Source organism: Halapricum desulfuricans, from assembly GCF_017094465.1.
In the GTDB taxonomy this organism is placed as follows: Archaea; Halobacteriota; Halobacteria; order Halobacteriales; family Haloarculaceae; genus Halapricum.
Genome location: NZ_CP064792.1, coordinates 115344 through 173014, shown reverse-complemented (window position 1 = coordinate 173014; position 57671 = coordinate 115344). Strand labels below are relative to the sequence as shown.

The window sequence follows — 57671 nt, the reverse complement described above, 5'->3', positions numbered from 1 at the left end:
CGCGATCCAGGATGCAAGCGTCTCCGGTGAGTTTGCCGAGGAATTCGCATACCACGCCCCCTGTCACTCCCGTAATCAGGGCCTGGACCGGCAGGCGATTGAGCTGTTCCGAGATCTCGACGGCGTACAAATAGAGGACGTCGGCGACTCTTGCTCTGGCATTTCCGGCACCTACGGCTGGAAGGAAGAGAAGTATGAGAAGTCAATGAAGATCGGCGCGGAGATGTTCGAGCACATGGAAGCCGCTGAGGGAACCACAGGAATGACCGAATGTCCCACCTGCGGGATGCAAATGGAACATGGTACCGGCTACGACGTCCATCACCCGCTGGAAGTGCTCGAGGCCGCGTTCGTGGACTAATGCTTTCCGGCTCGCCGCCCGTTGTGCTTACTCAAGTGTCTCTCGGGCCACGGCGAGGGCCTCCTCGTGGAGGCGACCGTTCGACGCGACGAATCCCGAACTGTCCCGATTCCACCGCTCTCCGCGGCGGTCAGTCACTGTTCCGCCGGCCTGACGGACCTGAAAGACTCCCGCCACAGTATCCCACGGGTCCGGGTCGGGATTGAACCCAATCGCGGCGTCGAACGCACCGCCCGCGACCAGTGAGAGCGTCAACTGGGCGGATCCGATCCGTCGGAATTCCCCGAGGTGTTCGATCGTCGCATCTGCAATCCGGCCGAACGTCCGGTGGTCCTCGGTGTCGAGTCGCAGTGTCGAGGCGACCAGCGCCCCGGCCGAGTCGTCAGTCTCGCTGACGGACAGCAGTGTTGCGTCCCGTTCCACGCTGTCTCCGGTGGCGACGTACCGCTCGTCGAGTGCCGGAGCCACGTTGATACCTGCCACAGGACTGCCATCTTCCACGACGGCGACGCTTGTGACCCACTCGCTCATTCCGCGCGAGTAGTTGAGCGTCCCGTCAATCGGGTCGACAATCCAGGCGGTACCGCGCTCGGGCAACGTCTTGCGGGCGTCGGCCTCTTCGGCCACAATCGCATCGTCCGGAAACGCTGACTCGATCATCGAGACGATCCGCCGTTGGGTCCGCCGGTCTGCTTCAGTTACCGGATCTACCTGGCTCGATTTCGACGCCACGTCAAGGTCGGTTCGGAAATGCTCCGCGGCCACTGCCGCCCCTGTGCTAGCGACAGTGACCGCTGCTAGCTCACGAGTATCCATAACGTCCCGTCGCTCTCGACGGACAAATAACGAGGGGTGGTCAACGAAATCTGCAGCCAAACACAGTACTTGAGTATCATATCGATCTTTGGTTCGAGGTGCCGTGGACCTCAAACCCCGTCGAACAGCTGATAGATGAGGTCAGCAAGCGATACAACAGCCAGTGGATGCGCTAGACAAAGGAAGAGTAAACAGCCACGGGGCACCGGGCCAGAGGCCTTTGTTGTTCCCTCAGCCGTGCGCTAGCACTCCCTACTCGGCGAGCAAGCGGGATGAGGTCGGACGGCTTACGCGCCCCGACCCGGACAAATACACCAACCGAACTTGAGGTTGGGTTTTGCGAGTCAGGTAATCAGAGGCAAACTATAGATCCCTTTGCGACACGCCCCATACATTTATGGGACCGCCAGGGGAACTCAAATATGGCTATTTGCCATGACATACATCGGATCGGTCGATCAGGGAACAGCCGCAACGAAGTTCCACGTCTTCGACGAAACCGGGGCGTTGATGGCCGACGCCGCCCAAGATCACGAGCAGATCTATCCCGAACCGGGCTGGGTCGAACACGATCCCATCGAGATTTGGGAGAACACCAAAGCCGTCATCACGGAGGTACTCGACGCGGAAGGGATCGATGCCGCGGAACTCGCAGCTATCGGCATCACCAACCAGCGCGAGACGACCATCGTCTGGGATCGCGAGACGGGCAAGCCGGTGTACAACGCGATTGTCTGGCAGGACAAGCGTCCGACCGATCGCATTGACGAACTCGTCGAAGCCGGATGGGAGGAGAAGATTAGGGAGACGACTGGATTGGAGCCGGATCCATTCTTTTCGGCCGGAGAAATCGAGTGGATCCTCAAGAACGTCGACGGCGTCCAGGAGCGCGCCGAGGCGGGCGAACTCCTCTTTGGCAACATCGACACCTGGCTCGCCTGGAATCTCACCGGCGAGCATGTCACGGACGTATCGAACGCATCCCGGACGATGTTGTTCGACATCCACGACCTCGAGTGGGACGACGACCTCCTTGCGGAATTCGGCGTCCCCGAGGTGATGCTCCCCGACGTTCGACCGTCGATCGACGAGGAGTACCACGGCGTCACCGACCCTGAAGGGTTCCTCGGTGTGGAAGTTCCTGTGGCCGGCATGATGGGCGACCAGCAGGCGGCGCTGTTCGGCCAGGCGCGCTTCGAGCCGGGCCAGATCAAACACACCATCGGTACGTCGTGCGTGATGCAGATGAACATCGGAACCGACGCGACGATCAGCGAACACGGGTTGAACACGACGCTGGCCTACCAGCAGACAGGCGAGCAACCGCGGTACGCCCTCGAAGGCGAGATTTTCACAGGCGGACAGGTGATCGAATGGCTCGTCGAACTCGGCGTCCTCGAAGACGTAGCCCAATCGGACGAGCTGGCCAGATCGGTCGAGTCGACAGGTGACGTCTACGTCGTGCCGACATTCCAAGGGATCGCGACGCCGTACTGGGACCCCAAGGCGCGCGGCGCGATACTGGGGCTCGAGCGAGGGACCAGTCCCGAGATCCTGGTCCGTGCAGCCTTCGACAGTATCGCCTATCGCGCCCGGGACGCTGTCGACGCGATGAAAGCCGACAGCGGACTCGATATTGATCGCATCCGGATCGACGGCGGCATGTCGATCAACAACTTCCTCTGTGAGCGCATTGCGGACGTGACTCGAACGAGCGTCGATCGACCGGTCGTCCGCGAGACAACGGCGCTGGGAGCCGCATACGCGGCTGGGCTGGCCGTCGGCGTCTGGCCCGACACGGACGCAATTCGCGACCAGTGGAAACTCGAGCGGAGCTTCGATCCCGTGTCCGACGCCGAGACGATCGACACCGAGTACGAACAGTGGCAGAAGGCCATCGAACTCACGCGGGAGTGGCCATGACGTTCGCGGCCGCTCGATCAAACACCTCACGGTAACAACGAACGGAGATCCCATCTATGACAATCGAAACCGAAACCGGAGTCATCGTCGCGCTCGATCACGGCCTCCACTGGGGAACGTTTGCCGGGTTCGAGGACTATCGCGGAACGCTCGAGACGGTTCTGGACGGAGAACCGGACGGCATCCTCGGAAGCGTTCCGTTTCTGAATCGCTTCCAAAACGTCCTCGATGCGTCCCCTACGACGACGCGCGTCGGAACGCTTGACGTCATTCACGATTCGACGATCCCAGGAGATGCCGACCGGGCCGAAATCCACCGACAGGCGTTCAGCCTCGAGGAAGCCGCCCGCGTCGGCGCAGATGCGGTCAAAGTCTGTGTCGTCTACGGTCGGGAGGATCCGGACGTTCTGGGCGACAACGTCGAGTTCGCCGCCCGGATCGCCGAAAACGGTCGCAAGCACGGACTCGATGTCGTTCTCGAGCAGGTCCTGTGGGGCAACCGCATCGAGGACGAGCAGGATCCCAACCTGATCGAACACGCCGCCAGGCTCGGCGTCGAACTCGGGGCCGATGCCCTGAAACTCTACTACCCGGGCAAGGAGAAACTTGATGCAATAACAGCTACCACGCCGTGCCCCGTTTTCGTCGCCGGCGGCGTACAGACGGACGACCTGCGCGAGTTCCTCGAGATGACCCGCGACGCGATTGACGCCGGCGCCAGCGGCGTCACCTACGGGCGAAACGTCTGGCAACACGACGATCCGGCGGCTATGGTCCGGGCACTCAAAGCGATCGTCAACGACGACGCGTCGCCAGATGCGGCACTGACACACCTAGGTTGAACGACGCGATCGTGATTCGCGGGCCAAACACTTATCACAATTTGTCATGAAGTTTTTTCGTGGTGACATCACAATGAAGAAGCTCATCAACGATCCAGAAGACGTCGTCGACGAAACACTCGACGGCGTCGTAGCAGCTCATGGAGACGTGGTTCGGCGACTCCCAGACACGAATGTCATCGTCCGAAAAGACGCGCCCGTCCAGGGTAAAGTCGGCGTCGTCAGCGGCGGCGGCAGCGGTCACGAACCGGGTGGCGCGACGGGATACGTCGGGGAAGGCATGCTCGATGCGGCCGTCGCCGGCGAAATATTCACGTCCCCGCCGGCGGACGAGATGAGCGAAGCCATCCAGGAAGTCGATGCCGGGGAGGGCGTCCTCGTCATCACCACGAACTACGAGGGTGACATCATGAACTTCGAGACCGGGATGGAGATGGCGGAAATGGAAGCCGACGTCGAGACCACGGAAGTCGTGACGAACGACGACGTCGCCGTCGAGGATTCGACATACACGTCGGGCCGGCGCGGTGTCTGCGGAACCATCTTCGTGCACAAGGTCGCCGGTGCGGCCGCAGACCGAGGCTACTACCTGGAGGAGGGGCGTCGCGTCGCGCAGAAAGCAAACGACAACACAGGTACGATGGGAATGGCGCTGACCTCGTGTGTCACACCCGAGAAGGGCGAACCCACATTCGACATTGGCAAGGACGAGATCGAGATCGGCATCGGCGTTCACGGCGAACCCGGCGTGGAGCGCACGGAGCAGAAGTCCGCCGACGAAATCGCCGACCGGCTGACGGGCGAGGTGCTCGAGGACTTAGACCTCGATCCGGGGGCAGAGGTCGCGACCATCGTCAACGGGATGGGCGGGACGCCCCTCTCGGAGCTGTTCATCCTCGACCGGCGCGTCAGTCAAATTCTCGACGAACACGATCTCGAACGGTACGATGCGTGGGTCGGTGATTACTTCACATCGCTGGATATGAAGGGCGCATCGATCACCGTAATGGAGCTTGACGACGAACTGATTGAGTTGCTCGATCACGCGGCAGCGACGCCGGCGCTGACCCGGTAGGTGACAATCGCTCCCCTACAGCACTATTCGGCACAGAAACACTTCTTTATCAGTATCTGGTGTGACGCACGTAAACTAAATTGAGATGGTCCCACAAAAATGGTTGTAAGTGGTGTCAAATCTTTTTATATTCGGTAAACGAACCCACAGTTATGAACCCTAGTAAGGGCTTTGTCCTCGTCCTCGTCGCCACTCTCCTCGTGCTATCAGCCATGCTGATCCAGCCGTTTCTCCAGTACGTCCTCGGTGCTATCCTCCTCGCTTACGTGCTCTATCCACTGCAGAATCGTCTCGAAGCGCACGTATCACCAATGGTCGCCGCACTCTCGCTCGTGATTCTAGCAGTTGCGGGATTCGTCGCCCCGTTCGTGATAATCCTCGCGAAAGCCGTGTCGAGTGCCAGGAATATTATGAAAGACTTCGACACTGATTCGGTGCAAATCAAGGTGGTCGAATCTTGGATCGAGGAACTTACCGGACAGGAGATCGATATCGCCAGAGAATTCGTCAACTCAGGGCAGGAAATCGGGACGATCGTATTCGAACGATCGATCCAAGCGTTCGGTACGATCACCTTCCACCTCATCGGGATCGCGTTAGCACTCTTTCTGGTCTACTACCTTCTCAAAGACGGTGACGATCTGCTCAACTGGCTCCACCGAACGGTCCCCCTCCCGACAGACATCCAGCACGACCTCTACGATGAGATCAATAACGTGATGTGGGGGGTACTCTTCGGGCATGTCTTCGTCGCGATCATCCAAGGAGCCGTCGCCGGGGTGGGACTCGTCGCTACTGGCGTTCCCAATGCAGTGTTTTGGACGGCCATCATGATGGTTCTCGCAATGGTTCCACTCGTCGGTGCGATCCCTGTCTGGGGTGGGGCCGTGGTCTACTTGTATATCACAGGCGAGCCACTACTCGCCGTTGGATTATTTGTCTACAGCGTTATCGTAGTTGGACTTACCGACGACTATCTTCGCCCATTTGCCGTCGATAGGTACGCTAAGCTCAATCCTGCAGTTATCCTCCTCGGTATCCTTGGAGGGGCGTACGCATTCGGGATTATGGGGCTGTTCTTTGGTCCCGTTGTCCTCGGTGCACTCAAAGCCACTCTCCGCGTGGGCTTGGATAACTGGTCCCAGATCGGCGAAAGTGATGTCAGCTTATAGGTATTGAAATGCTCAAGAAACGTTCTGAAGCAGTTCCTTGTCACATATCTGTCCGGAATCATACATTACAGCCTCGCTTGATCCACTATGGTCTCAACTTCCAGTGAACAAGATTCTATATAGCTATATACGATTTATAACCCGGATATCAAAGGTCTGAGGGCCTATTCCTGGGATATTCGGCATAAATGAGGGAATGAAAAGTGCTTATGATTACTCCAATAATCACGACCACTTTGAAGTACCCCGCCGCCGTCGGTGAAGCACGAATGCTGCAATCGGCTCAGAACGGCGCTCCCCCAGGGTAGAGCCGCCGAAACCGGGATCGCAGAAAGAGGGGGCAGTCGATGCCTAACCGAGCGCTCCCTACGTCGCTCGACGAGACGTTCGAGCGTTACTTCCAAGACAAGGGGAAAGGTCGCGGCAGCGATGGCGGGAACTACCGACGGAACACAGCACGGGAACTCGACCGATTTGCTGAATGGGCTGCCGGCGACCGCGGTCGAGACGACTGGAACGGGGGTCGTCTCCGACGTCGTCGGCATCATTCTCTATGGGAGTGTGGCTCGGGGCGAGGCTGATCGGCGGAGCGATATCGATCTCTGGATACTAGCCCGGCCTGAGCGGGCCGAAAGCCAACGAGAAGCGAACGCCATTGCCCGTGACCTGAAGACACGGAGTTCGATGGTGACCGATACGCCTACGATATCGATGTCGAGACCGTCCAGGCTATCCCGGCATACACCGAAGAGATACGAGAGATCGTCGTTTCAGGGATTCTGGTCTACAAGACACACGATGCCTTCGAGATGGCTAGATACTATCGGACAGGCGTGAAATTGTACCCATGTGTTCACACATAGGGGAACAACTTATTACGCCGGCCATTGTATCCTCTCTTATGAGTCAGGAATCGCTCGACGACACGATTAAATTCCGCGCGGGGCCGCTCAAGGAGGCGGCAACTGAACTCGACTCTGTCCATCTGGGCGGTATCAATATTAGCGAGCTCGGACGAGAAGGACTTACCCAGATGCTTCGACGAGCGATGACGGATGAGGACAAAATCGCGATTTACGAACGCTATTCGGCAGGTGACCTCTCAGAAGACGCTGCTCGAATACTCCTTGGTGATGAGTTCGATCTGCTTCAGGAAGACATTGACGCCTTCCGCGAGGCTACCAACGACAATACTAGCGACTATCTCGTCTAAATGGCCCGCGAGGACACACGGTATCCAATCTTAGTCGATACTGATGCGCTGATCGCTGTCGCGAACAGTTCCTTGTGGGACCGGCTAACTGAACACGTTGGTCTAACGACGACAAACGTCTGCAAACAGGAACTCGAGCAGCACGTCGAGAACACGCGCGAGACTGCACCGGAAGGAAGCCGTCCGTACCGGCTTCATTATGGAAGTCGTACCGCGCTCGAAGCGCTTGAGGATGATGAGACATCACTCTCCTTGGTGACGAGCGTCCCCCGCCCTCACGGAGCGGATGCCGGCGAGGAATCACTCCGACAGGAAGTAAGACAAAACCCAGAGGTTGTCGACTATGTTATTCTGATGGACGCTGCAGGCCGACGCTCGATTCGTCGTGCTGTCGATGACCAAGATGAAGATATCCGTGCCGTAGCACCGCCATTTCTGTTCTATATTCTTTACGACAACGAGTTAATTTCGCGTCGTGAATTCTGTCAAGCGTGCGGCGAGATGTTGGAGCGTGAGGGCTGGACCGGATACAACGCAGTGAAGACTGCGTGGGAGGCGATCCCGATTGATTGCAGTGATATTCTGGATAATCACCTGCTCCCCTGACGAATCATGCACCAGAACACCTCATCGACACGGGATGGATCGACACCACTCGCGAGTTCCTTCGAGCGCTACCTCCAAGACAAGGGGAAAGGCCGCGGTGGCGACGGCGGGAACTACCGCCGGAACGCTGCACGCGAGCTCGAGCGGTTCGCCAAGTGGGCCGCCGGCGACCGCGGCGACGACGACTGGTCTGGGATTGTGCCTGATGGCATCGACCGTGAACCCACCTTCGCCGATCTCGACGAACGGGTGTTCCGAGAGTACGCCCGGCACCTCGCCGGTGATCGAGGGCTCAAGCAGAATACCGTCCAGACCTACTATCGGTATATTTCTGCATGGTGTGGCTGGTGTGTCAACGAGGGCTATCTCGAGGCGCATTACGCCCAGCGGGCGAGTGCGATGGCACCGCTTCCCGATGACGATGGCCGCCGGCCTGGCGATCAGCAGGCCTGGACATCCGAGCAGCGCCACGCACTCACCCGTCACGTCGATGAGCAGGCTCGTGAAGCCATCGAGACATACACTTCCCTCCCGGACGATGTTAACCAGCACGACAAGCAACGGGCCCGGTATGCAGCACTGAAGGCTACCCGTGACCGGGCGCTTGTGTTCACCCTCGCGTACACGGCTGTCCGTGTAGGCGAACTCCTTCGAGACCCGAACGACCCACGCCGTCGTGGCGTCCGGTGGGAAGAGATTTCGCTCGACGACGGAAGTATGGACGTCTATCGGAAGAAACAGCAATGGGACGCCGCGAGTCTCCCGGATCCAGTAATTGCTCCGCTACGGAGCTATCGAAAGCTGTTGAACCCACCAACAGATCGGTGGCCAGTGTTCCCGACATTCGACCAGCGAACGCTTTCGACGCTCGTGGAGGACGAGCTGGCTGACCGAGGAGAACGCCCAGATGCGATCGACAAACAACGCGACGAATACGCTCGTGACCTACTGCTGGCGCTTGACAAAGACATTCGACCACCCTCGATCACGACGGATGGTGCACGGTCGATTCTCAAACGACTCTCTGGGGCTGCGGAAATCGACATTGATCATCCGAAGCACGAGTATCTCGCACCTCACGGAGGTCGACGCGGGATGGGTGAGGTTCTCGTTCGGGCGTTCGGGTATACAGTCGCTGCTCGGTACTTGGACAACTCCGAGGAGATGGTCCGTGAGCGGTACTCTCACATTGAGGCCGGTGAACTCGGTGATGTGGCGACAGAGGCACTCAACGAAATTGACTCAACTCCGAGGAACGTCGATAAGCAAGGTTGACTTATTCAAAATCATACCGTGCTTAGTGAGACTTCAATAGCGAATCGATAGGTTCCTGTTCTAGGAAGGTTCTCGATCAGATGTATCAGTTCAGTACTGAAACGGTAGTAGCGCTACAATTCGAAACGCTAGAGATGGGACTGTGAAGTACCTCGGAGGCAAGCCCCGAGGCACTCGCCCTACCCCGCCTGTAGAAATTACTCAGATTCAATAAGCAATTTCTCACGTGCGGCGTGGATATTCGACCGAACTGCATCTTCGGTCACATCTCGAACATCGGCCCACTGGGCGACAGTATATCGTTCTGCTTCCTCAACGACGACCCAGTCAATAGCCTCATGAAGGGAGAGTTCGCCTGCAATGAGTTCTGTGACCCGTTCGAGGAAGTCCTGGTCGTCCCATGCGAGATCGACGTCTTCGAACTGGTGCTTCTCAGGGTCATACGAGGCGACCATCTGGATGGCGCCGTTCTGTTCGAGTTCTGCTCGGACGTGAGCAGGCAGAGAGTCTAGTGCAGTTTGCGGTAACGGGTAGGCAGGAACATCGTCACCTTCTCCGCGGTAAACGGCGGAGCTTGTCGGTGGACTCCCGTTCTGACCGCTAGACCGTGGTAGGCGTGAAGATGCCGTTCACGTTCAACGTCCCCGACTTCAGGGCAAGGTGACCGGTTGCCCCTCCAGAACCAGACTTGTGCCAGTTCTGGAGTAGTTTCCGGGCGATGTTCTTCGCAGCGTTGTAGTCGGCGTGGTATTCGTGCCCACATTTCAGACATTCGAACTCGTCTCCGTCTCTATTGTCTTCGTGGGTAAAGCTACAGTCAACGTGACTACACCGTTGACTGGTATACTGTGGCGCGATTTTCTCGACGGCAATCCCGTATTCGGAGGCTTTGTACTCGGTGTACTCTTGAATGCGACGGAACGCCCACTGCTGGAATTTACTCGCGTTCGAGATACGCTTGCGGATATGTTTCAGTTTCTCGAACGCAATGTGGGTACAGTCGTGAGCGAGAGCCTCCTGCACCAGTGCTTTCGAGACACGATGCAGGTAGTCCTCACTCCAGTTGGCGAATCTGCCACCAAGTGATTTCATCGTAAGGTGTGCCGACCGCGTTCCAGTCTGTTGCATCTGTCCACGCTGCTTCTCGTATTCACGCCGCTTGTGGTTGAGATAGTCGGCGTTGCCAATGAACGCACCACTCGAAGTGACCGCAAGGTGTCCATCCACGTTCAAGTCTACGCCGAGAACCGTTCCGTTCTCGGCATCTTCCGACTCTATGTTCGTCTCTTTCACAACAGCGATGTGGAGGTAGTAGTCGCCGTCACGGTGATGCAACGTCGCTTCGCGTTTCTCCCACTCGTCAGCAAAGTAGGTTGTCGGTGGCACGTCCTCGTCGGGCAGGACGTACTCGGCTTCGATACGTCCGTCCACAGTGGCAAGCGTGGCGTACTCGTCGTAGTAGGTAACCGCGTTGCGGTTGTAGACGACCGAATCCGACGTAAACTGTGGTTTCGAGGGATTCTCGCCGTCTTTGCGTTTTTCAGCACAGGAATCGAGTGCGTCGGCGGCCCGATTCCGCGCGGCACAGACGAGGTCAGCGTTGAGTTCGTCAGTGGCTTCGCGTACTTCGTCGTATGTCTTGTCGTGTAGATCAGTTTTCGACGTGACGATGTAGCCGTCTTCTGCGCCGTTCCAGCCGTCGTCTGCGACCATCTGAGCGGCCTGTTTGAAGCGGTCTATCGTCTCTTGGAGAAGGCGGTGAGCGTCGTCGTCTACGTCGAGTTTCACGACGGCAGTACGTCGAAGCTCCACAGTTACCATACGATTTTGAATAAGTATAAAAATTGTTCATATAGTAGTATAACATTGGAGAGTCAGTAGTCGTGTAGCTGGTGGATTGTCGTGTAGAGCTTACGCGATTCCCTCCCGCCCTGTTCGCTCCTCGGTTCTGACTGGTCGGAACACTCGTCACTCACGGGAAGGGCGGGATTCCCTCGCTGTATCAAGATGGATATTAGTCTACCCCAGCCTCACTCGCAAGTATCGAGACCTCTCTTTTGAGAAGAGTGAGTGTTTTTTACTCTAGTAGCGCGAGTCGCACAGCATCAGACATACCGGCGACGCGGGCGGCGTGTTCCCAGGATTCCTCGCGGATGCCATTGGTCACATAGGCGAATCCGACGTTCAGCTCTGGATCGCCCCATCCGAAAATGCTGCCGAGACCAGCGTGACCGAACATACGTTCGCGGCTGAGCGACCCAAACATATCGTTTGCCAGCCCTCCGGTCCAGAATCCGAGGCCGTAGCGTGCTGGCCGCGAGAGCGTGCCGTCCGAGTCAGTTTCGGCGTGCGTCCGCGTCGCCTCTGCAACAGTAGTCTCCTCCAAGAGGCGAGTCCCATCGAGTGCGCCACCGTTGGCCATAGATGCGTAGAATCGCGCCATATCGCGAGCGGTCCCAATTCCGGTCGCAGCCGGGACTACGGCGCGCCGTACTGCATCGTCGTTGAACGCGGCCGCTGATTCAGACGCCGGAATGCCAAGGCCTTCACCCGGATCACGACAGCGATCGAATACTTCGAAACCAGTGAGCGTAGCGACATCGTCGTCTTCGTTGGCCGCGAGCCCGATAGATGACTGCTCCATCCCCAACGGATCGAACACGTTCTCGGCGACGTATTCCTCGACAGGCTGTCCGCTAAGTCGATGGATGAGTTCGCCGACAAGCCAGCCATAGTTGAACGTGTGGTATGCTGGCTGTTCGCCCGGTTCAAACACTGGTTCGATATCTTCCATGGCCTGGACGACCGCGTCCCAGTCGCTCCATTTCTCGGCTTTGTCGTCAAATTCACCGTACGGGATGCCAGCCGTGTGGCTGAGGACATGCCGAATCGTGATGTCAGCTTTCTGCGTGCCGGGGTCAGCGAACTCGGGCCAGTACTCGACGACTGGGTCGTCGTAATCGGCCTCACCGTCCTCGATCAGTTGATGTAATCCAACGCCGGCGTACGGTTTCGTGCACGAAAAAATCAGATGGCGGGTCTCGGGAGTCGTCTCTTTACCATCGGGCCCTGTCATACCGCCCGCGAAATCGACGACCAGCTCGCCATTAACGTAGACCGCGAGTTGCGCGCCGTGGTGCAGGCCGACGTCAAGGTGACGGTCAAATTCCGCTCGTAGTTGCTCGTGATCGCTATCGGTAATGTGTGACATACACATTAAGGATTATAGTCCGTGTCAATTGATGTTTTGGGTCGTCATCAGACAATCTCGCTCAGCCGTGTACCGTTAACCAACAAATCTATGCCGTTTGCAGCTATGTTAGTTAACACGAGGCGACAGAGACACTTAACGAAATTGACTCAACTCCAAGGAACGCCGATAAGCAAGGTTGATTCATTCAACGCTCTTGGGAAGCAGGTTGTTGGTCAAGTAGAGCTGGCGCTATAGAAGCGTAGCGGGCAAGGGTGACGCGGCAGCGTCACCCGATATGTTCCCATTCGAAGTGCCGAACTCAGAGGCGAGCGCCGCGAATCTGCTCCGACAGGTTCGCTGGCGCGATGGCCTCTATTGCCCACGCTGCCGGGCCGAATCTGTGATTCGGTACGGCAGCTATCGAGTGTTTCAACGGTATCTCTGTAAGGATTGCGACCGCACATTCAACGATCAGATTAGCACCGTCTTTGAACACTCTGCGGTTGAGCTCAGAAAGTTGTTTCTCGCCGTCTACACCTACATCCGTTTCAACACGAGCCTCAGACAGTTAGACGTCGAAATCGATGTCTCCTACAAGACGGTCTACCGGCGCGTCTAGCGCTTTCTGCGAGCGCTGGACGCGCCTCGGCCACCAACAGCATTTTTAGCTAACTGAACGACTTTGCTTGTGAAGCGGGAAATTTTCGACATAGACCATCGCCGATTTCCCGCTTCATACTCCTCGTTCTAACGATCGAAACCGATGCAGTCCAGCGATTCACCAGAGCCCTCTCAAGAGTATTCTTTCAGATCCAAATCGGACTTGTAGAGCCCCAGCATCGCGAGATGGGCCGTCAGGACTTGCGCCACTTGTGGCTGCACTTTGTGCAGGTGGACAGTGTAAATTAATACACACTTATATATAATATCCTATAAGAGCGTATTATTAGTTACGCTTGAGCGTAACGAGTATTAATACTCGTAACTTGCAAACGTTACGCGCAAAATTACTATTCGTTACGTGCGAGGGTTTTCCGACAATCCTCTTACCTAGACCCCCCTCCGGACATACATGCAGAACCACTATCACCACGAACACCACTTCAACCACCACGCAAGATAGAGTCTGTAGGCAAGCTATCCCTATTAGGGACATGCCTTATACGAGAGTGTGCCAACACTATCTGAGTCTATCTAAGATAATATTCCAGTCAGCCTAAGCATCCAAATCCGTCAGGGCCCACTGAACACTCCAGAGACGCAAATATTCTCAGGAAGGGACTCCTGTAACTCGGCAAGACTTTGGTTAGACTGTTCTGAAAGCAGAACCGGGAGTGAGATTACTTGCGAACAGTTTGTGACGTCCCCAAGGTCAGTATCGTCTGCAGTCTCATCCGTACTGCGTCCCATAACGTCCTGGGCCTCAACACTGCTCCCTGAGCTGGATGCTGTCTTCACTGACTTGGTCACGTCCTCAGCTGGTGAATTATCAACATCTCCAGCTGGGCGCTCACTATCTCTAACCGACTCGTCACTGTCAGTCGGACTGCTCGCTGAGGGCCGACCACGACTGAACGCGTCCAGCGGGAAATCGAGAGCGCGAGCGCGTTTTTCTTTGGTAAAGGTGGTCCGGGACGTCGTACCCAGGACAGCGGCGACATCCTCGCGTGAACACCCTCGCTCGAGTGCCTGGCGCACTTGCTCGTCTTCTACTCGCTGGAGGAGAGTCTGCGTCTCATCTGGAATATGGCCGCGCGAGGAGTTCGCGATTTGTTCGGGCAACCCCCATTCGTTCGTCTCGACGTCCTTGTCGATGAGCTGTCGCCCGCGTGACTCGACGACGTTATCCAGCCCCATAAGCATCCAGAGACGCTCGCGTAGGGCAGTGACAGTCAGATCGACCGAGACTGCTTCAACGATATCACCCGTCCGTGCTGGGCCGTGTGCTTCGAGATATTCCAAGATCTCGATATCTTGCGGCAGAAGGTTGTTTCGATCGGCCGCCGATAACTCGACCGGCGACTCCGCGATTGTCGATCGGTTATGGACCCACGTATGACACGACCGACAAAACACAGTGAGATTCGCCGGGTCGTGTACGTCCATACCGTTTGGATCGCGGTCGATATGGTGCACCTGTAGCGTCGCTAGACCTCCGTGTTCAGGATCGCGACGCCCACAGATCTGGCAGCGGTGGCCATAGTCATTAAGCACCTCCCTGCGTGTCGCTGCATTGACTGAGTCAGTGTCGGTGGTCCTGTAGGTCGACGGCTGGTTCGTGCCGTCGCTGGCTGTCTGTGTCGCTGGCTCTCTATCTGTTGCTCGTCGCGTGTCGTCTACTGTGTGTTCTGGTGGTGACATTGTATTCGTATGTTTCGTGAGTTGCTGGCGATCGGGTTGCTGACCTACTGCTCGTCTTGCTGCTCAGTAGCGACAACACTCTCGCTGTGCGATCTAGTCGCATTCTACGCCGGTCTCGAGTGACGGAGCAGGCGCTCAGTCGTTGCTGTACAGACAGCTGTTTGCTCGCCGTCTGACTACTGGATACAGCTGGGAACACGAGCGTATGAGCCCTATGCATCGATCGTGGCCGTGAGCGACTTGAGGTCGAAGTCGGACTTGCTGCAGTACCGCTGGGTGAGGGAACTCAGCGCTTCCGTCCGTAGGATGTCCGCCACATTGTGCATAGCGACATCGGCATACTGCCCGGCCTCGAAAGCGGTCACCGCCTCACTGCTCTCGGCAAAGGGGTCATACGCGCCGGCGTCACCATCGCAGAGGACATCATAGGCGGTGACGAGATCAGCGCCTGTCTCGCCGTCAGCCGTCGTGTTGAACAGCGTCTTCACGAGGGGCAGCAGATCGGCATAGGGGACATCTACGAATGGCCAGGCGATATCGTAGGCAGCCAGGCGCGTCCGCAGGAAAGGCAAGTCGAACCCTCCCTGCCAAGTCTCACCATTGTATGCCACAAGCAGGACATCCGCCGGCGAAAGCTGCTCGGAGACGAATATGGCAACAGCTGTCAACAATTCGCCTTCCGTGCGGTGGGTGTCGACCTGGACATGTTCTTCAGTCCGCTGTTGAACGGCCGTCGCGACATCGCCTGGTGGGCGGTCGCCTGTCTGGACGAATACCTGATAGCCCAACTCACGCTCAAAGCCGACGACTGTCACCGCATCCATCGCGTTGAAGCCCGTCGTTTCGATATCAAATGCACGCTGAGTGAGCTGCGTCATCGCGGCTCACCATTCGTGTTTGTTGGCTCGGCCGGGTCGCACGCTGGACCTCGGACGGGTGGCTGTGAGAGTGTTGATCGTATAGCCACGTTTGACGTGTCGGTGGCTGCGCTCGACTGCCGGGGTAATGCCGTCTGGACTGCAGAGTCGGATAGCATCGGCCAGCTCGTCCGGCAGGCCTGGTCCAGGTACCAGTCGATGCGCATCGTGAGGGTTGCTTCTCTAGCGATGGGTTCTTGATTTGGGGAGTCTATCTTCCTCATGGGGTTCTAGCACCGTTTGTGGAAGCCCCAGCTCAGGTGTTCTGACCACCTGGGCGCTTCTACGCTGTGTCACGCTTCTTGGAGATGGGGTCCACAGATGACATTACTGTATACAGGCACTTAATAGTTACTGTAAGTAGTATTGTTACTCTATACAGTTTCTCCGCGTGCAGGTAGTAAGAGATACTATGTAGGACGCCACTTTACTCGCTTGCATGGCTGATGATCAGTACAGAGGTCTACTCACTGATCGAGAACGAGAGATATTGCAAGGGGACGCCGATGTCTCTGATAGTTACAGATATCGAGTGATTAGCCGTATTCGTACTAAAATTGAGAATATTGACAAGGACGTTGAAATTCTCTCAAACTATCGGGAAGACCTCCTTGAAGAGTTGCGAGAGGTCGTTTGTGAAGACTCTCCCCCTGAACCAGTTGATAGTTCAGAGAGTGATGATCGAAACGTGAAGAACTAACTATCTACTTGGCGACAGTGTGCGGATTAGCTGGTTATCTCAGTCTGGCAGTATGGCTATGATTGCTTATCGACACAGAAACCGGCTCGGAACTGGTTTTTGAACCCGTTGTCGAGACAGGGAAGCCGCTAGAATGCTTGCTATCACCAATCTCCGCTGTAAGAACGATAGAAATTTGGTGATTTGAGTCGCCATTGGGTGATCTCAATCAGCCGGTTTCTATTAACCAACAGATCTATGTTATTTGCGGCTGTGTTGGTTAACACGAGGCGACAGCCGATGTCTTACCAGCCATCGACATCACCAGCGAACCTTCCAACAAACATTGTCGATACGCTCAACGGATATAATCAGGAACAACGCCAGCACGTTGCTCGATATCCCGAGGAGTGAGCAGAGCACAAAGCCCGCGAGGAGCGCCTCGAAGAGATTCGGACGAAGATAAAATCGAAGAACGCCCCGATGATCTACCGGGCGACGTCCCGTCGAAGGCTATAATCACGATCAAGAAGACCAATAATAACCGCTACTACTGGCAATGGAGAAAAGTCAAGAAGATCAAGTCAAAGTATAGAGGGCCAGTCGATCCTGACGAGTGAGGAGACAATATCCTCGATTAGCGGGGCCATCACACCCCGTATGCGAGATGAAATGCGCGAAGTGAACACGCGAAAGGCTGGGAGTACTCTCCATCAAAGGATTTAAGTTATACTTCTAATTATAGTGAAAAAGTATAAGTGATGTTAGTATAATGTTGTAAATATGCAGCGAAAAATAAGAGGCGAAATAGACGAATTGTTCGTTGACCAAATCGGAGTTCGATATGATACTTCCTTATTCGTGCAAAATCATGGATTCCTAGATAACAAGCACGCCCAGGAGCGTGGACACATCAAAATTAGAACGGCAATTTGTTCGAATCTAACGCATCCAGAACCGGGGAAGCAGTACCATCCAAAAAATGGGGAGCTACTCGAAGCAGGAGAATACTATGTATTGAAAGAACGGAATCACTCACGCGAAGACGGCTCTGTAGTAGTAGCTATCCCGTCAGAGGTCGTATCTGACGCAGAGTATTACCCAGTACACCCTCGGGGGAGTCACGATGCAGCCATCCAAAATATCCGTGAAGCATATTATAAAATAGCCGATGCTGAGGCCAAATTAGTACGTAGTATGCCGGACCAGTTGATGGCACTTGCGACAGTTAAAGACGACTTATTAACGGTGAGACATAGTATTAATGCTCGAAAAGCATCTGGAGCTGCCGAAGCTCGCTGGCGAACAGGGCTAGAGGAAGAGTATCCAGCCGGGTTATTTCCCCGAATCCATGAGCTCATAGAGGCCGATAACTATTGGAGAAATCGGATAGAAACTAATGAGAAGGGAGATAGCACGGATTCGGAAAATAAGTCCACATCACCGAGCAGGACATAATCTGATCGCCCATCTGTAGAATCGAATATCCGATGTGGTTGGTCGATGATTTCGTGAGCGAGAAGTGCTTATCGTCACGAGCAGACCGGGTGTTGACACAGGAGCTGAGTTCTGCAGATGGGCGGCCGGACAATATGGGGCATCTTGAACAGCTACTGTCCCTGCTCGGTTACAGTATCAAGAACCGGGCGAACGGCAGTCACGGCGGGGTTCCCGCCCAGGGAGACGGACGAACCCGAGGCAGTCTCGACGCTCGCCGAGACACTGGGAATCGGCCGGCGCCTCGATCAGGAGTCGTTCTCTCCACGGGATGCCTACCACGCTATCAACCGTATCGGGGAGCTGCTCGAGAGCTCCGAAGACCCCGCCCAGTTCGCCAGCGCTGTCGAGCTGCTGTACACGCGCATCGCGGAACTGCTCCCCGGGCTTGAACAGGGTGAGCCGCTCCCGTCGGAGTGGCGCCCAGACGAAACCGGGCTTGGGGACGTTGACCTCCTCTGCCGGGTCGGCCAGGGGTACGAGCTCGTCCCCGCGAGCGAGGCGTACTACGTCCGGTCCCGAAGCAGCCGTGACCGGTACGCGAAACTCGGCGTCCCCATCTTGGCGCTGTTCAAGCCAGAGGCAGCGAGCTTCGGCAGCTACTGTGGGGCGAGAGACCTGCGAACGGCTGTCCGCAGGGAGCCGGCGTACGAGGACTGCCCGCCGCTCCCCCTCTCGATGGGTAACGCCGACGTCGATCAGGCGTGGCTCGAGACGTTGCTCGCTGCGCTTCTGCTCCGGCTCCGGACAAACCGGCAGTCGGCTTCCCTAGTCGACCAAGACCGCAGCGCCACCCGGACGTTCTACGAGCAGCTGACTTTCGTCGAGAACCTCGACCTTCGGATCTCGCTGGCCGACGGGAGCTGGGACGAGAACCGGCCGCCGGAGCCACAGGCGTACCACCTCGAGCGGGATGGAGACCGCATCGTCCGGGTACTGGTCGACCGGACGCTGGACCGCGGGGCGCTCGTCGACGCTCTGACCGGTGCATACACGGAACGGCTCGACATTCCCCAGTATTACGAGGCAGTGAACACGCTCGTCGACTACGCACTGGGTGAGCCAGAGCCCGGGACGACGCTCGAAAATCGCTTGCGGACCGTGGGGAGCGATGTCCCCTCCGGACAGGTCGAAGCGACCCGGAAAGAGCTGTTTGCCGAAGAACGGGACGAGCCAGATATGGAGGAGGAACCAGAGCCTGTCGCCCCCGAGCCGTACATGGCCGACGACTCCGAGGAGGACGACCGATCGGAACACGAACCAGCGGAGCGGACTGTGAGCACGGAGACCAGCGGCACCGCCCACTCCGCGCAGGTTCCGGCTATCGACTCGGTGACGAGCATCGGTGACCGACAGATAGCCCGGACGTCAACCCAAATCCAGAAACCTATATATACGAGTGGGTTTTAGGGTATACACAGTGATTTCAAAGGCCGGAATCGCCATGATTGACGCTCTGAGTACCGGCCGAGAAGCGACGCCAGTGGATCTCGCAACTGAAACCGGGTATTCACAGACACACATCTACGAGATGCTTGATGAGTTGCTGGACGTGGGGCTCTTAGTCGAACGCCGTGGGCCCAACAACCAGCGGAAAGTCCGTGTCGCGGACCACCCAGTCATTGAAGCATACCGGACGCTGCAGTCGGAGCTTAGTCACGTTGAATGGGCTGACCTCCTCTCGCCCGCCGCCCTCAAAGTGTGCTGGTTTCTCGACGAACCCCGTCGAGTATCCGAGATTGCAGAGCGACTCGGGATTACTCGACAAGGCGTTCACAAGGCGCTGTCGCCGCTCAAAAATCGGGCGATGCTGTCTCCGTCCGGCCCCGAGTACGCGGTAAGTGAGGACCTTGCACCGCTGCTGGCGTTCGCGCAGGCCGTCGTGACCCACGAGCACCGATCGCGAGCCCGGGAAATCGCGCCGAGTGCGACTATCGAGTGGTGCGACCCGAAACGAACACTCGTCCGCGTGCAGACCACTGAAGATACAGACGCGCTATTAGACGCACCAGATTGGCAGGTGACTGGGCTTGGTCGATTCGAGGAGTACGGGCTGCAATTCTTTCTTGCAGGTGAGCCCGCGTTCTGGTACGCGCCCGACGAGGAACTCACACCGGGCGAAGTGGTGTGTCACACGCTCGCCCTCGATAGCGGCTCCCGCCGGGTTAGCTATGCAATGTTGTTGATTGAGGCGTTGGACATCGACCAGGAGACGCTCACAGACACGGCAACGTGGTACGATCTGGAAACCACGGTCGCTGCGATGTACCAGGCACTGCAGGAAGGGGTCGAAGATTCGGACGAGATCCCTGTCGTCCTTCCAAGTGAATCAGAATTCATGGCGCTCAAAGAGCAGTACGGTGTAGTATGACGGTATTCAAAGGTGGCGAGGCAATCAAAGAGTTCCTCGAGGAGTTCGATAGCTGGCTGTCGGAGTCCGTGACAGTGTATCTCCTCGGTGATCTGCGATGACGGTCCGGGGATTGAAAGACCAAACCGAAGATATCGATCTTGCGGTGGGTGTTGTCTCTGAGTTCGAACACGTCTACCAGACGCTCACGTCACAGGGATTCACAGTTGTGGATGAACCAACGGAGTCGTTCGAGGGCGTCGGAAAAACCGTCGAACTGCATCACGACAAGCGCGGGTTTCGAATCGATATCTTCGAACAGCAAATCGTCGGGAAAGTCTGGATCACCGACCGGATGCGCGACCGGGCCGAAGAGTTCTGGACCGGGAGATTCTTGACTTCCTCCCCGCGCTGAAGCGCGAGGATTCCTCCGTGGGTAATCCAGTCAGACGATTACCCCGGCTGTGAACTTGCGGGTTCGCTGAGGCTGGGTTGGTCGAGCGACCACGACTGTTCCCCACAATCGGCGGGTGTCCAGTTGTGGTCATTCCACTGCCAGTACGCCCCATCCGTGGGTGCGTCCCTGCCGCGTTCAGCAGACAGGGCAGCAGGCCGAGCCATCGGCCCAACTTCAGACTGCAACATATTCCACGCCCCCGCCACGTCACTATGAGCATTCAACCCACAACCCTGACACTGGAACTCGTCGCCATCCCGAACGACGTCGTCGCTCCCACACTCGGGACACTCACTACTTGAATCGTATTCATCAGTCTCCATCACCGTGATACCGACAGCACCGAGTGTGAGTGTGATTCGGGCAACAAGTTGCCGATGTGACCAGAACGCGTGGGTCTTCTCGTTCACGGTAGCCGACCAGTGCGTCTCTAGTACGCCGGTCAAATCACCGACGTACACTGTGCCAACGTTCCGTTCAAGCAGCCACTCAGCGGCGTGTTTGACCGCGGCATCGCGGCTATGATCACGCTGTCGTGACCGCTCGTCGTACACGCGTTGAATCTGGTTGCTGGTGTACTGGTCGTCCGGGAGTTCCGATTGGAGTGTTGCGATTCGCTCGGACTGTTGCTGGAACCGGTCAAATTCCGGGCGAGCGTGGTAGACGGCGGTGTCGCCATCTTCAGTGACGACCGCCAGCGTGTTGTTTGCGCCGACGTCGATAGCTGCTGAGTGGGTCGTGTTCTCGGAATCGAGTGTATGAGTGAATGCAGCCTGCCGCTGTTCACGGAGATCGTCTGACTGAATGCGGACAGGGTGCTGGACACGAAGCCTCTCAGCGTGCTCATCGTAGATGAGTTCCAATCGACTGTCGTCGCCACGCCAGTGTGGATTACCACGCACTTCGAGCGTTACGCGCTCGTTGTGCTTGAAGTCGTACCGATCTTCGAGGACATCACCGACGCCGAATTCGAGTGTACTCGTTTTCTCATTCCAGTCGAACGTGTAGAGATCGTTCCGAACGAGGCCGTGCAAGTCGTAGCCCTCGTTACGATTGCCCCAATACCCGGGTGGTGACGGTTGCTCCGTCATAGCGTGATTCGATCCATCTCGATATTGAGAAAGTAACTCGAAGTGGCTGCGCCAGGCTTCGCTGTTTTTCCGGGCGATTTGCTGGCAGGTCGCTTTGCCAAGGATTGGGGCGTACTCTTCGTAGAGGTCGGTGTACTCGGCGTCCCACACGTCACTGTTTTCGTCGAAGTATTGTTGACGGCGACGGTAGGTGATTTGGTTCCAAAGTGGGGCGTGTGCGGCCAGCCAGTCGAACAGGCACTCCCGATACCGGTCACTGACCGGCTCGGCAGTGTACGTGTTCGTTCGTTGTGGCTGGTCGCTCACACGTCAAGATACAGTATATATTAATATAAACATATGGATTGCAAGGAGGCTCTGTCTGGTGGTTTATTGAATGTCGCGTCGGATTCATTCCCGCGCTGAAGCGCGAGGCTTTCTCCTCGATTATCCGTAAACTCACTGTCGGGGCTTCCAAACAGGTTCACCGCTCTCGCAGAGTTCGGGACGGAGTTCGAGGTCGAATATACTGTTCTGAGTGCTGCTGACGATGGGATCGACAACGTCGAAGTACTTCGAGATCGAGTCCTCGCGAATGTGCGAGCACTTTCGGACGATCAGGAAGACACCGTCGATGAAGCGATTGACCGACTGGTCGCAAAGCAGATTCTCGAGCGCGATGGAGATACAGTTCGACGCCGCTGAGTAGGTACATCTGTTGTAAGCTAACCCACGGCTAAAGCCGTGGGCTTTCAGCGTGGACTCCCGCTCTGGCCGACTCGTCGGCAGGAGGGTCATACTCTCCATTCGCGTTCAGCGTCCCGCTGTTCAAGCGCACGCCTACGGGTGCGCCTCCACCGGAGCCAGTTTGGTTCCGGCGGAGATACCGCAAACCGATATTCTTCGCCGCATTGTAATCAGCGTGGTTCTCGTAGCCGCATTTCAAGCACTCGAAGGCCTCACTATCGCGGTTATCCGGATGCGTGAACCCACAGTGTGAACACCGCCGCGACGTGTTCTCCGGGTCAACCTGTTCCACGTCGATACCGTACTCGGCGGCCTTGTACTCGACGTACTCGTAGAGGCGGTTAAACGCCCACTTGTGGCCCCACGATGCACCAGTGCGTTCCCGAATGTCGGTCAGGTCTTCAAACGCTATCACCGAACACTCGTTCTCGCGGGCTTCAGCCACCAACTCGTTCGAGATACGGTGGAGTGTCAGTTTGAACCGACCGTCTTCTTTGCGACCGACAGCCTGCATATTCTTGTGTGCCCACCGCGTGCCGTGTTCCTGCAAGTCACCACGCCGGTTCTCGTACTCACGTCGCCAGTGGTCAAATTCGTCACCAGTCCAGAACGTGCCCGTCGAGGTAACGGCCAGATTGTTCACGCCGAGGTCCACCCCGAGAACCGTTCCGTTCTCGGTGGCATCCTGTGCCGACGTGTCAGACTCCACTACCGTCTTTGTGTGGATGTGAAGCATCCAGTTGCCGTTGCTGTAGTGTAGTTCCGCCCCCGTGGTTTCGTATTCGTCCGAGAAAAGGTATTCCGCATGGGGCGTGTCTCGCTTTTCGTCAGGGAGCACGTAGTCGGCTTCGATGCGACCATCAACCGTTGCTAACGACACGTACTCGTCGTGGAAGGTGGCGGTGCGGTGGTCGTAGACGAGGTGGGGGCTGGTGAAGTGGGGCATCGACGCTTTCTTGCCCTGTTTCCACTTTTCCACCACGCTTTTGCAGGCGTCGGCGGCCTTGTTTCGGGCAGCTTGGACGTGGTTGCTGTGTAGACGAGTTTCCGCACGCACGTCGTCGTAGGTGTCGTCGTTGAGCGTGGTCTTGCTTGTGGTGACGTATTCGCCGTCGAACGCGTGGCGCGTTACGTAGTTAGCGGCCCACAAAAACTCGTCTATGGTCTCTTCGAGGAGTGCGGCGTCGTCACTATCCACGTCGAGTTTCACGGGGACAGTCCGCCGCTTCTCCATACATCATATGTGTGCTTGATGGTTCAAAAACATTAGGGAGTCGGCCCTGTCGTCATCGGTGGGTTGTCGCACAGACCGGACGCGCTTCCTCCCACCCGTGAACGGGTGGGTTTCCGCGCTGTATCCGCTATGAGTACGGAATATTCGCACCCTGTCACAGGACTGGCGGATCAGAGTACGGCCTCAGATAATTCCACTGACTACGACCAGGCCAATGAGAACCAGTAGGGTCACAACCACACTCCCGCCAGCCAGCAGTTTGTTCTCCATCGCCTTCTTGTGGAGAGGCATCTCGGCATACTCCTCTCGGAACGCCTCGAGGTTACCCTCGTCGTAGAAGTACTTCGTTTTTAGCGCGAACCGCTCGGTGGCTGCACAGCCTGTACAGACCGGCTCGTCTTCCAGCCGCTCCGTTTTGATGTGGCTGTCGCAGGCGATTGCCCCACAGTTCGGACAATAGGTGTAGGTCTCGCTGACGCCGCTTGTTTCGCAGTGGACGCACCGGTGGATCCCGTCCTCAAGCGTGACACGTGAGGGGCCAGCGGCATAGTACTCGTACGGATACGAATACTCCTGGATTTCCGTCGTCTGCTGAACCTCGGGCAGATACACCGGCTCAATCGATTGCACCGAAATATCCGAGAGATTCGGCTCACACGTTTTGTTGTAGGTGACGTTGTTGTCGCCGGTGTAGGTCACCGTCGTCGTGTGGTAGTCCTGTAATCGATCGACAGCCCACTCCTTGTACTCGGTCTGGGTCTGGCCGTACCGGCGCTCGTTGACCTTGTCGAACACCTCAGCGAACCGCTCGCTATCGAGGTCAACCGTTGCGTGCAAGTTCCCACTAACTAGCGTCGCGACATCGTCATCAGCTACCGTCGGATGGCCCCGTTCGGCGTGGGCAACGAACTGTGTCCGGTCATTGATGCGGTGGATGACGCCAACCGAGGTCTCGAAGACGGCATTAGTGTCAGCGGTGATTGCAACTACTGGGCGAAACGTCACCTGCGAGTGCGACGTTGGGAGGCTAGCAGCCTCGATATTCTCGATGTCGCGAAATGCCTCTAGGACGGGCGCTTCGACGTCCGCCGCTGGGTCGTACGGACGAAGCGTCTCGTCACAGAGGATTTCGATCCGTCCGTTATAGAGATCGAGACCGATCTCGTCGGCGATCTCACGGAGAGCATCACCGTCAAGCAACTCAATAGGATAGGGATCATCGTTCTGTTGGAGTCGTTCCGCGTACTCCTTGGCCGGGTTCGTAAATCGACCAGTGGTGGCGACCATTCCGCGCTTTGGGCCGTCAAAGTCGAATGTCGCGACTGCCGAGTGGAGCTTCTGGACCACAGGTCGCCCGACCGTCCCCGTGTGCTTGCATTCAACGATGACTGCTCGTCGCGTCCCGTCGACGACTTCCTCCATGATGACGTCTCGGCCTTCGTCGGCCGTTCGCTCGGCTTGACGAACGTTCTCGTACCCGAGATTTCGAAACACATCCTCCATCACGTCCTCAAACTCGAACCCCGAGAGATCGTCCAGTACAGTCATCCGAATATATCTGGAACGTATCTTGCTAGAACCAAATACATTGCCGACGAGCGGTATCGAAGTGCTAGCAGTAAGCGAGATAATAAGGATGAGAAGTAGCGGGTGGTTTAACCAACACTTGGAGGTTAGCACCACCCAACGTTGGTTAAGATGAGCAGAATCTGTTTTTCAGGCTCCTGAGTGGGTACGGGGCAGCCAGAGAGCCCCGCACAGAACCCATATACGGCTGAGAGGCTATGAATTGGTAATGGACGATTCGCCTACGGCACAGACGCACTCTCGCATCTACACGGCGCCGCGAACAGATGTCTCGCAGAACCAGGGCAAGTTCCGGATCCACTTCAACTTCCCCGGCCGAGCAGTCCCCAACCACGATGATCACGGCTACGGGCCACTCGCGACGGTCGTCGAGTCGTTCATGGATCCGGGAACGCTGATCCGGATGCACCAGCATCGCAACGAAGAGATCATTTCGTGGGTGCCCGACGGTGTGATGCGCCACGACGACCGACAGGGCAATGAACTCCTGACGGACGCCGAGAATCTGATGGTGATGAGCGCCGGCAGCGGCTTCTGGCACGCCGAAGAGACACTTGCGGACGACCCGCCGCTACGAATGCTCCAGATCTTCGTCCGCCCGCACAGCCTCGATCTCGAGCCGGGTATCCAGCACGAACCGATTCCCGATCCCGCTGTGAACGAGTGGCGACATCTGTTCGGGCCCGAAGGGACCGACGCCCCACTATCCGTCCGCAACGACGTCCATTTCTACGACTGCCACCTCAACGCTGGCGCCACGGTCACGCTTCCGTCCCGTTCGGGCTGGCACACTTATCTGTACGTCTTCGAAGGTGCCATCGAGGTCGGCGAGGAGCCGGTCGGATACACCGAGAGTGCACTCGTAACTGGCGACAGCGACGTAACCGTCGCCGCAGCCGAGGACTCGATCGTTGTCGCGTTTGCTATTAATCCCGACGCTCCGATCACGCGCCAGGGCACGATCGGTCGTTGAGACGCCAGCGAGCGTGACGTCGCCATCTATTTATATATCGTTGCACAAAATCAAATAGTGTCTGAAATGGCAAAACAGGATATAACGGTCTGCATCGATGCGTACCCCGACCCAGATACCGATGTCTTTCGTATCGGCGCCGCGGACGACATCCTCCGGTTGCTCGCCGACGCTCACGACACTGAGTTTACGATCCCCGAACTCGTCGACGCCACGGGTGTCACCCGCTCGACGGTCTGGCGGGCTGTCGACCTCCTCGATAGTATTGGTGCCATCCGAATTCGGGAGACACCACAACGAAACTATATCGCGATCAACCCAGAGCGACTCCAGAAGGACGATCCGATTCTCGCCATTCCGCAGTCGGAGTTCCACGCTCCGATTCGGGCATTCGTTGACCGCGTGCAAGCCACGATCACCGACACTGATGACGTCGACAGCTTACTCGGTATCGTAGTCTTTGGGAGCGTTGCTCGAGGCGAGGCTGACCGCCAGAGCGACATCGATTGTTTCGTCGTTGTCGATGGCAACCGGACGACAGCCCGTCGGCGAATTACCGACGTCGTTGCTGATCTCCAGTCCGACCGGTTCGGCGGTGACCGATTCGCGTTCGATCCGTATATTGAGTCTGCCGAGAGTGCCCGGAGAGCCGGGTCAAAGCTCCGCGAAATATTCGCCGAAGGCATTACGGTGTACGGCAGCGATCACCTCGACTCGCTCCGAAAGGAGGTGATCGCTGATGAGTAGTTCGCAAATCGAGCAGCTCATCGACAACGTGCAAGCCGCGTTCGATCGCCGCCCAACAGATATTGAAGCCGGGCTCGATGTGGAGGACGCAGCTCTCCTCCAGTTGCGAAAGCCTGTCGCTTGCTCGCCGGCGCAGAGGCACTCCAAAATGCCAATTACTACACGCTCGTGATCGAAGCGTCGTTCGTCGCCATCAAACGAACCGTGGAATTTCGGCTCCTCGAACGCGGCACGATGCAGCCGGACGATCTCCCCGGCACGCATCCTGGTGTTTACCGAGAGGCGGCGGCCGGTATTTTTGGAGAAGCGATGGCTGCAGACCTCGCTGATCTCTGGCGCGATCACCGAGCAAAGACGTACTATCAGGACGGACTCGCCTCAGCGGCACGTGCGGAAGCGATGTACGAACTCGCCACCGAGATCCATACATACGTCACTGGCCGGTCTCGACAGGGGCACGAGTGTATCTGCGGGGAGACACCATAGCGAATTCAACTCCGCTAGTCGAAGGAACTGATCAACTCGGATTGTTCAACGCACAAGCCAATAGTTTACTATTCGCACTCTTCAGCCCGTGACGAGTCGCTATCTAATTAACCAACAAATCTATACCAATACGCGCTTTGTTGGTTAATACGGGAGAGAGCACTGATGTCCTACGAGCCACCGATGCCGCCGGCGGAACTCCCAACAGATATCGTCAACACACTCAACGAGTACTCCCCAGATCGGCTCCAGCACATCGCACGCTATGCCGGGGAGCTAGCGGAACACAAAGCTCGCGAGGCACGACTTGAGGCGAAATCGGATGACGACGAAATTGACGAGCGGCCGGATGATCTTCCGGACGACGTCCCGTCGAAGGCAACAATCACGATCAAGGAGATCAACGATAACCGCTACTACTACTGGCAATGGAGGGAAGGCGAAACGGTGACATCTAAATATAAAGGTCCAGTCAATCCGGACGAATAACCCCGGACATTCATCAGTGATGACAGTCGCTAATGGTCGGCGAAAGGCCGAACCATGCCTGTCGAGGTCGAGTGCGATTTCTGTGGTGACACAGTTTCGAGACCGCCGTCAGTAGTAGAGCGCGCGGACCACCATTTCTGCGATAAATCGTGTTACGGAAAGTGGCAGTCTGAACAAAAGGACAGCAGAATCGTCCTCCAATGCGACTACTGTGGGACGAAGTTCAAACGATACGAGAGATCACTCAAGGACGATCAAACGAACCATTTCTGTAGCTACGAGTGCAAGGGAAAGTGGCACATCGACAACCGACCTGAGACAGAATGCACGTACTGTGGCGAGAAAATCACGCGAATTCAATCTGATATCGAATCATCTGAGCGCCACTTCTGTAGTCGAGAGTGCAAGTGGGACTGGCAGCAAGAGAAAGCTACCTACGACTGGAAATCGACGCCGAACTATGGACCGTTGTGGAAAGAGCGGCGTGAACAGGTCTTAGAACGAGATGATCGAACCTGCCAGGGGTGTGGCCGTAGCGAAGACGATCTCGGATATACGCCACGAGTGCATCATATTCGGCCATTCTCTGAGTTCGACGAGGATGAGGTCGAAACAGCTCACGACCCATCGAACCTTGTCTCGCTCTGTGAGCCTTGCCACACCCAGTGGGAGGGTATCCCGCTCCGTCCGAAGCTAATCTGATGGCCACCCCGTGTGCGAAATGACTCTGCTGGAGGTGTCAAGAACACACCCCGTGTGCAAAGTGAATTCGTCGACGATGTTGAGTCAGGACTCCCCGTGTGCGAGATGATTTCGTCCTTCTCCGAGGACCCCGTGTGAGAGATGAATTGATTGACGAGTCGAATGAGAGGACACCCCGTGTGCGAAATGATATCCTGCATACTGTTGTCAGACAAACCTAGTTATTCTAATAATATGCCACAGGAGGGGCAGCCACACCCCGTGTGCGAAATGAATTCGGTACCAGATCCAGTGCCTCCCTGCGTCAGTTTCCGTCGAAGAAATCGTCAATCTGTGCATTGACAACAGACTTGATAAGTTCTGCCTCCTGCTCGGCATCTTTAAGTCGGATATCAGTCTGGAGGGTTTCAGCTACCACTTCCGGATCGTCGATAAACGTGTACTCTTTATGGACGCCACTTCCGTAGCCCCTCCCGCGCTTCTCAGATGTCACGAAGTTGTAGGTCTCGGCCTCACTCATATACCGTAAGTAGGAATCACGCGACTTTTCATCAGCATCTAAGTGGTCAGTGAGGTACTGATACACTCGGTATGCGACAGTACTAGGAACGGCGTTCAAATTGCGCTGTGAATAAACAGGGACAACCGCGGTGGCATAGAGCGAGAGCTTCTTTTGTGTCGATAGGCCCTGCATCTGGGTCAGCGTCCGATCCCGTTCGGCTTCTTTCTGAGCGTCTCGAACGTGCGCTTCGCAAACTGTATCTTCACCCTCGCGATCTGCGATCTCGCCCGCCTTTCGGAACAAGTCGATTGCCTTGCGGGCGTCACCATGATCTTGCGCAGCAAACGCCGAACTGAGTGGAATGATGCCGTCCTCAAGGACGTCGTCTTGGTACGCGTCACGGCGCCGTTCGAGAATTGCCTGCAGCTGATTCGCATCGTAGTCAGGGAAGACGATGTCTTGAGGGTTAAAGGAACTCTCTGCCCGGCCGTCGAGATCCTCCATAAATCGAGGGTCGTTTGTGAGCGCAGCGACAGACACGTGACCCTCAATATGACCGAGCTGCGAGGCTCGCGATAGCTGGTAGAGAAGTTTCGAATACGCTGGCTCATCGTTCGGGTCCCGTTGTCGACCCACCAGAAGATCGATCTCATCCAAGATGATGATGACCGAGTCAAAGTTATTGCTCAAAATCTCGTAAAATCGAGTGAGTTTCTGGTCAGTCGAGATCCCGCTCGCAGGGATGCCGACATCGACATCGGCCTCGTCAGCTGCGTTTTTCGCGAGCCGATAGACAGCCCGGTCGTGGGATTTGATTGTTTGACAGTTGATTTTGATGACACCGAACTGATCTCCTTGCGAGTTCGCAAGTTCGAGAACCTGCTGGCAGACCGCATTGATGATAAGCGACTTTCCAGTCCCTGACGGACCGTACAGGAGCATATTAGGTGGGCGATTCCCCTGCAGTGCCGGCCGTAGGTAGGTGATGATGTCTTCCAGTTGTTCATCACGACCCACAATCCGGTCCTCGTCGATGACAGCATCTGGGTCAAGGAGACCCTTATCTCGAAACACGGAGTTCTGAACACCTTCTTGAAGACGGCCTTTGATGGATTGTGAAAGGGATCGTTGATCGTCGCCGTCGGCCATATCTACGCAGTTAGGTCGAAACCATAAATAAATATGGGGAACCGTGTACGAGGTTAAATTAGGCGAATTCTGTCGGTAGAAGGTGTTTAGAGAGGGGGGATCAGACGAAACCCGTAACCGTGGGCGAAATCAATTAGTCGTAATAGCCCCCCGTGTGCGATATGAATTCCGGAGAGCTCATTGAGCAGTCGCCGATGCCGAGACGCGTCAGAAGAACTCGGTGGAAGCACCCCCCGTGTGCAAGATGAAATATCAGATCTGGTCTCGATCCGGATAGCACCGGAATATCTCTCGGCGAGCCCCAGAAAGATAGGATCTTGTCGGTAAGTCACCCCCACACCCCGTGTGCGATATGAATTTGACGAGAGGGTAGGTAGGGACGAACCATTCAAGGAACTCGGGATTCAGCCAGAGAAACCATGAGAAGACGTAGAACCAACGATAACGTCTATCCCATAGGGGAGTAAAACCACGGATAAGTTTAGTCGTGTCACGAAACACACTGTTTCGTTTTGATAGACTCTAGTGCTAGTGCGGCTTTGGTTGACAGAGTGGCTATATAAAGGTTTCCCTGAAACATAGCTTATCCTGATATTGTTGTCTTTGAGTCTTCTCCTCCGTGAAATCATGGATAACTGGTGTCCTGTGGTCTCTTCTCCCGATCACCCCCTCCCGTCGTCTTCTTGATTTCATATCGCACACGGGGTGTGGGGGTTCGACCTCGTTTGCATCCTAGTTAACCAACAACCGCCCGTATTGACGCCGGCGTGTTGGTTAACCATCCTCCGTGTTCGCGAATGCCGTCAACTTCGGCACCTGCGTCTCCGCGAGTTCTCGACGGATTTTCGAGCGATCCCAGCCCAACGGCGACAGCACACTCTCGACAGCTCTGACGAGTTGTGTCTCGTAGTACGACGCATCGTACGACTCGATCTCTTCGTGAGCCAACGCAACTCGCTCTTGCGAGCTCTTCTCGTCGTCGACGACCACGTACTCGATGTCCTGTCCTGGGTGGACAGTAAGGTCTTGGTCCCGGGCCCGCTTCAGTGCCGCCACATTCTGGGTATTCTGTGAGTAGCCTTCCATCGGCTTGGAGACACGGTTCCGCTCGACAAGCCGCTCCACTGCTACGTTGCCCGTCTGCAGTTCGTCGATTGTTCGTTCGAGACGTCCGAGCACCGCGTCCGGTGACCGCGTGGCATCGAGCCGTTCGAGATAATCCCGCTGGACGTCCTCAATGAACGGTGGGGTTGAACGCTGTCGGGCTTCGATGCCCCTGATCTTGAAGTCGTCCTCGCCGGCGACCTTCCCGAAGTATTTCGTCAGCGCGCCGGCGTCGCTCTCGCGCTGTGGCACGAACGCCACCCAGTCGTAGTGGGCTTCGTGTTCGAGCCGAATCTCGACGCGGTCGGTTATCTCCGTCGCGAGCGTCTGGAGGTCCTCGCGGTCATCATCGTCGACCTCAGGGTCCGGGGTCACCCAGATAGAATCGACGATCCCGTGAACGACGCGCCAGCCGCCAGCTTCCAGCCGCTGTTTCGCCGTCAGCAGAATCTCGCGAGCGAATGCGTTGATTGCCTCGTGGCACTCGATGCGGCCAAACTTCGCGTTGCTGAATCCCTGATACCCGAAACTGGCGACGAGGATCCACTTCAGCGCTCCCGACCGTCCCTCGAGTTCCGCTAGTCGTTCCTCGTCAGGGTTGTCCCGCTGTTTCTCGCGACGGATGGCCGCCTTGATCTCGTCGCGAGCGTCGATGATCGGCTGCAGCACGTCGACAAGGTAGCCCCGGTCGTCGCAGATCGAGTATCCGAGGCCGGGGACGTCGTCGCGGTCGCTGTGACAGTCACACCGGATAACGTCCGGCGAGACGTTCCGGGTACAGATGATATTCGGGTACAACGAGGAGAAGTCGAGTTCGTGGACGTTCTCATGGAGGCCGACCTCGGGGGCAAAGATGAACCCGCCGCGGTCGGCGTCGTGGAGTGTTCCCATCGGCTTGTAGAACTCGTGGCGCCAGGAGTGCCACGGGACGAGGACGCCACGGTTGTGAGCCTCGCAGATCTGGATCGCCGTGAGCACGTTCCCGATCGACGCCCACGCGAGCTCCTGGACGGGCTTTTTCGAGCGCGACACGAGGTCGAGGACACCGTCGAGATTCGTCTCCCCGTAGAAGAACGTGTTCGACTCGTCGATGATTGCCCGCCCGGGGACGTTGTACCGCGCCGGTGAGTGACCGACGCGGCCGTAGCTCGAGTACGTCGACCGACTCGCGAGCTGCTGGTAGTCGACGTCCGGCCACCGACTCAGCGAGAAGTCGTCGACGCCGGCGTCCGTCGCCATCTCGTACAGGGTCGGGACGATCTCGCTCGTCGAGCAGACGAGGACGTCCGGATCGTGTGCGTCGAGCGCCCCCTGGACGGCGGTCAGGATATCCGTCGGCGAGCCGGTGACGGTGTCGCCGGCGACGGACAGCTCCCCATAGACGTCGTTGCTCGTTTCGGTCACCGGAACGCTGAGCCGGAGTATCGACAGTTCGATCGCCGGCGTCGGATCGGCGCCGGTCTCCAGACAGTACCGGAACTCTCGCGAGAAGTCGACGTTGAAACAGGCGAGATCCCCGACTGGATACTCCGACAGCTGGCGAGCTTGCCGGGCGAGTGGGGTGACGCGGTCGATGTGGGCGACGTCGACCGCGAGAACGGTCTCCTCGTCTCGTCGAAACCCGGGCCGTTGCGTAACCATCTCGGTCGCGACGATGTCCGGGTGCTGGTCGTACACTGACTGGAGTGTCGTGAGGTCGAGGTCGGTCTCTGGGTCGCGAGTGGCGACGTAGAAGCGTGGGGTGTAGTCATCGCGCTCGATCGCGACGGCCCCGTCGACGGTTGCTTCCCACTCTAGGACGCGGCCGTCTTTGAGGAAATCGATGGTGAACGGCATCTGTGAATTGTTGAGCCTCCTTCAAACTCAACGATCCAGTAGTGGATAGGTAGCGGCGTGTTGTTTCCGTAGTTCGGAGAACGACTTTGGTTGCACCGCTATCGGGATATATCTCCCCATACGTCTGTCTGAAACCATTTCCGGGATGACTTCCGGAATCTATCTTTAACCAACAGTTGTGGAGAGTCCAGCGAATTTGTTGGTTAAACATCGTGATGTTGGAAGACCCTCTCTACTAATATATTTATTGTCAATAATTGTGTGCAAGATAGAGAGCGCATATAATGCAAGCAGTTCGATATCACTCTCTCGGAGTCGCACCATCGGGTTTCGGTGGCATCACCCTGTTGTCCGGGAGGTGGACGTCTCTCCAGCAGTTTAAATTATAATTAAATTGAAAGTTTATCTATGCGTGTCTCTCCCTGGATGCAATCGACGTCGTCAACGACATCGATCTCGTGGGCGTCCGTCCGCGTGAATACGACGGCTGCAGTGTTCTCATCGACCTCGATTCGTCGTCGCTGTCCGGTTCCTCGTGGACTGGCACATGAAGTCATATTCGGACGGTCGGTACAAGCGCTATTAGGTGGACGGCGCGGGTGTCACAATGAATGGGAGATATCGATATCTTCGGGAGTTTAGACTCTATATGTTGGCGATAGGCCAATGTCCGAAAGCGTCCGCAGTGGTCGATTTTGATTTTGGGCTCGGTATATCTGCGTCGTAATGGTGTACAATTTTTATATCCCACACAACATCTTCTGTCTATGTCAGACGAACTTGGTCCCAAGTCAGTACTGCCAGATATGATTCACGAGACATTGAGTGAGGAATTTCCCGAACTGTTTGGATCAGATCCATATCGGTGTGCTATCTGTGGCGAATACATCCATTCAGAAGTAACCAATCCCGAAGACATTGATCTAGAAAATCCTGAAACGCTGGTCATGGCGGTAGAGCTACCGCCAGAGACGGTCGAATTGATGGAAAACTCCGGCGAAATAGACGTTGCAGAAGACACCGAGTCTATTCGCCTCCAGTTCTGCAAACACCACCTGACAGCGTTGGAAGATTGGTACGGTAAGCCCGGATCCGTTGTCTTCTCATCGTTCGACGCCCAGTATGTAGTTCAGAAATCATCAGATCGGCCCTCCAAACGGAACAAATGGGGACAGAATCGACTCAGAGTCGCGCGAGAGACTGTGCGAGGACGAGAACTCATGTCCCAAACTGAACTCCTCAAGGAGAAAGAGCTGCTACAGGCGACACTCCTCGTTGCTGCCGTTGATCAATATGGTTTTGACTACGGGCCTGTAGAAAGAGCGAAGAGTTCGTTGTTCAGCGAATTTCGCGATCGAGGTTTTCAGGTCTCCTCACCGGAGCACGGCTTTCTTGACGTCGAACTAAACCTCCCGGAATTGTCTCAGCGCGTTTTGGGTTCGGTATTTCTGCTTCCTTCAGACGACGATCGGTATGAAGACACCCCGCTATCAAAATACGAAGCTGGTCCTGAACGATCTGTCTCGAATACTCGATACTATTCGATCCATCGCGACAATTACTACGAATCGGCCTACAACGAGTTTGAGAATGTTATCTATGTCGGATTCTACAAACTCTCGGAGAGGAACTCTTGGATCTGGTATCCTTTCAAGGAGGATTATTCCGACGAATTCGGATCCGATGATCGTCAATATTTGACTGTTGAGGACCCAACTGACAGTTCTCCACTTCTTGATCTCGATGACTTTGGCGCTGACCTACTGGACGTTACTGAATACGAGAATCGTGTCGAAGAGAACTGGGAGAGTATTCAGCAGAATCGGCCAGCTACGGGACGTGCTCGGGACTACATCCGCAAGTACTTGGAGTAGACCTTGACTTGTCTGGACTGACTACCAAATTCGGCGGCTTTCAAAGGCGTAAACTCTTTCCGACGTAGGAAGCACCGACGTCGAGAATCAGAAACAGGACTGGTTGTCGAATGCCACTTCGGGTTCCTGATAACCTCTAAGGGACTAACGTCGTAGGTATCCTATCGGCCCTCCGTAACTGCCTGCTCCATACCGACAATCTTCGAGCCCAGTTGAACGCAGGTCGCGGTCCTCGGCGTTGCTTTATCCACCCTCTATATCTTGCAGTACTTTCCACAACTACAATCATTCCAACATTTTCTTCGGGCATGTCTCACTTTCAGGCGACGGGATCCAGCGATTTCATCGAGAAGTCTGATTTCGAGCAGTATCGCTCAGCTACATCCATGAGGGCTCTCGTCCGACGGATATCGGCCACATTATGCCGTACAACCGGTTCAAAATCGCCATGTTCCCACGAATCGACGGCCTCGCCACTATCATTGAATGGATCAAGATCACTCAAGTCCTTGCCAATTAGCTCCTCGTAAACTGCCGTAAGAGATGTCTCAGTTGTATTGAATCTCGATTCGAAAACGTCTATGAGATCGATGTATGGTAGTCCATGGAAGGGCCATTCGAGATCGTGAGCATTGAGCCGCGTCCGGACGAACGGAAGATCGAAGCCCCCCTTCCACGTTTCGCCGTTGTAGGCGACCAACTTGATCTCTTGAGTTGTGAGATTCGATTCGACAAACTCAGTCATTGCTTGCAAGAGTGCTGCTTCGTTCTCATGTATTGAGAGAACAACGGGTGGGCTCATCTCATCGTGAATCCGGTCCTTGAGAGTCCTGGGGTCTCTACGGTCGTCGATATTCAGAAACACTCGTGAGCTGATTTCGGCGTCGAATCCGATGACTGTCACTTGGTCAGTCGTCTGGAATCCGGTCGTCTCAATATCGAAAGCAACCGTCTCTAGGTTTGTCATCAAGTCTCACACTCCCTAGTTTCGCCTCCAGATTCTAGTAAGTCATCGTGTTCTAATGCCTGTTCTATATTCTCCAGTCGCTCTTCGTGGTCGTCGAGGCGCCCCTCCTGTTCGAGATCGATGCTGAACAGCGCCGGCAGCAGGGGATTCTGGTGGTTCAACAGCCCGCTCGCGTCGGCGTGCTCGCGGGCGTACTCGAACAGCCGATCGAAGCGCGGCTGGTCGCGACGCCGCAGTGCCCGGCGGAACTCCGCCCAGCGCTCTTCGATGGCCCGCAGTGCATCACGGTACGTCGGGTTCGTTCGTCCCATTGCTATCGGCCTCCTGTACCGCACGCCGTCCACGCATCGAGCAAGGGGTCCGCAGTGGTCGCCACCGTCTCACCGTCAGCTGTGACGCCTGTCCCGACACCCTCCGGAGTCGGCGTCGACGGCGTCGGCGTTGTCGGTTCCACGCCGACCTGCGTGGCGCGTGCCGCGAGCAGCTGCCGCCAGTACGCGAACGTCGTCTGGTAGTACTCGCCGTCGTCGACGGGATAGACGAGCGTCTCGAAGTCTTCGCCGACGACCCGTGGCCCCATCCGGGTCTGCTCGCACTCCAGGTGGTGGTCGGCAGCCGTCGCTATTGGTTCGGTGAATTCGTTTCGTTCGTTTCGCGTAACGAGCACCGGGATGTCGTACCCCTTGGCGTAGGTCGCCAACCGGGCGAGAGTTCGAGCCTGAAGGGTTTTCGCGTGAGTCTCGCCGAGGGTATCGTCGGCGCGGTACTGGGCGTCGACGGCCGGCGCGACGATGAGGGCGGGTGTGTGGGGCGACGTGTCCTCGTCGCGATCTGGTGCCCGTCGACGGGCCGCCCCGGAGTCGGTGGTGGACATCTGGATCGACTTGTTCACTGCCGTCGGGAGATCACAGACGGCGCCGTAGTGCTGGTAGGCGGTAAATCCGCGGGCGACGTGGATTCGGTTGAGCAACCGTTGGCTGGGCGCGATCTGAGCGAGTGTCGTCGTCGTCGCGTGGCCGTTTGCGTCGACCCAGAAGGCGGGCCCGTCGTGTAGGAGGAGATGGTCGAGCACGAGCGACTGCAGGATCGGGACGCCGCGGCCTCCCTCGACGTCGAGCAGCGTGATGCCGTCGCCGAGTGACGGCAACAACATCTCGTCCGTAGCCGGATCGGCCTGGTCAGCAAGGGACCGATTGCGGTCAGCGCCCCGTGTTGGCTGGTCCACCGCCAATCGGTTCGACGTTGAGTGTTCTTCCATATCCGACTAGAGGTCCACATTCCCGATAAGCCGCGGCGTGTCGCGTCCGCGTTTCAGGGAACTCGACTTGATCCCCTCCAATCCCGGTACAGTCCCGAGTAGTCTCCGTTTGGATCCTGTTTCCGAGAATAGTTCCTGAATCCAGTGTTCTCCGTGTTAACCAACATCCGCCCGTATTGACCGCGGCGTGTTGGTTAATCTCTTTCCTCCCAGCGTCGACGAAGACGAGTACCGCGAAAACAAGGACGAGGAAAACAGCTCGGAAGGCCTCAATAAAAATCAAGGATAGGAGGACGGCGAAAGACAAGAAAAGCAGCCTTCACTAAACGAGATATAGGTGTCACACGATCTCTTTCCACGTTGAATATCCAGAGCGGCTCGGCAACGCGAAAATCTGTACAGAAGCAGGTAAGGGTGCTTTCTGACTTGGCGGAAGATAGGCTGCTAAAAGCACCGGTCAACCGAGATCATTCTCGCCGTGTTTCGTTACGAGAATTGAGAGAGGCCTTCCGAGAAGTACAGGATAACCCGTAGCCGAGTATCTTCGTTCCCTCTCCTTGTCTATTACCGGGAGTAGAAACCCGGTTCGACTGTTTTCTTCTAATCCGTGTCTTGCCCCTTGGACTCAGCACCACTCGTGAGATAAGAGGTATCATCAGCGAACTCGTCCTTGACGAGGAGAATCCGGATACCCAGTATCGCCTCGATCTTCTTCTGGTTATCATACATATGATTAGAATCTACTGTAACAACCTTGTCCAGGAGGCCTCGGTCCTTCATGAATGCCGCATCGCATAGAATAAGACGATCTCGATACCCGACAAAATCTAACTGTCTTTTCTCCATCTCCCAGTCTCCATCCTGCTCCGGAGCCATCTTGACCCGTCTCTTCAGACGGTTCTTCTTATTTCTCGCCTGGGTCTGAATCGTGTCACAAAGAGCGTCCATCGCTTGGCGAGCAACCTTGGAGGTCAGATCTTGATCGCCTATCTCCTCAGATAAGAAATCCTCAAGATTGGGTCGAATGTACTCGTCGATCAAGCTTTGAGGGAAGACATTCTCCTTGATTCGAGCTTCAGTAATGAACAGGTCCACGAGAGTGTCTAGGTCAAGCTCGTCATCATCATAGGAACGGAGCTTGATGTCTAGATTGCCCTGAGCTGCTCGAACGGTCGAGAATTTATCACCGAATCGGCCCTCCTCCGTTTCCCAATCGATGTCCGCCGTCTCCACAGAGTTTGAGTCGGTCCTGTTGCAGTATTCGTAGACCGCGGTTTGGCAGGTATAGAGAGTATTGTCTGTGTCGAACAGCCTTTCTGATTCAGTTCGCCACAGGTCGTGGAGGAAAGTAATTCCAACAATTGGGCCGGTGTCAAGGAAGTACCTAGCCATCTCTATTAGATTTTCACGTCAAACTCTAAGTGAGGAGCAACGAATGCTTCCGCTGCTTTGATCGCTGCTTCACTTTCTCGAGCATTTCTCCGGGCCTTCTGCTTTTCCTGCTCAAGTAGAAATGATCGAAGTTCCTCTTTTGTTCCTTCTATACTATCGACACCCAGCTCTTCGGCGACCTCACTATGCGATAATCCACTGTTCTCCCGACATGCCAATTCTAAGCAGAATAGCCTCCAGAAGGTTTCAGAGATTCGATGTGCTTCATCGGGATCGTAGTCATCGGAGTCGATTTGAGCACTGACTAATCGGTACCAGATATACAAATCATCCTCGTATTCCGGAAACTCATCCAGTGGAAAGCTCTCCAGAAGATCATACACGGTTTCTCTGGTCCGTGCCTCGTTTTTCCCACCGTCGAGAGTCATTTGACCTGTGTCGGCAGCCGCTGTCAATTGCTTATCCAGCTGGCGATAGTGTCGCTGCACGTCATACGGAGCCTCTTCATACATCTTGTTCGTGATACCGTCAAGCCCGAGATCGTAGTAATCGTCAAGAGCTCTGCTAATAGCTTCTTGACTGCGTCGAAGGACTCCCTCTGACACATCGATATCATCGAGATCTAGATTGCTGGTTACTGAGGAACCGCCATCACTGATGTCCACATTAATATTTGAGTTTGACGTTGCGACGACTGCTCCATACATATACCAGAATTTAGGGACCTGAACTGGCACTCGCTCCTGCTCAAGTTCTTGCTCAACGAAATAGAGGACTTTGTGGAACGCCTTGGGCTTGAGTGAGTCTCCGTATTCATGTTCTTCTAAAAGGACTGCTACCAATTCTTCCAGGTCCAAGGCGTCCTGCATATGATTTCGTATGAAGGTGTTGAGGTCATCGTGTATAGATTCTTGGGAGATAGAATAAAGGTGGAGAAGGGAATTTGTTCAATCGGTACTAATGCCATGGTTCGATCATGAAGGTGGAAGTGAGGCAAGTTTCCATACAGGAGAGAAATACAAGAACCGGATAGCCGAGTATCTCCGGGCACGAGGGAACAGTATTGAACGGCGATCGGACCACCACGCCACTACGGAGGATCTAGCTGCTGTAGGTATCTCTGAGGATTTCTATTGTCTGGACGCAGAGAAAGTTAGCAGTGAGTTTGAGAAACGGATCCGTGTAGAAGCCAAGGCAGGCGAAGTTTCACGTTTAGATGAGAGTTTCGTCACTGAGCTCGCACGTACCTTTCTCGACTATCATGAACAGAGCCGAGAGTTCGAATATCATGTCTACTCTCCTCATTTCCAGGCCCCTGATAAGTGGAAGCGAATTTTCAAGCCACGAGTCAGCACAGACGATGCGATCAAGAACTACTATGATGAGGTTGTCAGTAGGCATGAACTGAATGACCAGGAGACGGAGAAATTCCGCGAATATGAGTTTGAGCACTTCAAGCGGTTCTTAGAAGACGTATTTATCCACCGCGCTGGCTGGGATCGCCTTGAGCAAATGACGGAAGACGAGCAGTCAGTAGATCGATCAAAATGGGATTTCTATACGAAAGAGAATAGGCCCTATGACCGTCCAGAGACGCTGATCCCTAACTTCCTCAAACTTGAGGAGTATCCAGATTATATCTATGTTGGCATTTGTACTGCTGATCGCCATCGGGATGTGTATGAGGCAAATGAGTGGTATTCTCCAATTTGGATAGAGGGGGATGAAATCTACAGTCTAACCCCTCCAGAAGAGATGGAGGATTCTCTATTGAAGTTCATCGAGACAGATTCCATCAAAGAACAGAGGTTCGATCAGTGGCTGGAAGATGTCGAAAAAGCAGATGAGATCGCTAAGAGACTGTTCAACCGCTTCCTAAAGAAGAGAGGTGTCGAGAACTACGATACCTGTAAGCTGGTGAGGCACGACTACGAAAACCGGCTAATCTTCCAACACAATCCGGACAAAGACAGCGTAGAAGAAGACGGACCTGAGCAGACGTTTGTAGAGGGTTGGAAAGTTACCATGGAGAGGGGGCGTTCTATCGCTCACAGATATGGAATTCCTCAATTCAGACAGTATGATGGTGACTTCTATGTTTTCGTCGAAACCGGATGGCTATTCTCAGGGAGAGGCTACGGAAACAACATAATTAGCGGAGATCAGGCGAGCAAGCTACACGATGATTTGCAAAGTGACGGATACCACCGGCCTAATAATTTCAAGGCTCAATTCCGCCAATGGCGCTCGTATCTTGATTTGACCGAAGATCCCCCACAGAATCAGTCTCTTTTCGAAGACGACGAGCGAGATCACCCTCAGGCAATGTACTTCTCTGAGATAGATGATTTAGAGGTCCGAAAACGACCACCAAAAGATACCAGTGAGAGAAATGAGCTCATGTCGCCGGAGGTTGACTCATACTGATGTCTGAATTTGAAATCTCTCGCTTACGTGAACCGGAGCTAGTGTTTGCCGGTGGGGAGAAAGCAAAGGATCCGCGTGCTGGCCTTCTTGAGTACGGACCCTGTCCACCTCGCGATGGCTCCGATCATGAGATCGTTCGGATAGGGATTGTTGGAGACAGCTGGTCGATATCCGCGGTCCGAGATCTTCTGGAAGAGATGCGGCACGGCGTCCTTCCAGAGGGTTCAGACAGAGAGAGATGGAACCAGCCGTTTCCGGGACTCGGTTCAGAATCAGAACTGCAGATGTCCTACGATCAGCGTCAGAAGTGGCGTAGTGAGATTGAGGGAGATCACGTCGACGCACTCCAGGAAGTCAGAGATGAGGAGCAGCAGGTGGAAATGGCGTTGGATAATATCGAATATCACATCGAGAACGTCTGCTCGACCACTCCCTCACCGGACGTAGTTATCGTAAGCATCCCTCCAGATTTAGTAGAGATCCTGACGGGCGATAAAAAGGGAGGACGAATTAGGACCAAGGACACTGACTTTAGAAGCCGGATTAAGCTGCTTGGGATGCTGAATGAGACTCCAACTCAACTAATCGGGCCAGATACCCTCCGCGACGAGGATGTTCAACCACGTCGTGAAGTGGCTTGGAATCTCGCTGTGGGACTACTGTACAAAGCTCGTCGAGGCCGTCCTTGGAAACTAACTGAGCTGAAGTCGAGAACCTGCTATGTGGGTGTGTCTTTTTACGATGAACGCGGAACAGATCCCGATACTAGAGCCTCAATTGCGCAGGTGTTCATGGAGACCGGGGAGAACTTCGTAATCCGGGGCGACCCTGTCAAAGATATAGCGAGTGACAAGGACACGGGAAGAACCCATCTGAACCGTGAAGATGCTAAACAGCTTATTGAGACAATCTTACGGCGCTTTGGTGACCGACAAGGTGAGATGCCGGAAAGATTGGTGATTCATAAGTCATCTAATTTCTGGGAGAAAGAGACGGAGGGTTTCAAAGATGGGTCCTCTGAGGTCGCTGCTCGGGATTTCATCACGATCCGCGAACGCCATCCGATTCGGTTGTTCAGTAATACTCAGTACCCGCCTTTGAGAGGGACTGTCGTTCTCCCTCCTGGAAAGAAGGAGTACTATCTGTACACCAAGGGCTTTGTTCCAGAGATTTCAGCGTACGACGATTCAGGGATGCCAAAGCCGATCGTTGTCCGACCACACAGTGATGTGCAATCTGCATCTTACCGAGAGATCTGTGAAGAGATTTTATCGTTCTCTAAGCTGGATTGGAACAGCTCTGATTTCTGCAAAAAGCTCCCTGTTACAGTTGGAATCGCAGATGCAGTCAGTGATATTCTTGCTGAACCACTAGCTGGTGAGCTTCCTGAAGAGATGTTCCCCTACCACTATTACTACTATATGTGACCTCTTCTCAGGAAATATTTTGAACGGTAGCTGGCTCTTCGAAGTCCTCTTCTCCACACCATCGACAGTTGTCCAAACGGCAGTCTTCCATAATCAAGGCCCCGCAGCTGCAGCACTGTTCCAAGTCTTCGTTCAGGCCGAGGTCGGTTCCTGGTATGACGGTGGAGATTGAGTCAGCGCTTACGAGGAGAACTGCGCCGTGGTTCTGGTTCCAGAACCCTCGTTCGTATCCTCCGGATAGATTGACTCGGACACTGTTATCGATGTGTTCCTCGTTTAGTTTCTCGGAGGTATTGATCCGCATAGTCCAGCGAAGCCGAGCGTGATACGTGATTCTGTAGTCTGTTCCGTCTATCCTGACGTAGTCGATCGTCTATCTACCTCCGAGTCTTGGGAAAACTCTGTAGTATATTTCTTAAAACTCGTTTTTTAAAGCCTGAGTTGTTACGAATCGGTGTCTCCATCATCGTCTCCCTGACCATTATCGCCTCTTTCGACTTCGATCTCTGCATACATTCCGCTGCCCTTCGCCCGGTCCAGATAGATCTCTTTGTGGAGCTCCAGCCACTCCTCAAACGGATAATCTGGATCAGAAACTGGCCGTACCGTAGAACCAGTCCGGGGAAATTCAACAGGATCTATCTGACCTGGCAGAGAGTCGATTCTGGATTGAACATCCAAGTCCTCACTGAGGATCTCATCAATGGTTTGCTCCATCAGATCTTCCGAGACATCGTACCTGGCCGCGGCACGGAAGTTCGACATCAGCTGGTTACCGACCTCAGACTCGATGTACTCAAGATAGAGAAGGGTTCCGAGCCATTGCCGCAGCATTTCATCATAGCCAGATTCTTCAAGCGTTGAGATACCCTTTGCCCAGCCACTACCAGCACTGCTCCAGTCCACGATATCCTCACCGTGTTGGACTTCATACCGGATGAACGCAGAGGTGATCTCTGCCATCGAAGCATAGCAGCTCCACAATGCCCATTCTTCAGGCGAGGTCCAGTCATCTTCTTCTCTCCGAGAAGCTCTCCTGAAGAGATCTAGGCTATCGGCTTCGTCCGGAGCACCATCTACTACTTCCTCGAATACCTCCGGAATGTACTTCAGGGAAAGGGAGGTGTACGGCAGTTTTCGTCTTTCTGTAGGCCCTCGTCTTACCACTGATTGTGCGGCTCGCCAGCCAAGGATTCTGGTTCCTGTCCCGGCGGTATCCCACAGCTCAGCTTCAGCTGCCTCTTTAAGCAATTCACCCGATTCATCGACTGCTTCCTTTCGGACGTTCTCCCCGGTCGTGCTGAAGTCTACGTTGCTGACGAGTTTACCGAGGCCTTGCGAGGTGTGTATTGCGACTGGTTCGAGTTCTTGTTTAACCGAGTTGCTTCCTATCGAGGAGAGCGTGTCGACGGCTTCGGAGCCGGCTTCTTCCAGGTCTTCGTCGACGCTTTTCTCTCCAGCACTTGGAAGCCTATTCGTACAGAGTTCTTCGAGAGAGTCACCTACCGGGGTGTCGTCCTCGACTTGATCTGTCGATACCTGTTTCAGAAGCTCTTCGACTTGGTTGTCGATGACGTTGAGAGCTCGTGTTGCAGCGGGTACGTCCCTGTCATCGATCGCGGATCTGACGATGGATACTGGAACGAGGAAGGGATCTGTTTCGGATGGGTCGTTGTCAGCGGCTTCGGCGTCGGCTATTATCTGACTTGGTGTGAGCTCTTGCTTGACTCGTTTGATGATTCCCTCGGGTGTGGTCTGTTCCAGGGTTCTGTCGACGAAGAAGTACAGCAAAGCAAATGAGGCAGATGCGAGGCCGAGAGCGACAGAGGTCAAGAGTCTGAGTGTGAATCGTGAGACGTGTGTGAATGCGAGTAGGCCGATGATGTCGGCTGCGAGTGAGGCTGCGAAGACACCGACTGTTTTCTTGTATGCTCCGTCGGATCTGAACAAGTCGGCTAACCTGGTGGAGTATCTTGATGTTGAGAGTTGGATTCCGAGGATGACAACGGAGAAGACGATGGCAAAGACCGCTGCCTGAATTGACGCCAGTGTTGAGAGGACTTGCTGGCCGTTACCTGAGAGATCATAGTTCGTGAGTTCTGCTGCGAGTATAGATACCCCAGCAACGACAGCGAAGATTGCTGGGACTGGCCAGCGGAGCGGTTCCTTCATTCAATCGGGACAATGTTACCGGCCTGTCTTATCTACACGGGGTTTGGGGAGCAAAATGAGCAGGATATCACCGATCCCCTTCCTCTATTGTCATTCCATCTCGGACTTTGCAAGATTGTCGTGTCCACTTCCCGTCCTCGATATTCGGGCTTCCATCATCCCCAAACTGTCTCCATAATTCGTCGAGGACTGGTTCAAGGCCTTCAATTACTTGTTCACTGCCAATCTGCAAAGTAGCGTACTCCGTCGTATAACGGTCGGTGTCAATAGTCTTCGGAGAACGGTGTAAACTACTGCCGAGATGGTCCGGCGTTACGAGCTGTACGTCTCCTGTATCAAGGAGTGAAACAAATGCGAAGGCTGTTCCCGAGAAACCCATCTTAGACAGGTCCATCATCGTCTCTCTCGCTGCCAGTATAATCGCAGCATCAAGGCCTATCCCGACACCGTCTTGGATGAAACCTTGCAGCCACAGATCTTCGTATTTCTCGTGGAAAGCGGAGACAGAGGCAGATTCATATAGACCATCGTTCCTCAGGACAGCGTAGGCGTGGTGTTCTCCGGGAGATCCACCTCTGCCGTATGAAATCGTGTGCTTCCCTTTAGACTCGCCGTAGTTCTCCCTTTCTTCGAAAATAATGGATGGGTTTGGGAGATCGCCTGACCGGTTCTTGCTCTTGGACAATACGCCGTTTGGGATGATGTGTAGTGCAATAGCTGGGCCTTCGATTAGCTCGCTTGCGTATCCATCACGGGCCTGTAACTTGTCAAGTCGGTCGCTGCACAGTTCTTCGATTTCTTGGATGTGGTCGTGATCCTTCTGTAGATCGACGTCTAGAAATTCTTCGGCCAAGTCCTGACTGTTCTGCCGTAGTTCTCCGAGAATCTCTTCTCGGTGATGGATCCGCAGTTTCCAACCGTACCCTTCTCGGATCTCATCCTGCAGATCCAGTTCCTGCCTGCCGCCCACATCTTGGTTAGTGACGAAAACGAAGAGGTCGTAGTCTTCTCCTCTCTCCTCTTCCAGTTGTTCGACCTTTTCGGCGTCACTACGGAGCTTACGTCTCCAGGTTTCTTGGACGCTGGCGTGGGCGATACCTTCTCTACCACCGATTTCGACTTGGCCGTCCCATCCTCCATCAGGGCCGGAACTCCCGCTTTCGTGAACCTGGTATCCCTGTTCACGTAGATATGCCATAGCAAATTTCTCGAAAGGATAGCCTCGGAAATTGGCGAGGGCAAACTCGAGGTCGTCCATATACTCTTTAGTTTGCTTTCCCGGTGACAAAATGGTTCGCAACCCGTAGGACGCTTTCTCTGCTACATCCCCTTCATCGCTATCTGTAGCACGTTCTGTGCGGCACGGTAGATCACGACGCCAACTTCGAATGGGCGTGGGAGTCCCGGCCCTATCTGGTCCCCTCGTCAGGGTTCTACGAATGGAAATCGCCGAACGGCGGGTCGAAGCAGCCCTACCGGATTTACCGGGAGGACGACCCTGCATTCGCGATGGCCGGCCTCTGGGATGTCTGGGAGGGGGCCGACGAGACGATTTCGTGTATCACGATTATCACAACGGAGCCGAACGACCTGGTCAACTGCCTCGGGGTCAAGCCCCGAGGCTTGTCAGTGGACTCCCGCTCTATCCGCGCAGGGCGGAAGGCATGAAAGTGCCATTCGCGTTCAGCGTCCCTGACTTGAGGGCCAGTTGACTGGTGGCCCGTCCAGCACCAGACTTGAGCCAGTGCTGGACAAGCCGCCACCCGATATTCCGAGCGGCGTTATAATCGGCGTGGAGTTCCTTTCCACACTTCAGGCACTCGAACTCGTCACCATCACGGTTGTCCTCGTGGGTAAATCCGCACTCGTCGTGACTACACCGCTGTGACGTGTAGGCAGGGGCAACATCGTCTACGTCGATGCCGTACTCTTCGGCCTTGTATTCGACGTGGCGTTCGAGTTCGCGGAACGCCCACTGCTGGAACTTGCTGGCGTTCGAGATACGCCTCCGTATGTGTTTCAAATTCTCGAACGCAATCGCCGTGCAGTCATTCTCCACGGCCTCCTGCACAATCGCTTTCGAGACGCGGTGGAGGTAGTCCGCACTCCACCGAGAAAACCGTGAGCCGATGCTCTTGATGGTGAGGTGCGCGGAGCGAGTGCCTGTCTGTTGGAGGTTGCCGCGCCGACGTTCATACTCGTCGCGTTTGTGGTTGAGGTAGTCTGCATTACCGAGGAACGCTCCCGTGCTGGTGACGGCGAGGTATCCGTCCACGTTCAAATCGACGCCGAGAACCACTCCGTTCTCGGGTTGCTGGTCGCCAGAATCAGCGGGTTCGACTTCTTTCTCGACTGCGACGTGGAGGTAGTACGTGCCGTTACGTTTGTGGAGCGTGGCTTCCTTGCGTTCCCAGTCGTCCGTCCAATACTCCGCAAACGGCGTCCCTTCCTCGTCTTCGGGTGTGACAAACTCGGCGGTTACGCGGTCGTCCACGGTGGCGAGGGTAACGTGGTCGTCGTTGTACGTGATGGTGCGTCCGTTGTACACGACGACACTCCCTCGAAACTTGGGCTTGCTGGCTTTCTTGCCGTCGTCGAGGATGCGGTCTTTGCAGGTGTCGAGGGCGTCAGCGGCAAGGTTGCGGGCGGATTGGACGAGACTGGCTTGCAGACTTGTCTGCTCCCGAACCTCTGCATAGGTTTGTTCGTGGAGCGTGTTCTTCGTGTCCTTGATCTGTGTGGGATCGTCACTCCATCCAGCGTCAGCAACGTGTTGGGCCGCTTGGCGGAATTGCTCGAACGTCTCGTTGAGGACACTGTGAGCGTCCTCGGGAACGTCGAGCTTGAGCTGGATGTTGCGGACGACCTCCATACTTCATTAGTATGCTTAGTGATACTTGAAGGTATTTACAGCCAAGGGTGTCGGCTTCCTCCCTGCCCTCAAGGGTCAGGGTATCCGCCTCGCAATCACTATGAACTCAATCCACGACCGGATGCCGGTCGTCCTCCCGAAGGACGCTGAGTCCGACTGGCTCGCTGCAGACCCGGACACCCGCAAGGAACTGTGCCAGCCGTACCCGAAGGACGATCTGGACGCTTACGAGATTTCGACGCGGGTCAACAACCCCGGCAACGACGATCCCCAGGTCATCGAGTCGCTAGACCACGAGCAATCGGGCCTCGGCGAGTTCCATTCCTGATAGCTGACGGCATCACGGTCACTGCATCGGAGACGCAGCCGCCGAATCGACGAGCGAGTACTCTCGATCTCGACTCGTCCCCTCCGCCTCGAGGAGGTTGTACTGCTCCATCTTCGAAAGGTACGTGCGGACAGTCCGTTTCGTCCGTGGGTCATCGACGTCCTCGGTATAGCGCTCGTGAATTTCGCTCGGCCCGATCGGACCGTGCTCGCGAACGATGTCGTAGACGACGCGCTGGTGCGGCGTGAGTGAATCGAGGCTCTTCTGCTTGATTTGGGCTCGGGCATCCTCGGCGGCGTTCAGGAGAATGTCGTCGGTGATGCGCTCGTGGTTCTCGCGATCGGCCTTGCCGGCGGCCGTTCGGAGGATGCCTATTGCGAGGCGGGCGTCGCCGGCGGCCGCGTCGGCGATCCGGTAGAGCTGGTCGTCGGTGATGACGTCCTCGTCGAGCCCCCACTTCGCGCGAGCACTCAGGATGTCGTACAGCTGCTCGTCGTGGTACTTGTCCATCCGGACGTGTTCACTCGAACGGAGCCGACTCACAAGCCGGTCGTCGACGCGGCTGAACAGCTCCTCTTCCTTGTTCGCGATGCAGATGATCGCGAACTGCGGGAGGCTGTGGAGATCGTAGATGACGCTGGGGTCTTCGAGCTGGTCGACCTCGTCGAGGATGACGACGGTTCGCGGGCCGTCGTGCTGCTGAAGCCGGTCGATGAGTTCGTCATGTGGAGTCGACTGGCGGTGAATGTCGATCGTCGAGCCGAGTTCGTCGAGAATCTGGTAGAGCGTCCGAAACCGAGTGTAGTTCCGCCAGCAGTTGACGTAGACCGTCTCGACGTCGAGGACTTCCTCGCGAAGCCGTTCAGTCACGAACTTCGCGATACAGGTCTTGCCAGCGCCGCTGGGCCCGGTGACGATGGCGGTGTCGGCCGGTTCACCGTTCGCGATGGGTTCGAGGACGCTGGAGAGGTGGTTGACCTCTGCGTCGCGATGCTCGACTTCCCGAGGGACGAACCCGGCTCGGAGCACACGAGCATCGCGGATCATCTCGTTCTACCAGATCGGTTTCCTGGCGAGGAGTAAAAAGATGGCCGGGTTGTTTCCGGAAACCTCGCTGTCGGATCTCTGATGGCTATCGCGATTCCTGCGCTGTTGCTCGATTCTGTTTGTGGAAATTCGAGTCTTCCGGGAATTTCCGGAATTGGCCAATTCGTTGACTGCTAACTTGGTTGCTAGGCGCGCCCTGTATCGTGACCACCCGCTATCTTGAAGACGAACAGTTGACGCTACTGGCAAACCTTCGGGAACGTCCTGCGGAGTGGGTCGTACCCGGCTCGCACCGCTAGGGCGTGCGGTCTCTCGCTTCACCGCTCTGGAAGTCAGTGTCCACTGTCTCCGCCAGCGAGACGATACTCTCGTCGATGTCTGAAATAAACTCTCTTAACCGCCACTCTTATATGCTGAACAGGCGCAATACCACGGCCTTAGGCCGTGGATACGCGCCGTCATCTGGCAAAGATTCCACAGACTATAGCACGACTGGATATTCCATAGAATATAAGTAGCGATATTTCATAAGATAGTAGTACAGGGATGTCGACCACACGCCGCACCCACGTCTGCCGCATCCAGAACCACTCGCAGGTTCGGGAATCGCTGGACAGGCATGGGTGGTCGGCGTCCAAGCTCTGGAACGTCGCCCTCTACCACGCCCGCCAGACGTGGGACGAAACCGGCGAAATCCCCGACGAGTCCGAACTGAAAGCCGTGGTGAAGGAACACGACAAATACCGAGGACTGCACAGTCAGTCCAGTCAGAAAGTTCTCGAAGAGCTTTCTGAGGCCTTCACCTCGTGGTTCAACAGCGACGACAGTCGGGACAATCCGCCGGGCTACCGCAAACAGAACTACTACGACGACCAAGGTCGCCGTGTCCACGAGGAACACCCCCGCTCGACGGTCACGTGGAAAGCCAACGGCTTCCGCCACGACACGAAACACAACCGATTCCGGCTCTCAAAGGGTAAACTCCACAAACCGTCACCGCGTGCCCGCGACTATATCCTCGTTGAGTACGACGCCCCACCCGAAGTCGAATTGGAGAACGTTCAGCAAGTCCGTGCCGTCTGGAACAGTCACAAGGAACGATGGGAACTTCACGTCGTCTGCAAGCACGAGATTGCGGCAGAGGCACCAGGCGAGAAGGCAGCGGGTGTTGACCTCGGAATCTGTAATCCTGCCGCCGTTGCATTCCCCGACGACGCTCTGTTGTATCCGGGCAACACGCTCCGCGAGGACAAGCACTACTTCCAGCAAGAAGAGTACCAGACAGCAGGGCCGCACGGTCCCAGCCAAAAAGCAGAGTGGGCACGTGAAAAACTGTCGCGTCGCAAAGACCACTTCTTACACGCCCTCTCGAAAGACATCGTTGAGCGGTGTGTTTCTCACGATGTTGGCACGCTTGTCGTCGGAGACCCCAGTGGTGTTGATGAAGACGACTGGGGCAGACACGGCAACAAACGCTTGGATAATTGGGCGTACAAGCGGTTGATGAACCTCATCGACTACAAAGCTCGTGAACGTGGCATCGAGGTGGAGATGCCCGACGAGCGCGGTACATCATCGTCGTGTAGTGTGTGCGGGCACGAAGACGGGGACAACCGTGTCGAACGTGGGTTGTGGAAGTGCGACCGCTGTGGGGTTGTCGCTCACGGCGACGTGAACGGAGCCGATAACATCAGGCAGAAAACGCTAAGCGTGACTCCCCCACTCGGGGATAGCGATAACGGCTGTTTGGCCCAGCCTCGCGTCATTCAGTTCAGCCGGACTCACGGATTCCAGCCGCGAGCAACCGCCGAGTGACGTGTAAACCCTAATATCCCAACGCTGAGCAATCGGAGATTTGCGATGTACGCGAATCTTCGATCCGCTTGACTCGGGATTCCCCCGCGTTCACGCGGGGGAGGAGGTCAACATTAGGAACGTACCCGTTTGGGTCGCAATGCGTCGAACCCGCGCCACCGACTCCGTGCAAGTCGGCAACGGCCGTGTCGAGCGCATCGTCGCTGCTGATCAAGACGACGAACTCCTCCGCCTCGCCGGTTCTCATCATAATCCTCTCCTGATCGATAATCCCGATGACGCTCTTCGTGTTATGGATCTCCTCCTCGACTACACCCAAGACCACACCAACTGACGCCCCTCATTAATCATCCTAAGCGGGGACCTTGACTTCCTCAGCGCGCTGAAGCGTGAGGCTTTCTCCTCGTCCTCGATTATCCGTAAGTAGCTAATCTCACGTGTACTGGCTTTCCCACTCGCGCCGGGCTTCAATTTCGCGCTCCCCTCGCCTTGTGATCGCGTAAATATTGGTTCGCCGGTCTTTTTGCCCTTTCTCGACAAGGCCTTTGTCGACCAATGTATCGAGATTTGGATACAGTCGGCCATGATGGATTTCCTTCTCGTAGTACTCTTCGAGTTCGTCTTTGATAGCTAAGCCATGTGGCTCATCTAAGCCAGCTACGACGTACAGCAGATCTCGCTGGAAACCTGTGAGGTCGTACATCTCAAACATAAATAGCAATCAGGCATCCTTAAATCTATGGCGCGTTGACATTGACTACTCCGGTCGCACAACCTCACCGCACGACTCACACTCAGCGAACCGGCCTGTTGTCCCATCGTCTTTCTCGTACTCAACGAGGAGCTGAAACGGCTCTATCTCAGCACCGCACATTGGACACATTCCGAGTGGCTCAGTCTGGTCTGACATGGGGAGGGAGCTACGGAGCGTGTGACATGGATTCCGTGCTCCCAGCAATGGATTCGGTGTGCGTGTTCAAAAACAATCGGTTACGACAGTCAATCGTCTATAGGTTACGTGACCCTTTGATCCGGAATTATCTCCCTATCACGAGCAAAGACGCTTTTTCGAATGCCTCTAAGACTCGTCGGGAACTCCCATCTTGATCGCGGGAATTATACGCTGAACAGGCGCAATACCACCCTTTAGGCCGTGGATACGCGCCGTCACGCTGGGAAACAAACTACCGTTCAAACGGTTGCCCCGAGTTTCCCACGCTGACGTTTAAGTGACAGGCAACCCTACTAATAGATAGGAATCGGTCGGAACAGAGCGGATTCCGAACCGTCCTACGGAGGCGGCCTGTCTGCCCACGTAGCGAGGCAGTATCCGAAAGGGCACTCGGTGAACGCACATTCCAGAAAAGCGTGCCACTCGTTATCGCTAACCGCAGTGTTCAACGAGTTGATTCACGCCGTTGGCTGTGTCCTGCCTCAACACGATAGCGACAGTGAATTCCTCAACGTCACTCCGCGATTCGATACCCTCCTCGTCGAAGTGGTCGTTCCCGCTGCAGTCATAGGAGTTCCCGGTCCAGCTGTCCATATCAACTCGAAACGCGACAGGTATGAAGAAGGATCATAGACAATATATGTACTCTGAGCCTGTAGACAGGAAATAGAATGTGGGCACACAATTCTGTGTCGGGTCGAGTCGGACCCATTGGACAGCCATTGGGGGGCGAGCGTCGATGAACACCGTCCCGCTGGAAGACCAGCTCAAACAGTTCGGTCTCTCCGAAAAGGAGATTCAGACGTACCTGACGATCCTCGAACACGGGGAGGCGAAAGCGAGTACGATCGCTGATGACACGGGCGTCTCGAAACGATACGTCTACAGCATCTGCGAGGAGCTCGAAGAACGCGGATTCGTCGATGTCGACGATCACATCGTCCCGACGAAGATCCAGGCGAAACCTCCACAAGAGGTCATCGAGATGCTGTCGAGCCAACTTGAGGACATCGAGCCGGTGTTGCAACAGCGCTACTCGGAGACCTCCTCGCGACCCCAGCGGTTCGACGTCATCAAATCCCGCGTCACTGTCATCAAACGCCTGCGGGAGTACATCAAAAGCGCCGAGCAGGAACTGGTCATCGCCGTTCCGGAAGGCTATCTCCCGGAAGTCGCAGAGCAGCTGGGGGCCGCGATCGATCGCGGTGTCCTCGTCTTGCTGTTGATCAGCGACGTCGACGATCCCGAACACGTCCTTGATGGCATCGATCGACCAGTCGGGAGCGTCATTCGGACCTGGCAACTCGGTATGCCAGTACTGCTCGCGGTTGACGAACAACTGGGAATCGCTTCTCCCGCCGAAATGGTCTCGCGAGCCAACAGCGACGACCGGGCGATCGCGATCGTGCAGGGACAGATCGTGCCGATTATCGCCAGTTCGTTCCTGGCGAACTACTGGCCCTTTGCCCAGCAACACTCCGTCGTCGATCCGGTCGAACTTCCGACGACCTATCGGAGTTTCCGTCACGCGACGCTGCAGGCGACGCTGCACAACAAGACGGAGGCGACGGTCCACGTTCAGGCGACCGCCCAGCCCGTCGACACTGACGACCCGTTCACGACGCTTGAGGGAACCGTCGTCGAGACTCGCCAGGGAATGGTCGAACCACGGACGAATACGATCCCAATCGAACATACGATTATCGTCGAAACCGACGAGGGGACTGTCTCCGTTGGTGGTCCGGACTCGTTCCTCGAAGACTACGAGGCACGCAAGGTCACGCTCGAACGACCATAGGTCCGCTAACTCTCACAATCGGCGAACGTCTTCACTTTCACCGCAGCACCGAGAAGGCTTTAACCCGGGCACAACTGGGTTTGTCTAACGAATATCATCGGTGCAGCCGACCTGTGCGATTCGGGGATTGCCGAGGAGCGCTGGTCGAGAGCCAGCGACAGATCTTCATCGCCGAGTTCTTCGAGAAGAACAAGCATATGCTCGGGTTCGACTCGGGAGTTCGGGCCACTCGTCACAGCCGTCAAGGAGGGCGTCGACAACAGCTTCGATGTCTGTGGGGAAGTCGATATCTTCCCCGATATCTACGTCTAAATCGAGGATCTGGGAGATCACTACTGGCTGGTTATGGAAGATAACCCTGGATCACCAAAGACCAGCTCTCGGAAGTATTTTAGAAAATATTATATAGTTCAATATTCCACAAGTGTGAGTAGAATTTGGGTCAGCAAGAGATTGGTATCTCGGCTGCGGTCCTCTATGCACAGCTCACCGCTATGGAGTGTAGTTTCTTATAAATCCGCAAATAGTTTCCAATGCAGCCCGACACAACTGGGATTCCACTCAATAGGATACCCCACCAGAAATTAATATCTCAAAACGATATAGCCCACTTGCCCCACCAAGGGGCGATCGAAGCCACACTGGCTGAGCGCATACAAGTGCTCCCACCCCCCATCTCATATCGTTTTCATCACCGGATCCAAGTTTGACGATCACGGTTCGCAGTGTTCCATCGGTGTTCACAGCAGATCTTGGAGCGTAGGACAGGATTTCTTCCAAGCGGATTTTGACGGTCGCACACACCATATTTCCGGTGAGACGAGTTAGCCGCCACAATTAATCCCCTGTCAGTTGTAGGTCGAAGAACGATGAGTGTCCGCACAGTCATCACTCGGCTACTGCCAGGTGGCGGATCCAAGGTCGTAGTCGAATGTCGCAACTGCGGAACGAACGTGTCGCCGGGGACCGAAGAATGCCCGGCCTGTAGTGGAAACGAGTTCGTTCGATACGAAATCCCGGAATAGGTTGGAGGCGCGCTATTCGTCTACTCAGTCTTGCACATTGAAGTGGTAGATGACGTAGGACGTAGCAAGGACAGATGATGTCGGTTACGGACTTCTCCGACGATAATATGCAAAGCTGAGTACCCTATCTGGAGGAGATCACTCGTAAGAATCGAAGATTGATACAGACGTGACCAGGTTAGATTAGTGACGGTAGACCAACACCGTCTTACTGGAAACACGAATACAGTTGACTAGTGATATTCGTTGGTTACCGCTGATGATCTTTCCCCTGGGCAGTCCGTTCCTGCTCCGTTGGTTGTTGAGGTTACTGCGGTGGATCGGAATTCCGGAAAGTCACGGCAAGCCGAGGTATCTCTCGTCGATACCGCTGGAACCCCACTTCGACTCATCGACTACGAAGGTGCAGAGACCCAAGTTGACTGGAAAGCTGGCTATCAATACCAGATCTCTCGCTGCAAGGCACAGAAAGGTGGCGGCGGATACGATCTCGAACTGGCTCCGAGTAAGCGAACACGCATCACGCCACTCGGACCAGTCGAGGAATGTACTCGAATCCTCATCGTCGGCGACACGCACGTTGGCCGAACGAAACACCCACGGACAGGTGAGAAGATTGATCCGATTGATGCGTTCAGCACGGCCGTTGCGTACGGTATCGAACGGTCGGTTGATGCGGTCGTCCACGTTGGCGACATCTTCCACGATACGGCCACGCCCGTCCAAGCGCTGTTTGTCGACCAAACGGTGTTTGATCCGTTAGCTGATGCAGGTATCCCCTTTTATTACGTACGGGGCAATCATCAGTCGACGGCTGGTAATGAATTACTGGAAGACAGAGACGGCACACTGGCTTCAAATATTGATACGAGTGGTGTCTCAGTGAACTCGACCCTTCGTCTCTTTGGTATAAACCACCACCCAGAAGGCGATCTGCAGTATGACAACCTTGAATTTCCGGACACAGTCATCGAATCCACTTCAATTCTAGTTCTCCACCAGACGTTGGCACAACTAACTGACCGTGGGACAAAGAGTGTTGACCTTGATCAAATTATAGGGCAATTCAGCAACCGGTTTGATTTCATTCTCTGTGGGCATCATCACGATGCAACTCGACAGGATTGGTGTGGGGTCCCAGTAATGTACACCGGTGCAGTTGAACGAATGAGCACCAATACCGATCCCACCGATCGCGTTGCTTGGCTACTAACTGTCGCAGATGACTCAGTTTCTTGTGAACAGTACAACATACCGTAGCTTCGCCCAGCAGTACATCAGATGTATCGTTACTGCATCTTGAGCTGTTCAGCTTCCTCATTGAGCCAGCACCCCGTCTCCTCAGGGTCATTGGATAGTGATACGTGGCCCCAATAACAAATACACCGGGTGGCGAGTTAGTCAGTCTCAAGCATATTATGCGTTGGCGGTCGTGTCGGCTTCCTCCCCGGCCTACTCGCGTCGCGCTTCCGACTGGCCGTCGGAAGTCCTCGCTCCGTGAGGCCGGGGGCTCCGTCTCGAAACTGCTGAAGCCCGGTCTACCGGAAAGATTGGGGCCTATAGATAACTCTTATGGCCATATGATTCTCAAATGACGCTATGGTACATGGTACCAGACGAGATGTTCTCAAGGTAAGCGGAGCATTGCTCGGAGGCATCGCGCTCGGGACTACCGCTACAGCGGCGGCTTCGACGGATCGGTACATCGTCCGCACAAAGGGCCGCGGGTTGCCGAAGAGCGTTGAGGTAGTCCACGAGATGTCGGGGACCGACCTGGCAGTCGTTTCCGGAACCGAGGGAGCGCTGCAGTCATCGAAGGGGGTGCGAGGATTCGCGCCGGATATTGAAGTTGAACTGAACGAGCCATCAGTGAACGCGGAGGTGCCGTCCTTTGACGCCTCGGACTACGAGGGCCAACCCGGTGACTTCCTGCAGTGGGACAAGGCTGCCCTGAACGTCCCAGAAGCCCACGAGACGACGGAGGGTGAGGGCACACGCGTCGCCGTCATCGACTCTGGCATACTGGAGACTCACCCGGACCTCGCCGGACCGCTGAACCTTGACCTCTCGCGGAACTTCACCGACGACGGCGGCGACCACAATCCCGTCGGCGGCGACGATCACGGCACCCACGTCGCGGGTATCGTCGCCGCAGACAACGGCGGCGGCATCGGTGTCAACGGCACGGCACCACAGACCGACTTGGTGGACTGTCGCGTGTTCTCCGGGCCGACCGCGTCATTCGCTGACATCCTTGCGGCGGTCGTCTACAGCGCGAACATCGGTGCGGACGTGGCGAACCTTTCGCTGGGAGCGTATCCGATTCCACGGCAAGCCAATGGGGAATTCTATGGGAAGGTGCTCAACAGCGCGATGACCTACGCGAACAAGGAGGGGACCCTGCTGGTTATCGCGGCTGGCAACGATAGCGCCGACCTCCAGCACGACAAGAACTTCATCAGCCTGCCGAACGAGGGTACCCAGGCGGTGTCGGTATCTGCGACCGGCCCACTCGGCTACGGCTGGGACGCCGATGGCGACGGCGAGGTAACGGATCTCGTTGCCCCGCCTGAGAGCCCGGCGTTTTACACGAACTACGGCACCAATGCCGTCACACTCGCTGCGCCGGGCGGTGACGCTGACCTCGACGCCATTGAGACCGACCTTCCGTGGTTCAACGATCTCGTGTTCAATACGGTGTTTACCTATGAGGACACCGACGGCGACGGCGAGCCCGATACCCAGGTGCCCGGCTACGGCTGGAAGGCCGGCACCTCGATGGCCGCGCCGAACGTCGCTGGCGCCGCGGCGCTAGTCAAGAGTGCGAACCCGAACTACAACGCCAGCCAAGTCGAGTCAGCGCTCAAGCGAGCCGCTGACGTCCCCGAGGACTACGACAAGACGTTCTACGGCAGCGGCTACCTGAATATTCTCGACGCGCTGTAGGGGAACAG

The 57671-nt window shown here is 55.7% G+C and carries 46 protein-coding genes and 9 pseudogenes (1 of these 55 only partly in view); 31 read left to right on the top strand and 24 right to left on the bottom strand.

Annotated features, from left to right (window positions below):
• Positions 1-361, top strand: the 3' portion of a protein-coding gene (locus HSEST_RS14455; protein WP_229123073.1) for an anaerobic glycerol-3-phosphate dehydrogenase subunit C. It extends 986 nt beyond the left edge of the window; 361 of the gene's 1347 nt are visible here — the last part of the coding sequence; its start codon lies off the left edge, out of view; it ends in the stop codon at positions 359-361.
• Positions 362-388: 27 nt separating this feature from the next.
• Here the strand turns inward: HSEST_RS14455 and HSEST_RS14450 are convergent, their stop codons facing one another.
• Positions 389-1177 carry an inositol monophosphatase family protein gene (locus HSEST_RS14450; protein WP_229123072.1) on the bottom strand — a complete coding sequence of 263 codons (789 nt, stop codon included), beginning with the start codon at positions 1175-1177 and terminating at the stop codon, positions 389-391.
• A gap of 435 nt (positions 1178-1612) precedes the next feature.
• Between HSEST_RS14450 and glpK the strand changes: the two genes are divergently transcribed.
• The 9 genes and pseudogenes from glpK to HSEST_RS14410 all read left to right on the top strand — a co-directional run bounded on the left by glpK (position 1613) and on the right by HSEST_RS14410 (position 9283).
• Positions 1613-3100, top strand: coding sequence for a glycerol kinase GlpK (gene glpK / locus HSEST_RS14445; protein WP_229123071.1), 1488 nt, complete (start codon positions 1613-1615; stop codon positions 3098-3100).
• Positions 3101-3156: 56 nt separating this feature from the next.
• Positions 3157-3942: a class I fructose-bisphosphate aldolase gene (locus HSEST_RS14440; protein WP_229123070.1), complete on the top strand. Its 786-nt coding sequence runs from the start codon at positions 3157-3159 to the stop codon at positions 3940-3942.
• Positions 3943-4015: 73 nt separating this feature from the next.
• On the top strand, positions 4016-5017 hold the full coding sequence (gene dhaK, locus HSEST_RS14435) for a dihydroxyacetone kinase subunit DhaK (protein WP_229123069.1): 1002 nt from the start codon (positions 4016-4018) through the stop codon (positions 5015-5017).
• A gap of 152 nt (positions 5018-5169) precedes the next feature.
• Positions 5170-6189: an AI-2E family transporter gene (locus tag HSEST_RS14430; protein WP_229123068.1), complete on the top strand. Its 1020-nt coding sequence runs from the start codon at positions 5170-5172 to the stop codon at positions 6187-6189.
• Positions 6190-6536: 347 nt separating this feature from the next.
• Positions 6537-6710, top strand: a pseudogene (locus HSEST_RS14715) (site-specific integrase); the annotation flags it as partial.
• A 13-nt stretch (positions 6711-6723) separates the two neighbouring features.
• Positions 6724-7052 (top strand): annotated as a pseudogene (locus tag HSEST_RS14425) (nucleotidyltransferase domain-containing protein); the annotation flags it as partial.
• A gap of 38 nt (positions 7053-7090) precedes the next feature.
• Positions 7091-7402, top strand: a complete 312-nt coding sequence (locus tag HSEST_RS14420; protein WP_229123067.1) for a hypothetical protein — start codon at positions 7091-7093, stop codon at positions 7400-7402.
• A complete protein-coding gene (locus HSEST_RS14415) occupies positions 7403-8008 on the top strand; it encodes a hypothetical protein (protein WP_229123066.1) in 606 nt (201 codons plus the stop codon).
• Positions 8009-8014: 6 nt separating this feature from the next.
• Positions 8015-9283 (top strand): tyrosine-type recombinase/integrase, encoded by a 1269-nt coding sequence (locus HSEST_RS14410; RefSeq protein ID WP_229123065.1) that lies wholly within the window; start codon positions 8015-8017, stop codon positions 9281-9283.
• A gap of 197 nt (positions 9284-9480) precedes the next feature.
• On the opposite strand, the gene HSEST_RS14405 is transcribed toward HSEST_RS14410, so the two are convergent.
• The 3 genes from HSEST_RS14405 to HSEST_RS14395 form a co-directional block, all read right to left on the bottom strand.
• Positions 9481-9738: a hypothetical protein gene (locus HSEST_RS14405; RefSeq protein WP_229123064.1), complete on the bottom strand. Its 258-nt coding sequence runs from the start codon at positions 9736-9738 to the stop codon at positions 9481-9483.
• A gap of 145 nt (positions 9739-9883) precedes the next feature.
• Complete coding sequence (locus HSEST_RS14400; RefSeq protein WP_229123063.1) at positions 9884-11104, bottom strand: RNA-guided endonuclease InsQ/TnpB family protein; 1221 nt, start codon at positions 11102-11104, stop codon at positions 9884-9886.
• A gap of 256 nt (positions 11105-11360) precedes the next feature.
• On the bottom strand, positions 11361-12494 hold the full coding sequence (locus tag HSEST_RS14395) for a serine hydrolase domain-containing protein (RefSeq protein ID WP_229123062.1): 1134 nt from the start codon (positions 12492-12494) through the stop codon (positions 11361-11363).
• A 277-nt stretch (positions 12495-12771) separates the two neighbouring features.
• Here HSEST_RS14395 and HSEST_RS14390 point away from each other — a divergent pair.
• Positions 12772-13092, top strand: a pseudogene (locus tag HSEST_RS14390) (transposase); the annotation flags it as partial.
• Positions 13093-13709: 617 nt separating this feature from the next.
• On the opposite strand, the gene HSEST_RS14385 reads toward HSEST_RS14390, so the two are convergent.
• Positions 13710-14837 (bottom strand): HNH endonuclease signature motif containing protein, encoded by a 1128-nt coding sequence (locus tag HSEST_RS14385; protein ID WP_229123061.1) that lies wholly within the window; start codon positions 14835-14837, stop codon positions 13710-13712.
• Positions 14838-15049: 212 nt separating this feature from the next.
• Positions 15050-15715 (bottom strand): hypothetical protein, encoded by a 666-nt coding sequence (locus HSEST_RS14380; RefSeq protein ID WP_229123060.1) that lies wholly within the window; start codon positions 15713-15715, stop codon positions 15050-15052.
• A gap of 1018 nt (positions 15716-16733) precedes the next feature.
• Between HSEST_RS14380 and HSEST_RS14370 the strand changes: the two are divergent.
• The 5 genes and pseudogenes from HSEST_RS14370 to HSEST_RS14350 all read left to right on the top strand — a co-directional run.
• Positions 16734-17053: pseudogene (locus HSEST_RS14370) on the top strand (hypothetical protein).
• A 163-nt stretch (positions 17054-17216) separates the two neighbouring features.
• Complete coding sequence (locus HSEST_RS14365; RefSeq protein WP_229123058.1) at positions 17217-17891, top strand: hypothetical protein; 675 nt, start codon at positions 17217-17219, stop codon at positions 17889-17891.
• A gap of 117 nt (positions 17892-18008) precedes the next feature.
• A complete protein-coding gene (locus HSEST_RS14360; RefSeq protein ID WP_229123057.1) occupies positions 18009-19340 on the top strand; it encodes a hypothetical protein in 1332 nt (443 codons plus the stop codon).
• Between the two features lie 10 nt (positions 19341-19350).
• Positions 19351-20301 (top strand): MarR family transcriptional regulator, encoded by a 951-nt coding sequence (locus HSEST_RS14355; RefSeq protein WP_229123056.1) that lies wholly within the window; start codon positions 19351-19353, stop codon positions 20299-20301.
• Positions 20298-20683, top strand: a pseudogene (locus HSEST_RS14350) (hypothetical protein); the annotation flags it as partial. The gene HSEST_RS14355 and the pseudogene HSEST_RS14350, both read left to right, overlap by 4 nt.
• A 50-nt stretch (positions 20684-20733) precedes the next feature.
• Here the strand turns inward: HSEST_RS14350 and HSEST_RS14345 are convergent.
• The 3 genes from HSEST_RS14345 to HSEST_RS14335 all read right to left on the bottom strand — a co-directional run bounded on the left by HSEST_RS14345 (position 20734) and on the right by HSEST_RS14335 (position 25336).
• Positions 20734-22134: a transposase gene (locus HSEST_RS14345; RefSeq protein ID WP_229123055.1), complete on the bottom strand. Its 1401-nt coding sequence runs from the start codon at positions 22132-22134 to the stop codon at positions 20734-20736.
• Positions 22135-22543: 409 nt separating this feature from the next.
• Positions 22544-23788 carry an RNA-guided endonuclease InsQ/TnpB family protein gene (locus HSEST_RS14340; protein ID WP_229123054.1) on the bottom strand — a complete coding sequence of 415 codons (1245 nt, stop codon included), beginning with the start codon at positions 23786-23788 and terminating at the stop codon, positions 22544-22546.
• Positions 23789-23971: 183 nt separating this feature from the next.
• Positions 23972-25336 carry a restriction endonuclease gene (locus tag HSEST_RS14335; protein ID WP_229123053.1) on the bottom strand — a complete coding sequence of 455 codons (1365 nt, stop codon included), beginning with the start codon at positions 25334-25336 and terminating at the stop codon, positions 23972-23974.
• A 247-nt stretch (positions 25337-25583) separates the two neighbouring features.
• Between HSEST_RS14335 and HSEST_RS14330 the strand changes: the two genes are divergently transcribed.
• The 5 genes and pseudogenes from HSEST_RS14330 (at position 25584) to HSEST_RS14310 (ending at position 28772) form a co-directional block, all read left to right on the top strand.
• On the top strand, positions 25584-26348 hold the full coding sequence (locus HSEST_RS14330; protein ID WP_229123052.1) for a pirin family protein: 765 nt from the start codon (positions 25584-25586) through the stop codon (positions 26346-26348).
• 66 nt (positions 26349-26414) lie between these two features.
• Complete coding sequence (locus HSEST_RS14325) at positions 26415-27095, top strand: nucleotidyltransferase domain-containing protein (protein WP_229123051.1); 681 nt, start codon at positions 26415-26417, stop codon at positions 27093-27095.
• Positions 27088-27581 (top strand): annotated as a pseudogene (locus HSEST_RS14320) (hypothetical protein). Before HSEST_RS14325 ends, HSEST_RS14320 begins: the two are co-directional and overlap by 8 nt.
• Positions 27582-27746: 165 nt before the next feature.
• Positions 27747-28070: a hypothetical protein gene (locus HSEST_RS14315; protein WP_229123050.1), complete on the top strand. Its 324-nt coding sequence runs from the start codon at positions 27747-27749 to the stop codon at positions 28068-28070.
• Positions 28071-28124: 54 nt separating this feature from the next.
• Positions 28125-28772, top strand: a complete 648-nt coding sequence (locus HSEST_RS14310; RefSeq protein WP_229123049.1) for an HNH endonuclease — start codon at positions 28125-28127, stop codon at positions 28770-28772.
• A gap of 304 nt (positions 28773-29076) precedes the next feature.
• Here HSEST_RS14310 and HSEST_RS14305 read toward each other — a convergent pair whose 3' ends face one another.
• Entirely contained in the window at positions 29077-30423 is a 1347-nt protein-coding gene (locus HSEST_RS14305; RefSeq protein ID WP_229123048.1) for an orc1/cdc6 family replication initiation protein, read from the bottom strand.
• Between the two features lie 774 nt (positions 30424-31197).
• Positions 31198-33363: a type B DNA-directed DNA polymerase gene (locus HSEST_RS14300; RefSeq protein WP_229123047.1), complete on the bottom strand. Its 2166-nt coding sequence runs from the start codon at positions 33361-33363 to the stop codon at positions 31198-31200.
• Positions 33364-34130: 767 nt separating this feature from the next.
• Between HSEST_RS14300 and HSEST_RS14295 the strand changes: the two genes are divergently transcribed.
• On the top strand, positions 34131-35237 hold the full coding sequence (locus HSEST_RS14295; RefSeq protein WP_229123046.1) for a hypothetical protein: 1107 nt from the start codon (positions 34131-34133) through the stop codon (positions 35235-35237).
• 319 nt (positions 35238-35556) lie between these two features.
• Here the strand turns inward: HSEST_RS14295 and HSEST_RS14290 are convergent, their stop codons facing one another.
• The 5 genes from HSEST_RS14290 to HSEST_RS14270 all read right to left on the bottom strand — a co-directional run bounded on the left by HSEST_RS14290 (position 35557) and on the right by HSEST_RS14270 (position 39723).
• Positions 35557-36204, bottom strand: coding sequence for a ribonuclease H-like domain-containing protein (locus HSEST_RS14290; RefSeq protein WP_229123045.1), 648 nt, complete (start codon positions 36202-36204; stop codon positions 35557-35559).
• A complete protein-coding gene (locus HSEST_RS14285; RefSeq protein ID WP_229123044.1) occupies positions 36204-36515 on the bottom strand; it encodes a hypothetical protein in 312 nt (103 codons plus the stop codon). Before HSEST_RS14285 ends, HSEST_RS14290 begins: the two co-directional genes overlap by 1 nt.
• Before the next feature lie 2 nt (positions 36516-36517).
• Positions 36518-37462, bottom strand: a complete 945-nt coding sequence (locus HSEST_RS14280) for a hypothetical protein (RefSeq protein WP_229123043.1) — start codon at positions 37460-37462, stop codon at positions 36518-36520.
• 600 nt (positions 37463-38062) lie between these two features.
• Positions 38063-38854 (bottom strand): hypothetical protein, encoded by a 792-nt coding sequence (locus HSEST_RS14275; protein WP_229123042.1) that lies wholly within the window; start codon positions 38852-38854, stop codon positions 38063-38065.
• 5 nt (positions 38855-38859) lie between these two features.
• On the bottom strand, positions 38860-39723 hold the full coding sequence (locus tag HSEST_RS14270) for a hypothetical protein (RefSeq protein WP_229123041.1): 864 nt from the start codon (positions 39721-39723) through the stop codon (positions 38860-38862).
• A 91-nt stretch (positions 39724-39814) separates the two neighbouring features.
• Here HSEST_RS14270 and HSEST_RS14265 point away from each other — a divergent pair, with 91 nt between their 5' ends.
• Entirely contained in the window at positions 39815-41281 is a 1467-nt protein-coding gene (locus tag HSEST_RS14265; RefSeq protein WP_229123040.1) for a hypothetical protein, read from the top strand.
• Positions 41281-42708 (top strand): argonaute/piwi family protein, encoded by a 1428-nt coding sequence (locus HSEST_RS14260; protein WP_229123039.1) that lies wholly within the window; start codon positions 41281-41283, stop codon positions 42706-42708. Before HSEST_RS14265 ends, HSEST_RS14260 begins: the two co-directional genes overlap by 1 nt.
• A 7-nt stretch (positions 42709-42715) precedes the next feature.
• Here the strand turns inward: HSEST_RS14260 and HSEST_RS14255 are convergent, their stop codons facing one another.
• From HSEST_RS14255 to HSEST_RS14245, 3 genes are all read right to left on the bottom strand, one after another.
• Entirely contained in the window at positions 42716-43012 is a 297-nt protein-coding gene (locus tag HSEST_RS14255; protein WP_229123038.1) for a hypothetical protein, read from the bottom strand.
• A gap of 140 nt (positions 43013-43152) precedes the next feature.
• Positions 43153-44880 carry a DUF2254 family protein gene (locus tag HSEST_RS14250; RefSeq protein WP_229123037.1) on the bottom strand — a complete coding sequence of 576 codons (1728 nt, stop codon included), beginning with the start codon at positions 44878-44880 and terminating at the stop codon, positions 43153-43155.
• Between the two features lie 67 nt (positions 44881-44947).
• A complete protein-coding gene (locus HSEST_RS14245) occupies positions 44948-46138 on the bottom strand; it encodes a restriction endonuclease (protein ID WP_229123036.1) in 1191 nt (396 codons plus the stop codon).
• A 95-nt stretch (positions 46139-46233) separates the two neighbouring features.
• Here HSEST_RS14245 and HSEST_RS14240 point away from each other — a divergent pair.
• A pseudogene (locus HSEST_RS14240) lies at positions 46234-46485 on the top strand (SOS response-associated peptidase family protein); the annotation flags it as partial.
• Between the two features lie 37 nt (positions 46486-46522).
• On the opposite strand, the gene HSEST_RS14235 reads toward HSEST_RS14240, so the two are convergent.
• Positions 46523-47752 carry an RNA-guided endonuclease InsQ/TnpB family protein gene (locus tag HSEST_RS14235; RefSeq protein ID WP_229123035.1) on the bottom strand — a complete coding sequence of 410 codons (1230 nt, stop codon included), beginning with the start codon at positions 47750-47752 and terminating at the stop codon, positions 46523-46525.
• A gap of 100 nt (positions 47753-47852) precedes the next feature.
• Between HSEST_RS14235 and HSEST_RS14230 the strand changes: the two are divergent.
• Positions 47853-48080: pseudogene (locus HSEST_RS14230) on the top strand (SOS response-associated peptidase family protein); the annotation flags it as partial.
• A gap of 18 nt (positions 48081-48098) precedes the next feature.
• On the opposite strand, the gene HSEST_RS14225 reads toward HSEST_RS14230, so the two are convergent.
• On the bottom strand, positions 48099-49127 hold the full coding sequence (locus tag HSEST_RS14225; protein WP_229123034.1) for a Cdc6/Cdc18 family protein: 1029 nt from the start codon (positions 49125-49127) through the stop codon (positions 48099-48101).
• A 546-nt stretch (positions 49128-49673) separates the two neighbouring features.
• Here HSEST_RS14225 and HSEST_RS14220 point away from each other — a divergent pair.
• Positions 49674-50942: an RNA-guided endonuclease InsQ/TnpB family protein gene (locus HSEST_RS14220; RefSeq protein ID WP_229123033.1), complete on the top strand. Its 1269-nt coding sequence runs from the start codon at positions 49674-49676 to the stop codon at positions 50940-50942.
• Between the two features lie 10 nt (positions 50943-50952).
• Here the strand turns inward: HSEST_RS14220 and HSEST_RS14215 are convergent, their stop codons facing one another.
• The 3 genes from HSEST_RS14215 to HSEST_RS14205 all read right to left on the bottom strand — a co-directional run bounded on the left by HSEST_RS14215 (position 50953) and on the right by HSEST_RS14205 (position 52488).
• The gene (locus HSEST_RS14215) at positions 50953-51267 is read right to left on the bottom strand and encodes a hypothetical protein (protein ID WP_229123032.1); all 315 of its coding nucleotides are present in this window, start codon (positions 51265-51267) and stop codon (positions 50953-50955) included.
• Positions 51268-51375: 108 nt separating this feature from the next.
• Positions 51376-51645, bottom strand: coding sequence for a helix-turn-helix transcriptional regulator (locus HSEST_RS14210; RefSeq protein WP_229123031.1), 270 nt, complete (start codon positions 51643-51645; stop codon positions 51376-51378).
• Between the two features lie 681 nt (positions 51646-52326).
• On the bottom strand, positions 52327-52488 hold the full coding sequence (locus HSEST_RS14205; protein WP_229123030.1) for a hypothetical protein: 162 nt from the start codon (positions 52486-52488) through the stop codon (positions 52327-52329).
• Between the two features lie 145 nt (positions 52489-52633).
• On the opposite strand from HSEST_RS14205, the gene HSEST_RS14200 reads away from it, so the two are divergent.
• From HSEST_RS14200 to HSEST_RS14185, 4 genes and pseudogenes are all read left to right on the top strand, one after another.
• Entirely contained in the window at positions 52634-53692 is a 1059-nt protein-coding gene (locus HSEST_RS14200) for a TrmB family transcriptional regulator (RefSeq protein WP_229123029.1), read from the top strand.
• A 93-nt stretch (positions 53693-53785) separates the two neighbouring features.
• A pseudogene (locus HSEST_RS14195) lies at positions 53786-54186 on the top strand (DNA topoisomerase VI subunit B); the annotation flags it as partial.
• A gap of 846 nt (positions 54187-55032) precedes the next feature.
• Entirely contained in the window at positions 55033-55977 is a 945-nt protein-coding gene (locus HSEST_RS14190) for a metallophosphoesterase family protein (protein WP_229123028.1), read from the top strand.
• Positions 55978-56316: 339 nt separating this feature from the next.
• Positions 56317-57663 carry a S8 family serine peptidase gene (locus HSEST_RS14185; RefSeq protein ID WP_229123027.1) on the top strand — a complete coding sequence of 449 codons (1347 nt, stop codon included), beginning with the start codon at positions 56317-56319 and terminating at the stop codon, positions 57661-57663.
• Positions 57664-57671 lie beyond the last annotated feature (8 nt).

What these genes read in the sequence shown, in the direction of transcription:
- HSEST_RS14450 (WP_229123072.1), bottom strand. Translation starts at nt 1,177, where the DNA reads ATGGATACTCGTGAGCTAGCAGCGGTCACTGTCGCTAGCACAGGGGCG.
- glpK (WP_229123071.1), top strand. Translation starts at nt 1,613, where the DNA reads ATGACATACATCGGATCGGTCGATCAGGGAACAGCCGCAACGAAGTTC.
- HSEST_RS14440 (WP_229123070.1), top strand. Translation starts at nt 3,157, where the DNA reads ATGACAATCGAAACCGAAACCGGAGTCATCGTCGCGCTCGATCACGGC.
- dhaK (WP_229123069.1), top strand. Translation starts at nt 4,016, where the DNA reads ATGAAGAAGCTCATCAACGATCCAGAAGACGTCGTCGACGAAACACTC.
- HSEST_RS14430 (WP_229123068.1), top strand. Translation starts at nt 5,170, where the DNA reads ATGAACCCTAGTAAGGGCTTTGTCCTCGTCCTCGTCGCCACTCTCCTC.
- HSEST_RS14420 (WP_229123067.1), top strand. Translation starts at nt 7,091, where the DNA reads ATGAGTCAGGAATCGCTCGACGACACGATTAAATTCCGCGCGGGGCCG.
- HSEST_RS14415 (WP_229123066.1), top strand. Translation starts at nt 7,403, where the DNA reads ATGGCCCGCGAGGACACACGGTATCCAATCTTAGTCGATACTGATGCG.
- HSEST_RS14410 (WP_229123065.1), top strand. Translation starts at nt 8,015, where the DNA reads ATGCACCAGAACACCTCATCGACACGGGATGGATCGACACCACTCGCG.
- HSEST_RS14405 (WP_229123064.1), bottom strand. Translation starts at nt 9,738, where the DNA reads ATGGTCGCCTCGTATGACCCTGAGAAGCACCAGTTCGAAGACGTCGAT.
- HSEST_RS14400 (WP_229123063.1), bottom strand. Translation starts at nt 11,104, where the DNA reads ATGGTAACTGTGGAGCTTCGACGTACTGCCGTCGTGAAACTCGACGTA.
- HSEST_RS14395 (WP_229123062.1), bottom strand. Translation starts at nt 12,494, where the DNA reads ATGTCACACATTACCGATAGCGATCACGAGCAACTACGAGCGGAATTT.
- HSEST_RS14385 (WP_229123061.1), bottom strand. Translation starts at nt 14,837, where the DNA reads ATGTCACCACCAGAACACACAGTAGACGACACGCGACGAGCAACAGAT.
- HSEST_RS14380 (WP_229123060.1), bottom strand. Translation starts at nt 15,715, where the DNA reads ATGACGCAGCTCACTCAGCGTGCATTTGATATCGAAACGACGGGCTTC.
- HSEST_RS14365 (WP_229123058.1), top strand. Translation starts at nt 17,217, where the DNA reads ATGCAGCGAAAAATAAGAGGCGAAATAGACGAATTGTTCGTTGACCAA.
- HSEST_RS14360 (WP_229123057.1), top strand. Translation starts at nt 18,009, where the DNA reads ATGGGCGGCCGGACAATATGGGGCATCTTGAACAGCTACTGTCCCTGC.
- HSEST_RS14340 (WP_229123054.1), bottom strand. Translation starts at nt 23,788, where the DNA reads ATGGAGAAGCGGCGGACTGTCCCCGTGAAACTCGACGTGGATAGTGAC.
- HSEST_RS14335 (WP_229123053.1), bottom strand. Translation starts at nt 25,336, where the DNA reads ATGACTGTACTGGACGATCTCTCGGGGTTCGAGTTTGAGGACGTGATG.
- HSEST_RS14330 (WP_229123052.1), top strand. Translation starts at nt 25,584, where the DNA reads ATGGACGATTCGCCTACGGCACAGACGCACTCTCGCATCTACACGGCG.
- HSEST_RS14325 (WP_229123051.1), top strand. Translation starts at nt 26,415, where the DNA reads ATGGCAAAACAGGATATAACGGTCTGCATCGATGCGTACCCCGACCCA.
- HSEST_RS14315 (WP_229123050.1), top strand. Translation starts at nt 27,747, where the DNA reads ATGTCCTACGAGCCACCGATGCCGCCGGCGGAACTCCCAACAGATATC.
- HSEST_RS14310 (WP_229123049.1), top strand. Translation starts at nt 28,125, where the DNA reads ATGCCTGTCGAGGTCGAGTGCGATTTCTGTGGTGACACAGTTTCGAGA.
- HSEST_RS14305 (WP_229123048.1), bottom strand. Translation starts at nt 30,423, where the DNA reads ATGGCCGACGGCGACGATCAACGATCCCTTTCACAATCCATCAAAGGC.
- HSEST_RS14300 (WP_229123047.1), bottom strand. Translation starts at nt 33,363, where the DNA reads ATGCCGTTCACCATCGATTTCCTCAAAGACGGCCGCGTCCTAGAGTGG.
- HSEST_RS14295 (WP_229123046.1), top strand. Translation starts at nt 34,131, where the DNA reads ATGTCAGACGAACTTGGTCCCAAGTCAGTACTGCCAGATATGATTCAC.
- HSEST_RS14290 (WP_229123045.1), bottom strand. Translation starts at nt 36,204, where the DNA reads ATGACAAACCTAGAGACGGTTGCTTTCGATATTGAGACGACCGGATTC.
- HSEST_RS14285 (WP_229123044.1), bottom strand. Translation starts at nt 36,515, where the DNA reads ATGGGACGAACGAACCCGACGTACCGTGATGCACTGCGGGCCATCGAA.
- HSEST_RS14280 (WP_229123043.1), bottom strand. Translation starts at nt 37,462, where the DNA reads ATGGAAGAACACTCAACGTCGAACCGATTGGCGGTGGACCAGCCAACA.
- HSEST_RS14275 (WP_229123042.1), bottom strand. Translation starts at nt 38,854, where the DNA reads ATGGCTAGGTACTTCCTTGACACCGGCCCAATTGTTGGAATTACTTTC.
- HSEST_RS14270 (WP_229123041.1), bottom strand. Translation starts at nt 39,723, where the DNA reads ATGCAGGACGCCTTGGACCTGGAAGAATTGGTAGCAGTCCTTTTAGAA.
- HSEST_RS14265 (WP_229123040.1), top strand. Translation starts at nt 39,815, where the DNA reads ATGCCATGGTTCGATCATGAAGGTGGAAGTGAGGCAAGTTTCCATACA.
- HSEST_RS14260 (WP_229123039.1), top strand. Translation starts at nt 41,281, where the DNA reads ATGTCTGAATTTGAAATCTCTCGCTTACGTGAACCGGAGCTAGTGTTT.
- HSEST_RS14255 (WP_229123038.1), bottom strand. Translation starts at nt 43,012, where the DNA reads ATGCGGATCAATACCTCCGAGAAACTAAACGAGGAACACATCGATAAC.
- HSEST_RS14250 (WP_229123037.1), bottom strand. Translation starts at nt 44,880, where the DNA reads ATGAAGGAACCGCTCCGCTGGCCAGTCCCAGCAATCTTCGCTGTCGTT.
- HSEST_RS14245 (WP_229123036.1), bottom strand. Translation starts at nt 46,138, where the DNA reads ATGGACGACCTCGAGTTTGCCCTCGCCAATTTCCGAGGCTATCCTTTC.
- HSEST_RS14235 (WP_229123035.1), bottom strand. Translation starts at nt 47,752, where the DNA reads ATGGAGGTCGTCCGCAACATCCAGCTCAAGCTCGACGTTCCCGAGGAC.
- HSEST_RS14225 (WP_229123034.1), bottom strand. Translation starts at nt 49,127, where the DNA reads ATGATCCGCGATGCTCGTGTGCTCCGAGCCGGGTTCGTCCCTCGGGAA.
- HSEST_RS14220 (WP_229123033.1), top strand. Translation starts at nt 49,674, where the DNA reads ATGTCGACCACACGCCGCACCCACGTCTGCCGCATCCAGAACCACTCG.
- HSEST_RS14210 (WP_229123031.1), bottom strand. Translation starts at nt 51,645, where the DNA reads ATGTACGACCTCACAGGTTTCCAGCGAGATCTGCTGTACGTCGTAGCT.
- HSEST_RS14205 (WP_229123030.1), bottom strand. Translation starts at nt 52,488, where the DNA reads ATGGACAGCTGGACCGGGAACTCCTATGACTGCAGCGGGAACGACCAC.
- HSEST_RS14200 (WP_229123029.1), top strand. Translation starts at nt 52,634, where the DNA reads ATGAACACCGTCCCGCTGGAAGACCAGCTCAAACAGTTCGGTCTCTCC.
- HSEST_RS14185 (WP_229123027.1), top strand. Translation starts at nt 56,317, where the DNA reads ATGGTACATGGTACCAGACGAGATGTTCTCAAGGTAAGCGGAGCATTG.